The organism is Arthrobacter sp. PL16 (assembly GCF_035985055.1).
GTDB classification, from domain to species: Bacteria; Actinomycetota; Actinomycetes; order Actinomycetales; family Micrococcaceae; genus Arthrobacter_D; species Arthrobacter_D cheniae.
Genome location: NZ_JAXCIC010000001.1, coordinates 746,782 through 790,541, shown reverse-complemented (window position 1 = coordinate 790,541; position 43,760 = coordinate 746,782). Strand labels below are relative to the sequence as shown.

Annotated in this window: 43 protein-coding genes, 4 pseudogenes and 1 riboswitch; of the genes and pseudogenes, 27 read left to right on the top strand and 20 right to left on the bottom strand. The window is 62.2% G+C overall.

The features are described 5' to 3' along the window. Positions 1 to 670 precede the first annotated feature (670 nt). Positions 671 to 1,111, bottom strand: coding sequence for a winged helix-turn-helix transcriptional regulator (locus RCH21_RS03640; RefSeq protein ID WP_326963208.1), 441 nt, complete (start codon positions 1,109 to 1,111; stop codon positions 671 to 673). Positions 1,112 to 1,145: 34 nt separating this feature from the next. Here RCH21_RS03640 and RCH21_RS03635 point away from each other — a divergent pair, with 34 nt between their 5' ends. Further along, complete coding sequence (locus RCH21_RS03635) at positions 1,146 to 1,889, top strand: FMN-dependent NADH-azoreductase (protein ID WP_326963236.1); 744 nt, start codon at positions 1,146 to 1,148, stop codon at positions 1,887 to 1,889. Positions 1,890 to 2,033: 144 nt separating this feature from the next. On the opposite strand, the pseudogene RCH21_RS03630 reads toward RCH21_RS03635, so the two are convergent. The 3 genes and pseudogenes from RCH21_RS03630 to RCH21_RS03620 all read right to left on the bottom strand — a co-directional run bounded on the left by RCH21_RS03630 (position 2,034) and on the right by RCH21_RS03620 (position 5,252). Beyond that, positions 2,034 to 4,252: pseudogene (locus RCH21_RS03630) on the bottom strand (heavy metal translocating P-type ATPase). Between the two features lie 141 nt (positions 4,253 to 4,393). After that, a pseudogene (locus tag RCH21_RS03625) lies at positions 4,394 to 4,917 on the bottom strand (DUF1541 domain-containing protein). A gap of 125 nt (positions 4,918 to 5,042) precedes the next feature. After that, positions 5,043 to 5,252 (bottom strand): heavy-metal-associated domain-containing protein, encoded by a 210-nt coding sequence (locus tag RCH21_RS03620; protein ID WP_326963235.1) that lies wholly within the window; start codon positions 5,250 to 5,252, stop codon positions 5,043 to 5,045. Between the two features lie 341 nt (positions 5,253 to 5,593). Here RCH21_RS03620 and RCH21_RS03615 point away from each other — a divergent pair, with 341 nt between their 5' ends. From RCH21_RS03615 to RCH21_RS03575, 9 genes are all read left to right on the top strand, one after another. Next, positions 5,594 to 5,953, top strand: coding sequence for a heavy-metal-associated domain-containing protein (locus tag RCH21_RS03615; protein ID WP_326963207.1), 360 nt, complete (start codon positions 5,594 to 5,596; stop codon positions 5,951 to 5,953). Positions 5,954 to 6,011: 58 nt separating this feature from the next. Continuing rightward, positions 6,012 to 8,234 carry a heavy metal translocating P-type ATPase gene (locus RCH21_RS03610; protein WP_442784654.1) on the top strand — a complete coding sequence of 741 codons (2,223 nt, stop codon included), beginning with the start codon at positions 6,012 to 6,014 and terminating at the stop codon, positions 8,232 to 8,234. A 78-nt stretch (positions 8,235 to 8,312) separates the two neighbouring features. Beyond that, positions 8,313 to 8,705, top strand: a complete 393-nt coding sequence (locus tag RCH21_RS03605) for a hypothetical protein (protein ID WP_120147610.1) — start codon at positions 8,313 to 8,315, stop codon at positions 8,703 to 8,705. Positions 8,706 to 8,795: 90 nt separating this feature from the next. Continuing rightward, entirely contained in the window at positions 8,796 to 9,707 is a 912-nt protein-coding gene (locus RCH21_RS03600; RefSeq protein ID WP_326963206.1) for a GAF domain-containing protein, read from the top strand. Between the two features lie 154 nt (positions 9,708 to 9,861). Beyond that, positions 9,862 to 10,512 (top strand): GNAT family N-acetyltransferase, encoded by a 651-nt coding sequence (locus tag RCH21_RS03595; protein ID WP_326963205.1) that lies wholly within the window; start codon positions 9,862 to 9,864, stop codon positions 10,510 to 10,512. Between the two features lie 398 nt (positions 10,513 to 10,910). Then, entirely contained in the window at positions 10,911 to 12,302 is a 1,392-nt protein-coding gene (locus RCH21_RS03590; RefSeq protein ID WP_442784661.1) for an ABC transporter substrate-binding protein, read from the top strand. 170 nt (positions 12,303 to 12,472) lie between these two features. Beyond that, positions 12,473 to 13,360, top strand: a complete 888-nt coding sequence (locus RCH21_RS03585) for a carbohydrate ABC transporter permease (RefSeq protein WP_326963203.1) — start codon at positions 12,473 to 12,475, stop codon at positions 13,358 to 13,360. A gap of 107 nt (positions 13,361 to 13,467) precedes the next feature. Further along, complete coding sequence (locus tag RCH21_RS03580; RefSeq protein WP_326963202.1) at positions 13,468 to 14,319, top strand: carbohydrate ABC transporter permease; 852 nt, start codon at positions 13,468 to 13,470, stop codon at positions 14,317 to 14,319. Positions 14,320 to 14,726: 407 nt separating this feature from the next. After that, complete coding sequence (locus RCH21_RS03575; RefSeq protein WP_326963201.1) at positions 14,727 to 14,921, top strand: hypothetical protein; 195 nt, start codon at positions 14,727 to 14,729, stop codon at positions 14,919 to 14,921. A 28-nt stretch (positions 14,922 to 14,949) separates the two neighbouring features. On the opposite strand, the gene RCH21_RS03570 is transcribed toward RCH21_RS03575, so the two are convergent. Then, entirely contained in the window at positions 14,950 to 15,756 is an 807-nt protein-coding gene (locus RCH21_RS03570; protein WP_326963200.1) for a GAF and ANTAR domain-containing protein, read from the bottom strand. A 358-nt stretch (positions 15,757 to 16,114) separates the two neighbouring features. Here RCH21_RS03570 and sigK point away from each other — a divergent pair, with 358 nt between their 5' ends. Then, complete coding sequence (gene sigK / locus RCH21_RS03565; protein WP_326963199.1) at positions 16,115 to 16,816, top strand: ECF RNA polymerase sigma factor SigK; 702 nt, start codon at positions 16,115 to 16,117, stop codon at positions 16,814 to 16,816. A gap of 267 nt (positions 16,817 to 17,083) precedes the next feature. Further along, positions 17,084 to 17,260, top strand: a complete 177-nt coding sequence (locus RCH21_RS03560; protein ID WP_120147619.1) for a CsbD family protein — start codon at positions 17,084 to 17,086, stop codon at positions 17,258 to 17,260. A gap of 132 nt (positions 17,261 to 17,392) precedes the next feature. On the opposite strand, the gene RCH21_RS03555 is transcribed toward RCH21_RS03560, so the two are convergent. The 3 genes from RCH21_RS03555 to RCH21_RS03545 all read right to left on the bottom strand — a co-directional run bounded on the left by RCH21_RS03555 (position 17,393) and on the right by RCH21_RS03545 (position 19,105). Beyond that, positions 17,393 to 17,803, bottom strand: coding sequence for a MarR family winged helix-turn-helix transcriptional regulator (locus RCH21_RS03555; protein WP_326963198.1), 411 nt, complete (start codon positions 17,801 to 17,803; stop codon positions 17,393 to 17,395). Then, positions 17,803 to 18,117, bottom strand: a complete 315-nt coding sequence (locus tag RCH21_RS03550) for a DUF3040 domain-containing protein (RefSeq protein WP_326963233.1) — start codon at positions 18,115 to 18,117, stop codon at positions 17,803 to 17,805. The genes RCH21_RS03555 and RCH21_RS03550 overlap by 1 nt, the downstream gene beginning before the upstream one ends. Positions 18,118 to 18,331: 214 nt before the next feature. Further along, positions 18,332 to 19,105, bottom strand: coding sequence for a mechanosensitive ion channel family protein (locus RCH21_RS03545; protein ID WP_326963197.1), 774 nt, complete (start codon positions 19,103 to 19,105; stop codon positions 18,332 to 18,334). 245 nt (positions 19,106 to 19,350) lie between these two features. Between RCH21_RS03545 and RCH21_RS03540 the strand changes: the two genes are divergently transcribed. Both RCH21_RS03540 and RCH21_RS03535 read left to right on the top strand, forming a co-directional pair. Beyond that, positions 19,351 to 19,977: a hypothetical protein gene (locus tag RCH21_RS03540; RefSeq protein WP_120147623.1), complete on the top strand. Its 627-nt coding sequence runs from the start codon at positions 19,351 to 19,353 to the stop codon at positions 19,975 to 19,977. 75 nt (positions 19,978 to 20,052) lie between these two features. Beyond that, positions 20,053 to 20,961, top strand: a complete 909-nt coding sequence (locus RCH21_RS03535) for a YsnF/AvaK domain-containing protein (RefSeq protein WP_120147624.1) — start codon at positions 20,053 to 20,055, stop codon at positions 20,959 to 20,961. A 164-nt stretch (positions 20,962 to 21,125) separates the two neighbouring features. Here RCH21_RS03535 and RCH21_RS03530 read toward each other — a convergent pair whose 3' ends face one another. After that, positions 21,126 to 21,518, bottom strand: coding sequence for a hypothetical protein (locus RCH21_RS03530; RefSeq protein ID WP_326963196.1), 393 nt, complete (start codon positions 21,516 to 21,518; stop codon positions 21,126 to 21,128). 167 nt (positions 21,519 to 21,685) lie between these two features. Here RCH21_RS03530 and RCH21_RS03525 point away from each other — a divergent pair. Beyond that, positions 21,686 to 22,045: pseudogene (locus tag RCH21_RS03525) on the top strand (helix-turn-helix domain-containing protein); the annotation flags it as partial. A 76-nt stretch (positions 22,046 to 22,121) separates the two neighbouring features. Here the strand turns inward: RCH21_RS03525 and RCH21_RS03520 are convergent. Then, the gene (locus tag RCH21_RS03520; protein WP_147394326.1) at positions 22,122 to 22,388 is read right to left on the bottom strand and encodes a hypothetical protein; all 267 of its coding nucleotides are present in this window, start codon (positions 22,386 to 22,388) and stop codon (positions 22,122 to 22,124) included. A 505-nt stretch (positions 22,389 to 22,893) separates the two neighbouring features. Between RCH21_RS03520 and RCH21_RS03515 the strand changes: the two genes are divergently transcribed. The 3 genes from RCH21_RS03515 to RCH21_RS03505 all read left to right on the top strand — a co-directional run bounded on the left by RCH21_RS03515 (position 22,894) and on the right by RCH21_RS03505 (position 24,113). Continuing rightward, positions 22,894 to 23,157 (top strand): hypothetical protein, encoded by a 264-nt coding sequence (locus RCH21_RS03515; RefSeq protein WP_326963239.1) that lies wholly within the window; start codon positions 22,894 to 22,896, stop codon positions 23,155 to 23,157. Beyond that, positions 23,109 to 23,456, top strand: coding sequence for a YegP family protein (locus RCH21_RS03510; protein WP_326963195.1), 348 nt, complete (start codon positions 23,109 to 23,111; stop codon positions 23,454 to 23,456). Before RCH21_RS03515 ends, RCH21_RS03510 begins: the two co-directional genes overlap by 49 nt. Before the next feature lie 480 nt (positions 23,457 to 23,936). Further along, positions 23,937 to 24,113 (top strand): helix-turn-helix domain-containing protein, encoded by a 177-nt coding sequence (locus RCH21_RS03505; RefSeq protein WP_120147628.1) that lies wholly within the window; start codon positions 23,937 to 23,939, stop codon positions 24,111 to 24,113. Between the two features lie 385 nt (positions 24,114 to 24,498). Here the strand turns inward: RCH21_RS03505 and RCH21_RS03500 are convergent, their stop codons facing one another. Then, complete coding sequence (locus RCH21_RS03500; protein ID WP_326963194.1) at positions 24,499 to 25,173, bottom strand: IMPACT family protein; 675 nt, start codon at positions 25,171 to 25,173, stop codon at positions 24,499 to 24,501. A gap of 26 nt (positions 25,174 to 25,199) precedes the next feature. Beyond that, complete coding sequence (locus RCH21_RS03495; RefSeq protein WP_326963193.1) at positions 25,200 to 25,463, bottom strand: universal stress protein; 264 nt, start codon at positions 25,461 to 25,463, stop codon at positions 25,200 to 25,202. Positions 25,464 to 25,634: 171 nt separating this feature from the next. On the opposite strand from RCH21_RS03495, the gene RCH21_RS03490 reads away from it, so the two are divergent. Further along, positions 25,635 to 25,859 (top strand): hypothetical protein, encoded by a 225-nt coding sequence (locus RCH21_RS03490; RefSeq protein ID WP_326963192.1) that lies wholly within the window; start codon positions 25,635 to 25,637, stop codon positions 25,857 to 25,859. On the opposite strand, the gene RCH21_RS17150 is transcribed toward RCH21_RS03490, so the two are convergent. The 5 genes and pseudogenes from RCH21_RS17150 to RCH21_RS03470 form a co-directional block, all read right to left on the bottom strand. Further along, positions 25,830 to 26,189 carry a DUF3040 domain-containing protein gene (locus RCH21_RS17150; protein WP_442784653.1) on the bottom strand — a complete coding sequence of 120 codons (360 nt, stop codon included), beginning with the start codon at positions 26,187 to 26,189 and terminating at the stop codon, positions 25,830 to 25,832. The two genes, RCH21_RS03490 and RCH21_RS17150, sit on opposite strands and share 30 nt — an antisense overlap. Before the next feature lie 41 nt (positions 26,190 to 26,230). After that, positions 26,231 to 26,599, bottom strand: a pseudogene (locus tag RCH21_RS03485) (glycosyltransferase); the annotation flags it as partial. A 15-nt stretch (positions 26,600 to 26,614) separates the two neighbouring features. Continuing rightward, the gene (locus RCH21_RS03480) at positions 26,615 to 27,217 is read right to left on the bottom strand and encodes a hypothetical protein (RefSeq protein ID WP_326963191.1); all 603 of its coding nucleotides are present in this window, start codon (positions 27,215 to 27,217) and stop codon (positions 26,615 to 26,617) included. 1,477 nt (positions 27,218 to 28,694) lie between these two features. Beyond that, on the bottom strand, positions 28,695 to 29,315 hold the full coding sequence (locus RCH21_RS03475) for an IS110 family transposase (protein WP_442784652.1): 621 nt from the start codon (positions 29,313 to 29,315) through the stop codon (positions 28,695 to 28,697). A gap of 352 nt (positions 29,316 to 29,667) precedes the next feature. After that, positions 29,668 to 30,306, bottom strand: coding sequence for a hypothetical protein (locus RCH21_RS03470; RefSeq protein ID WP_326963190.1), 639 nt, complete (start codon positions 30,304 to 30,306; stop codon positions 29,668 to 29,670). 588 nt (positions 30,307 to 30,894) lie between these two features. Between RCH21_RS03470 and RCH21_RS03465 the strand changes: the two genes are divergently transcribed. After that, entirely contained in the window at positions 30,895 to 31,089 is a 195-nt protein-coding gene (locus RCH21_RS03465) for a glycerophosphodiester phosphodiesterase (protein WP_326963189.1), read from the top strand. Between the two features lie 207 nt (positions 31,090 to 31,296). Here RCH21_RS03465 and RCH21_RS03460 read toward each other — a convergent pair whose 3' ends face one another. After that, entirely contained in the window at positions 31,297 to 31,911 is a 615-nt protein-coding gene (locus RCH21_RS03460; protein ID WP_326963188.1) for a TetR/AcrR family transcriptional regulator C-terminal domain-containing protein, read from the bottom strand. A gap of 187 nt (positions 31,912 to 32,098) precedes the next feature. Here RCH21_RS03460 and RCH21_RS03455 point away from each other — a divergent pair, with 187 nt between their 5' ends. From RCH21_RS03455 to RCH21_RS03430, 6 genes are all read left to right on the top strand, one after another. Then, complete coding sequence (locus tag RCH21_RS03455; RefSeq protein WP_326963187.1) at positions 32,099 to 32,872, top strand: DUF4386 domain-containing protein; 774 nt, start codon at positions 32,099 to 32,101, stop codon at positions 32,870 to 32,872. Between the two features lie 475 nt (positions 32,873 to 33,347). After that, entirely contained in the window at positions 33,348 to 34,982 is a 1,635-nt protein-coding gene (locus RCH21_RS03450) for an alkaline phosphatase D family protein (RefSeq protein WP_326963186.1), read from the top strand. Between the two features lie 745 nt (positions 34,983 to 35,727). Further along, complete coding sequence (locus tag RCH21_RS03445; RefSeq protein WP_326963185.1) at positions 35,728 to 36,021, top strand: hypothetical protein; 294 nt, start codon at positions 35,728 to 35,730, stop codon at positions 36,019 to 36,021. Positions 36,022 to 36,133: 112 nt separating this feature from the next. Beyond that, positions 36,134 to 36,484, top strand: coding sequence for a histone-like nucleoid-structuring protein Lsr2 (locus RCH21_RS03440; RefSeq protein WP_120147644.1), 351 nt, complete (start codon positions 36,134 to 36,136; stop codon positions 36,482 to 36,484). 645 nt (positions 36,485 to 37,129) lie between these two features. Beyond that, on the top strand, positions 37,130 to 38,413 hold the full coding sequence (locus RCH21_RS03435) for a cyclopropane-fatty-acyl-phospholipid synthase family protein (RefSeq protein WP_326963184.1): 1,284 nt from the start codon (positions 37,130 to 37,132) through the stop codon (positions 38,411 to 38,413). Positions 38,414 to 38,939: 526 nt separating this feature from the next. Then, a complete protein-coding gene (locus RCH21_RS03430; protein WP_326963183.1) occupies positions 38,940 to 39,737 on the top strand; it encodes a hypothetical protein in 798 nt (265 codons plus the stop codon). 568 nt (positions 39,738 to 40,305) lie between these two features. Here the strand turns inward: RCH21_RS03430 and RCH21_RS03425 are convergent. Both RCH21_RS03425 and RCH21_RS03420 read right to left on the bottom strand, forming a co-directional pair. Beyond that, the gene (locus tag RCH21_RS03425) at positions 40,306 to 41,589 is read right to left on the bottom strand and encodes a hypothetical protein (RefSeq protein WP_326963182.1); all 1,284 of its coding nucleotides are present in this window, start codon (positions 41,587 to 41,589) and stop codon (positions 40,306 to 40,308) included. Positions 41,590 to 42,116: 527 nt separating this feature from the next. Further along, the gene (locus RCH21_RS03420; RefSeq protein WP_326963181.1) at positions 42,117 to 42,773 is read right to left on the bottom strand and encodes a maleylpyruvate isomerase N-terminal domain-containing protein; all 657 of its coding nucleotides are present in this window, start codon (positions 42,771 to 42,773) and stop codon (positions 42,117 to 42,119) included. A gap of 144 nt (positions 42,774 to 42,917) precedes the next feature. Here RCH21_RS03420 and RCH21_RS03415 point away from each other — a divergent pair, with 144 nt between their 5' ends. Further along, the gene (locus tag RCH21_RS03415) at positions 42,918 to 43,343 is read left to right on the top strand and encodes a VOC family protein (RefSeq protein ID WP_326963180.1); all 426 of its coding nucleotides are present in this window, start codon (positions 42,918 to 42,920) and stop codon (positions 43,341 to 43,343) included. A 209-nt stretch (positions 43,344 to 43,552) separates the two neighbouring features. Then, positions 43,553 to 43,681, top strand: a riboswitch (SAM riboswitch). The last annotated feature ends 79 nt before the right edge of the window (positions 43,682 to 43,760 follow it).

Genomic DNA, 43,760 nt, shown 5'->3' with positions numbered 1-43,760 from the left:
TGACACCGATCGAATTCGAGATACTAGGACAAGCCGCCACTAAAGCGGCCCGAAACCAGCAACACCCAACTGGAAACTAAACCTTCAGCAGTCCCTTTTGTACGACGAGTACGGGCAACCGATTCAGGCCGTCGAGGCGCGGATGACACCGAGAGGGGCCTTCAGCGCCGACCTCGTCATCCCAAGCGAGCTACCACCACGCGGGTATGCGGTGTCCGCCTACCCGCAAACAGCGTGATACCTGCGACGACACCAACGCGATGTCGATCGAGGAACACCTCATCCGCACCGCCTGCGCCTTACGAAGACTCTGACTATCAGCTCGAAGCAGTAGTAGGCAGACAGCCGCACCGAGCTGAACATCCGATTGCGTGCGTCGAGACTCTCTGGTCGTACGGGGATCGGCCCCAGTCCGGCGCTCATCTGGGACCGCTGCGTGGGCTCTCCCTTCAGGTCAACGAGAGGCCACCTGCCAGAAGCCACGGGGTGTGCACAGTCGGGAACTACGAAAAGCACACGTTGCCTCCATCATCGACCTCGCCTCACCGGGTGTCACCCCAGCCCAAGAACGAGGTAATGGCCGCGATCATGGCGAGGGCGACAGCTGCCCGAGGTTGAAACCTATCTCGGCGCCACAGGCGGCCGTTACGTTCCGTGCGTCACAGCGTCGTCAGTCCTGCGGTGACCTCTCTCGAGCGTTGTCATCGAAGCCACGCCGGTTGCCGGCGATCGTGTGCTGGTGCTCGCTCACCCAGTCGACAAGGGTGAGGGCCACCAACTGAAGAGAGCGGCCGAGGGCGGTCAGCTCGTACTCGACCCGCGGTGGCACCTCGGCATAGACGGTTCGCGAGACCAGGCCGTCCCTCTCCAGGGCGCGCAGGGTGACGGTGAGCATCCGGCGAGAAATGCCCGGAATGACTTTGGAGAGCTCGGTGAACCTCCTTCGCTCCTCGCCAAGCACCCCGATCACCAGCAGCGTCCACTTGTCCCCAATGCGCGAAAGTAACGACCTGAACATGTCGGGGTCCTCGCTCGTGCACAACTCGGCCATCGTGGGCATGGACTGATCGAGCCGATCCTGTAAGGCATCAACTGACGCCAGTCGCGTCATCCGCTCTCCTTCGGTTATCGCCGGGTAACGGGGGATCGTTTGCGGTAACGGGCACCCGACGTGCATAGTCACCAATCGTAACCATAGACCGGGTCGCCGACCCGGGAACGATCAAAGGAGAGTCATATCCCTGTTCCGCCTGGATGCCAGTATCCGCACCGAGGGTTCTACGAGCCGCGCCCTGGGCGACATCGTCGAGGCCGAGTGGAGCGCCGCCCACCCCGGCACCGCGATTACCCGGCGTCACATCGGAGTCGAGCCGCTGCCCATCACCGCCTGGCCCGACGCCGTGGCCGCGTCGATGACCCCTGAGGCCGAGCGCACGCCCGAGCAGTCGGCGGCGACCGCTCTCGCCGCCGAGCTGACCGCCGAGCTCGCTACGGCCGACGCGCTGCTGTTCGCCGTGCCGCTGTACAACTTCGGTGTATCGCAGCACTTCAAGTCCTACGTCGACCTGGTGCTGACCGACCCGCGCATGGGACCCGGCGCACATCCGGTGACCGCTGGGAAGCCGGCCGTGCTGGTGACGGTGCAGGGCGGCAACTACTCCGCCGGTACACCCAAGGAGGGCTGGGACCACGCCACCGCCTGGATGCGGCGCATCCTCGAAGACGTGTGGCAGCTCGACCTCGACGTGGTGACCCGCGAATTCACGCTAGTCGGCGTCAACCCCGCCCTCGACCAGTTCACCGAACTGGCCGACGAACTCAAACTGCTCGCCGAAGGGCAGGCAGTCCAGCACGGGCGCGCCCTCGCTCGCCTGCCTCGCGCCGCCTGAACATCGAACACTCGGTCGAATTCGGGCCTCTTACTCCTAACAGGAGCGCACCACAGCAGTCGTCGACCTCCGGGGGCCGGACTCCACCTCAACGTTCGCGAACACCCCGCAACCGAAAAGCACCCAACGATATGTGCTTAGAGGTCAGACTTTCTGGGCGACGCTGGTGAACCCGCGCAGCCGGAGACTGTTGCCGACGACGAACACGCTGGAGAATGCCATCGCCGCACCGGCGAGCATCGGGTTGAGCATGCCGAGGGCTGCGATCGGGATCGCGGCGACGTTGTAGGCGAAGGCCCAGAACAGATTGGTTTTGATCGTCGACAAGGTCTTGCGGGACAGCCGGATTGCGTCGACCGCGGATCGGAGGTCGCCACGTACCAGGGTGATGTCAGAGGCTTCGATCGCGGCATCGGTGCCGGTGCCCATCGCCAAGCTCAGGTCGGCCTGGGCCAGGGCGGGGGCGTCGTTAACACCGTCGCCGACCATCGCGACGACCTTGCCCGCTTTCTGCAGGCGGGCGACGACGTCGACCTTGTCCTGCGGGAGGACCTCGGCGATGACCTGTTCGATGCCGACCTCGGAGGCGATCTGCCGGGCCACGGCCTCGTTGTCACCGGTCAGGAGCACCGGGGTGAGCCCGAGTGCCTTCAGCTCGGCGATCGCCTCCTTGCTGGTGGGCTTGACCATGTCAGCGACAACGAGGATGCCGCGCGCGGCACCGTCCCAGCCGACTGCAACGACTGTCTTGCCCTCACCCTCGGCACGGGCCTTGGCCGAGGCCACCTCGCCGGAGAGGCGTTGGGACCACTCGGCCAGCAAAGACTCACGGCCTACGAGCACCGCGTGCCCGTCGACGACGCCCTGCACGCCCTTGCCCTCGAGGTTGGCGAAGTCCTCCGCTGATACGAGGGTGCCGGCCTCCTGGGTGGCTGCCTTGGCGATGGCCTGCGCGATCGGGTGCTCGGAGGCATCCTCCAACGCGCCGGCCAGGCGCAGCAACTCGGCGCGATCAACACCGGGCTCGGTGATGACCTCGACCAAGGTCATCTTGCCGCTGGTGACCGTGCCGGTCTTGTCCAGCACGACCGTGTCGACCTTCCGGGTGGACTCCAGCACCTCGGGGCCCTTGATGAGCACGCCCATCTGCGCTCCGCGTCCGGTGCCCACCAGCAGTGCGGTCGGGTCGCCAGCCCCAGGGCGCACGGGCAGGCCATGACGAGCACGGCGACGGCCGCGGTGAAGGCGACCGCGACCGGGAACCCCGCCCCGAGCCAGGCCCCCAGAGTGATGACCGCGACGATGATCACGATCGGCACGAACACCCCGGAGATCCGGTCGGCCAGGCGCTGCACCTCAGCCTTGCCGGTCTGCGCGTCTTCGACGAGCTTGGCCATCTGCGCCAGCTGCGTGTCGGACCCGACCCGGGTGGCGCGCACCACGAGGCGGCCACCGGCGTTGACGGTGGCGCCGGCAACCGCGTCCCCCTCGGCCACCTCCACCGGCACTGACTCACCGGTGAGCATCGAGGCGTCCACGGCGGAGGTGCCGGATGTGACAATGCCGTCGGTAGCGATCTTCTCACCGGGCCGGACAACGAACTCGTCGCCGATCTGCAGGTCGGAGGTGGGGATCTTCACCTCGGCGCCGCCTCGCAGCACCGAGACTTCCTTCGCGCCCAGCTCCAGCAACGCCCGAAGCGCTGCCCCGGCTTGACGCTTGGACCGCTTCTCGAAGTACCGGCCGGCAAGGATGAACATCGTCACCCCGGCCCCGACCTCAAGGTAGATATTCGCCGCACCATCAGACGGGCCGACCGTCAGCTCGAACGGGTGGGTCATGCCCGGGACACCTGCAGTACCGAAGAACAACGCGTACAGCGACCACAGCAGGGCAACAGAGGTGCCCATCGAGATGAGAGTGTCCATCGTCGCAGTACCGTGCTTGAGATTCGTCCAGGCGGACTTATGGAACGGCCAGGCCGCCCACACGATCACCGGACCGGCGAGGGCGAGCGAGAGCCATTGCCAGTAGGTGAACTGCAGCGCCGGGATCATCGCCATCGCGATCACCGGGACGGTGAGCACGATCGACCCGATCAGCCGGTGCTTGAGCGACAGCAGCTCCTGATTGGGAGCGTCCTCGTCATCAGTGGACGACGCCTCACGCCTGCCACTGTTTCTGGGCGCCGGGAGCACGGCGGTATACCCAGTCTTCTCGACCTCACTGATCAGCAGCGCCGGGTCGTACCCGTCGGGCACTGTGACCCTCGCCTTCTCGGTGGCGTAGTTGACACTCGCCTGGACGCCGTCGAGCTTGTTCAGCTTCCGCTCGATCCGGTTCGCGCAGGAAGCGCAGGTCATCCCGCCGACCTCCAGCTCGATCTGCGTCCCGCCTGCCGGTGGTGCTGTTGTGCTCACTGCGTTCTCCACTCTGATTCCTACCCTGATTCCCGCTCTGTTGCTTCGTTTCCGCCTGCTTGACGGGCGGAGGGCCTCCAAATGTCAGGAGGCTGGCTTGATTTCGCTCTCGACGACCCACTTGTGATTGCTCATCGTCATGCCGTCCGAGTCGACGTCGACCACGTACACGGTCTCGGCGGTCGAGCTGTCGATCGTGGCCTTCGCCCCGCTCATACCGGTCATGTGTTCGGCGTTGAGCACCACCTCCATACCGTCGGCCAAGGCGCGCTGCCGGCGTTGTCGAGCTCCTCATGGACGACCCACCGATGATCGACAACCGGGTGCCCACCGGTGGTGGGCGTGTAACTCACCGAGTAGGTCGTGGTGTCGAAAGCACCGGAGATAACCGCCTCCGCCCCCTTCATGCCCGGCATGTGGTCGGCGGTGAGGATGACTTTCGTGCCCACCGGGTACGTCGGGCTGGTAGCGGGCGTGATTCCCTCGGGGGCCGGGCCACCGTCCGGGGCGTGCTCGTGTCCTGCCATGCCGCCGGCCTCCTGCCCGGCCTCGTCCATGCCCTGGTCATGAGTGCCCATGTCGTCCTGCCCTTCGCTGTGATCTTTCATCCCGCTCGTGTCCTGCCACGCCGCTACGACGCTGTCCGGGACGACGACGCCGGCGAGCCCGTAGGCCCCGCTGAACGCCACCACCAACCCGGCACCGTAGAGCGCAAGCCGTGCCGGAGCCTTCATCAGGCCCACACCGCCGAGTAACCGGCTTCCGCCACCGCAGCCAGCACCTTCTCGTCATCGATCTCATCCGCTCCGGTGATGACGAGCTTGCCCGTCTGCGCGCTGACCTGGATGTCCTCGACGCCCGGGACCGCGGCAACCTCCTCACGGACCGACATCTCGCAGTGCCCGCAGGTCATTCCCGTCACCTTGTACTCGTTCACAGCCAACACATCCTCTTCTCCGTTTATACCCCTGGGGGGTATCTGGTGGACATAACGCTATACCCCCACCGGGTATGTCCGCAAAGTGAGGGGCACGCTGCTGTCGCTGAGGTGTCCCGCCAAGAGAGTGCTGAAAGGCAGTCCGACACTCACTTGACTTATACCCCCGGGGGGTATAAGTTCTGAGATACCTGAAAAGTTGTCTCCCTCACGAGGGATATACACAGTGATGGTCTGACCGCGCACCTGCACCCATCAAGGCCCCCAATAGGACCTGACCTCCAGCAGGAGCCTCTCCCGTATAGGCGACACCGCCTGCACCTCACATCGCACTCAGGAGACCGATCATGAACGCAACACCCAAGACGACGATGACCCTCACGGACATCAGCACGACCGTTGCCACAGGTGACACCGCATCCGCCGGCGGGTCCTGTGGCTGCTGCGCACCCCAGCAGGCCACCCCGAACCAGCCATCACGTGAGACTGCAGTGTCGGCCGACTACTCGGTGAGCGGCCTGACCTGCGGTTCCTGCGCCGGCCGCGTCAGCAGCGCCATCGGCGCCCTGGACGGCGTGGACGACGTCCAGATTGCACTCGTTCCTGGCGGCACCTCCACCGTCAGCGTTACCAGCAGCCAGCCCATCTCTCAGGCTTCCGTTCGGGACGCCGTGGAGAAAGCCGGCTACCAGCTCACGACCGCCTGAGCCGACAGGCAGAGGCACGGGCACCCCTCTCCTCGAGGGGGCCGAAGGAAGAGTCATCATGAGCAAGAAACAAAACATCAACAACCAGCGACATCACCACCCGGGCGAACCGGAATCGACACACGGTCAGGCCATGCCCGACTATCACGCCCATTCGGCGATCTCCACCCAGGAGCAACTCGCTAGTGGCCACCAACCCGGCCACCCCACCGGCGAGCACGCGGGACACAGTGATCACGCGGGTCATGGGATGGACGATGATCATCAGGTCCATTCCCATGGGGAGCACGCTGGGCACTCGACCGCGATGTTCAAAAACCGGTTCTGGATCAACCTGGTCCTCGCGGTTCCGGTCGTGGCGTTCAGTCCCATGTTCACTATGCTGTTCGGGGCCATGCCGCCCGAGTTCCCCGGCTCTGCACTGATCGCTCCGATCCTGGGCACGGTGATCTTCGTCTACGGTGGTGCACCGTTCCTCAAGGGCGGTCTGACGGAGCTGATGTCCCGGCAGCCGGGCATGATGCTGCTGATCGCGATGGCGATCAGCGTCGCGTTCATCGCATCCTGGATCACGACCCTCGGAATCGGTGGGTTCGATCTGGACTTCTGGTGGGAGCTGGCCCTGCTTGTCGTCATCATGCTGCTCGGGCATTGGATGGAGATGCGGGCCCTCGGTTCAGCAGCCGGCGCCCTCGACGCCCTGGCAGCCCTGCTCCCCGACGAGGCCGATAAGGTCACCGACTCCGGCATCGAAACCGTACCCGTCAGCTCACTGGTCGTCGGCGATGTCGTCCTCGTGCGCTCCGGCGCACGTGTACCTGCGGACGGGCAGATTATCGACGGGACGGCCGAGTTCGACGAGTCGATGATCACCGGTGAATCCCGCACCGTTTCCCGTACCGTCAGCGAGACCGTCGTCGCCGGCACGGTGGCAACCGACAACGCGGTCCGCGTTCAAGTGAGTGCCGTCGGGTCGGAGACAACCCTCGCCGGGATCCAACGTCTGGTCGCCGAAGCACAGGCTTCCTCCTCCCGGGCGCAGGCTCTCGCCGACCGGGCTGCAGCCCTGTTGTTCTACTTCGCACTCGGGGCCGGGATCCTGACGTTCATTAGCTGGATACTCCTGGGCAGCCCGGATGATGCGGTGATCCGCACGGTCACCGTCCTGGTCATCGCCTGCCCGCACGCCCTGGGATTGGCCATTCCGTTGGTGATCGCGATCTCGACCGAGCGTGCAGCGAAGGCCGGGGTGCTGATCAAGAACCGGATCGCCCTGGAGCGCATGCGCACCGTCGACATCGTGCTGTTCGACAAGACCGGCACCCTCACCGAAGGCCGGCACGCCGTCACCGCAACAACTACGATCACCGGTGTCAGCGAAGCCGAACTCCTGGCTCTGGCTGCTGCAGCCGAAGCCGACAGTGAGCACCCCGTCGCCCGGGCCATCGTCACCGCCGCACGAACCAACCCCGCGGCGACGAGTCTCTCCTACACAGGGACCGAATTCAGTTCCATGACCGGACGCGGCGTCCGGGCAACCGTCAACGGATACCAGATGGCCGTGGGCGGACCGAACATGCTCGCCGAACTTGGCCTCACGACCCCTTCCGGCATCGCCGGAACGGTGCAGGAATGGGTTGGACGAGGCGCATCCGTGCTGCATGTCATCCGCGACAACTCTGTGATTGGCGCGGTCCGGCTTGAGGACAAGGTCCGGGAGGAATCCCGGGCCGCGGTGAAGGCGTTGCAAGCCCACGGGGTGAAGGTCGCGATGATCACCGGCGACGCGCGCCAGGTCGCCGACGTGGTTGGCGCGGAGCTCGGCATCGATGAGGTGTTCGCGGACGTCCTGCCTCAAGACAAGGACACCAAAGTCACCGAGTTGCAGGCCCGCGGCTTGAAAGTCGCGATGGTCGGCGACGGCGTAAACGACGCACCGGCCCTGGCTCGCGCCGAGGTCGGCATCGCGATCGGTGCCGGTACGGACGTGGCCATGGAGTCGGCCGGTGTCGTCCTCGCCGGGAATGACCCGCGATCGGTGCTGGCGTTGATCGACCTGTCTCGGGCCAGTTACCGCAAGATGATCCAGAACCTGATCTGGGCCACCGGGTACAACGTTCTGGCGGTGCCACTGGCGGCAGGAGTGCTGGCGTTCGCGGGGATCCTGCTCTCCCCCGCCGCTGGGGCGGTCCTGATGAGCGTGTCCACGATCGTCGTCGCCCTGAACGCCCAACTCCTACGCCGGATCGATCTCAGCCCGGAACGAATCAACACCGACTAGGACGGGGTTCTTGGGTGCAGATCCGAGGATCTTGGACCTGTTGGATCGAAACGGCATCCAGTAGGTTATTCACTTGCCATGAAGTACTACTCACAACTAACGAAACGGCAGGCAACCTCGGCGCTGGAGGAGTTCCTCGCCGAACGCGCTCCGGCACTTGAGCAATTCCGGCAAGCACTCAGTGGGGACGGTCAGGACCTGGACGCCATGTTGGACGGGACAACCCAAGGGTTGATTCCGCTGTGGAGCTGGGTCCTGAACCAGATAACAGGACCGGATGACGCCGAACAGCCGGTGGAGCGACGGCACCTGTTTCACAAGCTCGATGACGAGGCTCGTCATAGGCCCGATGAAGGGTTAAGGGGTATCTCGGTGACACGTTCACCGTGCAGCTCTTTGCTGGGAATTGTCGGTCACCGGTTCGAGGGTGGGTGTCGAGCGGATGAAGGTGTTGCGCCGAGGGCGGCGTGAAATGAATGACACCCTAATGTTCCCTGATGAAGGCGGGCCGTTCGGTGGCATCATGGGGAAACGAATGGAAGAGTTGGTGGAGGTTTCGACGTGCTGAATGGATACCTGCAGCAGTGGACCGCGATCCAGACTGTGCGGGCAGCGAAGCTGCAACCTGAGGACGTCTTCATGTCCTACCTCGGGCTCAGCGGGGATGCGAATGAGTTCGAGATCGAGGGATACCTCTGCGGTCTGGTCATGCTTCCGGCTGCGGATCGTAATCTGCTTGCTCATGCCATCAACGAGCTGTTGGACAGCACCGGTTCCATGGTCGACGGTGCCCATTACAGCGACCCCGACGCGGAATCCTCCTCCGGCTACAGCGACTACCTCCGCACCCTGAACCTCTCCCCCGACAGATACGATTTCGCGGCGCCGCCCGCCGGGGACCACAGCACCAGTTCCACGACCAGCACTGACATTCCTGCCTCCCTCGACACCGCCAACCCTGGTGCTGGTGGACCGGCTACAGACGGACATGAGCTCCGTGCTGATGTACATGAGAGCGAGTTCCGGCGTGTGCAGGCGTTGCACGAGTCGAGGTTGCTCGAGAGAGGCAATGAGGAGCGTTTTGACAGGATTACCCGGCAGGCACGGGACCACTTCGGGGTCAGCTCGGCTTCTATCGCGTTGATCACCGAGGACTCACAGGTCATCAAATCCGTCATCGGTCCCCTGGGTCAGGACCTCCCACGGGATCTATCTCTGTGCGCGACCACGATCAAGCACGACCGCACCCTCGTTATCACCGATGCCAGCGTCCACCCGCAGTGGCGCGATCACCCCCTCGTCGCCGGCGGGCCCGAGGTCCGCTTCTATGCCGGCCATCCCATCTGCACAGCCGGCGGATGGCGTATAGGCACCATCTGCCTCATGGACGATCAACCTCGCGCCTTCACGGACGAGGACGTGCAGGTCCTCCGGCGGCTTGCCGCGCAGGTACAGATTGAAATGTGGGTCTGACCAGGAAACTGCTGCTCGCCCAGCACGCCAGTCATCGGTCCGCGGCGTGGGTCGGAAAGGATGCTGTGTTTGTTTATCGTCGTCGTGTCGGTAGTGTTCAGCAGACACCGGGGTCCAGCCAAAGGCCAGGTTTGTGACAAGCACAGGAGTGGCAATGACGAACCTCTTGCACCCAGCCCAGACTTCCCCCGTTCTCACCTCAGTACCCGACGTCGTTGACACCCCGAATGAGGTCCTTTTTCCGGCTGGCGGTACCACCAGCCACCACGACCCCGCGATACCAGTAGTACCGGCCGGCCCGGACGAGCATGACAATGAAGTCTTCGATGAAGGACTGTCAGCAGAAGACATCAGAGCCTTATCGATCAGGCGACTGCGGGTCATGGTCAATCAGGTTTTCAGGCTGATGGACACTAGCCACCCTCCCTATGGGGTCCTGGAGCGCTATGACCTGCTCGTCGACGAGCTCGAGCACCGCGCTCACCAAGCCGCCGACCGCGGGGCTGCATATCAAGCAAAAGAGGCCTTTCGCAATAACCCCCTGTACTTCCGGTTCGAGCTGTTCGTAGACGGCAGCCTCGCCGCGTACGTGAAGTACGAGATGAAGGGCGGACAGCTGTTCCTCATCAATGGTGTGGAGCAACCCGAATTCCGCGACCTAGGCATCGACGCGACACTTATGCGCCACGTGGTACTCAACGCCCACCGACGTCGCCTAAACCTCATCCCGCAATGCCCGATGGCCTTCTCATTCCTCGCCGACCACCCCGAATACCAGGCGCTCATCGCCCACCCAACCCGCTAACAGCTCCGAGGACGCGCTGCGCGAGCACCACACCAGCTGGACGAGAGGCAGGAGTGCGCACAGGCCAACGAGGACTCCTTTCACTACATAAATCCAGCTCCGCAAGCAGCACTACCCATCCCCTTGATGCGCCACGCCTGGATTCCTGTACAGATCTGTAGCGGACCTACTCCGGTTCAAGAGCTTTATTGACGGTCGCGGGCATTGGTTAAGGCCGACCGATCAGGGTTTCCGTGCCCCTCACTCCGCCCTATATCAAGTCATGTGCATCATTGGTGGCTAGGTGGATGATCGAGCCCTATGCTCTGTGGTGGGGTGATCGATCAAAGACGACCGAGACCTGCCACCTGCGTCGTCGGGAGGCGCTCCGCGGTCACGACTGTTTTGGAGGACACGGAATGCGTCATCGATATGCGGCCTTTTGTTCAGTTATGACTGTCGCCCTTTTGGGTATCACAGCGTGTTCCGGCAGTTCAGGAGACGCCTCATCCGAGACAGACCAACTCACCGTGTGGACGACGGAGGACCTCCCTGACCGGGTCGCTTCTCAGCAAGCCATCATGGATCAATTCTCTGAGTCGTCAGGAATTGAGGTTGAGCTTGTGGCCATCGCTGAGGATCAACTGACGTCGGTCCTGTCCTCATCCGCAGCGTCAGGTGAACTTCCCGATGTTATCGGAGCGTTGTCCCTCAACGGCATGAACCAGCTGTCAACCGATGGACTTTTGGACACGTCCGCCGCCGCGGCGGTCGTAGAGGAGCTCGGCGCGGACACTTTCTCGCCCCGCTCCCTGGAGCTCACGTCGTCCGATGGCGAACAACTCTCGGTACCAAGCGATGCTTTTGCGCAGCTGCTGTTCTATCGGCAGGACCTATTCGAGCAGGCCGGCCTTGACGCCCCGACCACGTTCGAAGCAATTGAGAGAGCAGCTCAGGCTCTCCACACGGACGAGCTGGCCGGCATTGTTGCCGCCACAGCGCCCGCAGACTCCTTCACCCAGCAGACCTTCGAACAGTTCGCGCTGGCAAATGGGTGTGAGCTAGTAGGCGATGACGGCAGTGTCACCCTCAACAGCGATCAGTGCCAGGAATCCCTCACGTTCTATTCGGCTCTGCTCCGTGACTATTCGGTGCCGGGAAATCAGGACGCGGATACCACCCGAGCAAGCTATTTCGCCGGCGATGCCGCCATGACGGTGTGGTCCTCATTCCTCCTCGACGAACTTGCAGGACTGCGCAGCGATGCGTTGCCGACCTGCGCTGAATGCGCGGACGACCCGGCATTTCTTGCCGACAACACCGGAATAGTGACCGCTATTCAGGGTCCAGATGGTGAGCAGCCCGCAGGGTACGGGGAAATCGTTTCGTGGAACATCCTCAATGACGCCGCTCCTGCAGCACAGGACCTCGTCACGTTCATGATGGGTGATGGTTATCAGGACTGGTTGGCGGTAGCTCCCGAAGGGAAGATTCCCGTCCGGCTGGGCACCGCTGATAACCCGACCGAGTTCACAGATGCATGGCAAGGCCTCGAGGCCGGCGTGGACTCCAAGGCGCTCCTGTCCTCGATCTATGCTCCTGAAACTCTCGCGGAAATCAGTCAAAGCACGAACCAGTTCAAGCGATGGGGCATACCGCAGGGCCAAGGTGCCCTCGCAGCTGCTGTGAGTGGTCAGTTCATCGCCCCGCAGATCATCGCTTCAATGGTCAGCTCCGGCACCAGCGGAGAAGAGGCAGCCAGCCAGGCGCAGGACGAAGCAGAATCACTTCAAGCCGACCTGGGCCAGTGAGCTCCGAAACCGGGGGGCCGAACAAGGCGCGGAGATCCGGCCACTTCGTGACAAAGGAATAGGGCGTGCCACCGGTGTCATCAACGTCGTCGGCGTCATCAAAGCCTCCTCAGTCCTCAGCGCGCCGGCGTACCCTGGCACAGCGTGACGCCCGCACAGGTTTTCTCCTGATGTCGCCCACGTTGCTGATCGTCCTCGCCGTGGTGGTCCTTCCCCTGCTGTGGTCAGTCCTGATCGCTTTTCAGCAACTGCGGCTACTCGAGATCGGCACCGCAAGCCCGTTCAGGTCCTTGTCGTTGGACAACTTCGAACGCGTCTTCGCTTCGGGTGAATTGTGGACAAGTCTCGGTACGACCCTGGTGTACACGGCGGGCTCCGTGATCCTGTCGATCTCGCTCGGCCTGATCGCAGCCATGGCAGTCCGGAAACCCTTCCGCGGACGAACCTTCGTACGAGCCGCTTTCCTGCTGCCCTACGTCGCTCCGGTCGTCGCCGTCACCTTCGTATGGCGCACGATGCTCAGCCCTCAATTCGGAATCATCAACGAAGCCGGTCAATCACTGTTCGGCTGGGCACAACCCATACCGTTTCTTTCCGAAGCCCAACGAACCCTCGGGGCCTTCGGCGCCGAGTTCCCGGTACCTACCGCCCTGCTCACCGCGATCGCGTTCGAAGGCTGGCGCTACTTCCCCTTCGCTTTCCTGTTCCTGATGGCTCGCCTAGGAGCACTGTCGGCGGAAACAGAGGAAGCAGCCCTCGTCGACGGTGCCAGCCCGCTTCAGTCCTTCCGCTACATCGTGCTGCCACAACTGATGCCGGTTATCGCCCTGCTAGCGATCCTCCGCACAATCTGGACGTTCAACGAATTCGACGACATCTTCCTCCTCACGGGCGGGGCAGCAGGAACCGGTGTTGCCAGCGTCCGGGTCTACGAATTCCTCACAGTCCAACGCAATGTAGGAGCTGCGTCAGCGCAATCGCTCGTCCTGTCCCTCGTCCTGATCCTCATGCTCGCCATCTACATGGTCCTGCTACGGAAACGAGGAGAAAGACTATGAGTGCCCACGTGACACCCGAATCCGCTGCGCCCACCACACAACAAGCAGATACCACCCAGAAGGCCAGTTCACCCTCGACTCCGCGCCGGCGGTTCAACCGTCACACCGTGGAACGGAAAACCCTGAGCATCATGCGCTGGGCCGTCATCGGGTTCTTCCTGCTCATCACCCTGCTGCCCTTCTACTACATGGTTCTGCTATCCCTGAAACCGATCGAATCACTGCTGCGCAACCCAGCATCAATCATCGTGACGCCTACAGAATTCACCCTCCGAGCCTACGAACAGGTCCTCGCCCCCGTATCCGCCGGCGGTCAAGGATTCGGAACATTCCTTCTCAACAGTGCCTTCGTCGCTGTCAGCGCCGTCATCCTGTCTCTCCTCGTTGCTGTACCAGGCGCCTACGCGGTCGCCCGGCTGCCATTCTTTGGACACCGACAGGTCAACGCCTTGTTTCTCGCCGCATACTTGTTCCCAGCAATCGTCATGGCTATCCCCCTTTTCGTACTATTCACACGCCTGGGGCTCCGAGGATCACTCGTAAACCTCGTCCTGGTCTACATCGCACAAACCGTTCCAGTCGCCATCTACATGCTCCGCAACTACCTCGAAACCGTCCCCGTATCCGTCGAAGAAGCCGGCCTCGTCGACGGTCTAAGCCGCATCGGCGTACTACGACGCATCAGCCTCCCCCTCGTCCTACCCTCAATCATGGCGACCGGACTGTTCATCTTCATGATCGCCTGGAACGAATTCCTGTTCGCGCTTCTATTCCTCGTCGAACGACGCGACAGCTGGACGGTCTCGCTCGGCCTCTCACAACTATCCGGCAGCGCCGAAATCCCCACCACCGTCCTCATGGCCGGCTCCGTCGTTCTCACCCTGCCCATCCTCATTGTGTTCTTCTCCACCGAACGACTCCTCACCGGAGGACTAACCGCCGGCGCCGAAAAGGGCTGAACCGCCTCGCAAAGCTAAAGGTCTCGAGCAACCTGCAGCAGTCCGAATCGCACCCCCACCCACCACTGAACGAATGACGGCTGATGACCGGTTGACCAAAATAGTTTGAGCTTCAGTAGCTTTTCGTCAGATTCCGGCCTCATCGGCACCCCGTCGCCCGGATCGACGAATTGAGGGGTGGCGCATACCAAGTCGTTCAAGGCCCCCTACATAAGGCGTCGTGTCGATGAAAGGCGCCTGCAAAAACCGTCGGTGTGGCACGCCCCCCCTGCGGGCTGCTGTGGGCAAGGACCTTTTCATCCTGCGAAGTGCTGGAAGGCCTGCTTAGGCTTGTGATGTCACCCAGTTATTTCCCGAGGAGGACAAGTTGGTGTACGCCGATGAGTCACGACGACTCAGATGAGGCCTTGCGTGCCCTAATCGCCGATGTCATGAGGCAGGGGCACATCAGCACCCATGGGTTGTGGGTGTACTACTTCAGTATCGGCGGTTTCATCGGCGAGGTGGAGGTCGACGCGTACCTGCACGGGCTGATGCCATTGCCGGCACTGGATGAGGAATTGCTCGCTGTCGCCGTGGCGGAGATGTACGCGGACACCTGAGGTTCGTTGATCAGCTGAAAATGAGCTTTTAGTCGAAGTGGGTGGTGGGGGTTTCGTCGCTGGCGATGGAGACGACGTTTGCGGCGATGTCGCGGAGCTTTATGTTCCGGCTGTTCGAGGCGGCTATCAGAATATTCATGGCCGTTGTCTGGCTGCACCGGTTCTGGCCCATGACGATGCCTGCGGCGAGATTGATGACGGTCCTTGATTCCAGGGCCGAGGTGAGGTGTGCTGCCTGATCCGAAAGGTGCGCGATACGTACCGCCAGGCGCACCGACTTGGAGGCGTCACGGGCGAAGGCTTCTGCAGCACGGACCGCTTCCGGGGGAAAACCATCAGCGGCACTGGAATACAGGTTCAATGCGCAGTTGGCCTCGCCCTCCAAGGGGATGGGCACTCCGAGGATCGACCGCATGCCGTGTTCGGCAACCGCTACGAAGTACTCGGGCCACCGTTGATCGGTCCGGGTGTCACGGACGTACACCAGTTGCAGGGTGCGGGCCGCTGTCAGGCAAGGCCCGTCACCGTACGAGTACTGGATCTCATCTAATTTCAGGGCTGCCTCGCTGCTGCTGGCGAGTGTTTCGGCATGCCGGGGCCCCAACAGGGTGATGCCGCAGAGGACCTCACGGCCCCGCTCCGACAGATACTCGGCCGCTACCTGCGCCAGGCGGGTGAGGAAGTGTTCGACGTCCGGACTGTCCAGGACCAGGTTCTGCAGGAACACGGGCACATCCGCCCGCGACCCGTGGACCGGGTTACGCGACTCCTCCGCTGCCGCAGCGGGCAGGGCGCTTCCAAATTTCATAGAAGGGGCGGTGGTCGGGTCGTTCATGATTCTCCTATCCAGGAGATCAACGTGCACGGGCGCAGCAAACACCCGAAAAGCCAGGCGCGACAACCAGAGACCCTACGGCGCTCTGTACTGAGCGACACTCATCACAGTACGCCCGGAATCCTAAGTGGGCGGGGCGCCTAGTACGGTCCAGCCGCACTGCAGGTCGTAGAAGCGCTTTTTAGGCCCTACAACTCTTACTTCCGGCAGGATTTCCGCACCTTCACCAGTTCCACCATCCACTGCTGGTCCAATCGTGGTTGGCTGTCCCTAGTTTCTTTAACAATCAGCAGACTTACGACGTAGGTGTCGGAAGGCCTCTGATTGAAGACGATGGTCACTAGAAAGCGTCGCGCTCATGCTTACCGCTCAGCTCCCAGTCATCACCCGGGCCTCACCTCGCCCTCTTCCCGGCACTCCGGCCCCTGTATCCGCTGCGTCGCCTGCGCCTCCTGTTCCCAGTTCCGACCAACAGCCGGACAAACAGACGGACAGGCAGACGGACAAACAGGCGGGCGACATAGGAGTCCTCCTTTCCCGTGTCGGGCAGGGTGAGGTGCAAGCTTTCGAGGACCTCTACACGCAGACAGCTTCGCGCGTGTACGGGCTGGTGCGGAAAGTACTGGTCGATGCGCAGATAAGCGCTGAAACAACGCAGGATGTGTTCCTCGCCCTCTGGCAGGGCGCAGCAGCCCGCTTCGATCCCAATCTGGGATCCGGGATGTCCTGGATTATGACCCTCGCTCACCGTCGGGCTGTCGATAAGGTCCGGGCCGAGGAATCCCACCGGGTGAGAGACCTGAAGTGGGGTATCAAGAACCAAGACATCGGCTACGACCAGGTCGCAGACACTGTCCTGCAGCGGTCCGAGGTCGACGCCGTCCGGGCTCACCTGCTCACCCTCTCGGATGTACAGCGCGAGGCCATCTACCTGGCGTACTACACCGGAATGACCTACACCGAGGTCGCCGAACACCTCGGCATCCCCATCCCGACCGCTAAAACTCGTATCCGCGACGGCATCAAACGACTCAGCGCTGCCCTCCACAACGCGGCCTGAGCTCGACCTCCGCGAGGTCGCGTCCGGGCTCCGGTGCCGCTACTTCATTTCACGACTCATCCGCTGACACAGCCACTGATACGACTCGTACCGCGTCCGTTTTCTAGTTGTCGATGTAGCGTCACGCCTCGCAAGCAATCCCAGATCGGGTTTCAATTCATCAAAACCGTAGATCGTCAGGCACTGTTGATAAGCATCCTTACCAATGAGGTGTCGGTGCTAGAGCCGATCGCATGACCACTGAAGTCGACCGTAAGAAGAAACATCATGGGACTTGATGACAAGATCGGTAACGCCGCGCAGAAGCTCGGCGGTCAGGGTAAGGAAGCTGCCGGTCACGCGACCGGGGATGAGAACCTGAAGGCCGAGGGCCAGGGCGATCAGGCTAAGGGCGACCTTAAGCAGGCTGGCGAGAAGCTTAAGGACGTTTTCAAAAAGGACTGACGTTTCAGCCATCGACGGTTGATGTGATCGCTGATCAGCCGGCGGTCAAGGGGGTGTGCCCATACGGGCACACCCCCTTCCTGTTCCTGCCACCTTCTTACGCGCTGCCGCGCTAGTTCGCCGGCCCGTTACTTACGCCGAGTTCCGCGCGGTGCGGTTGATGATCGCGGCGAGAAAGGGGCGAAGGTCTTCGGCGTCGGTTGGTAGTTGGAGCCTGCGGAGGCATTCCTGAGCTGTGATGAGCAGGGTCCGGCCTTGCTCGGTGATGCTTACGGCCACCTGATTGTGCATCAGGCCGCGTTGCCGGATGACCCACCGATTGTTCTCGAGCGTGGTCAGGACGGTCCCGATGGTCTGTGTGCGGGCCATGACCAGGCGGGCCAGTTCGGACTGCAGGATGGGGCTTCGCTCATTGAGATTCTCGAGGATGTGGAGCCCCAGTTGGGGTAGCCCGAGGGCCTTCAGATAGGCAGCTGATTGTCGTTGCACGGCGCGCGCCGCGACGGACAGCAACTGCAGGGTAGACCAGTAATCGGATGTCATCAGGAAACGCCCTTGAACAACCGGTTCAATATTGTGACGGGTCGGTCCTTTCGTCCGAAGCGCCGAAATCTGGTTCCGCCAATGATCATGAGGGCGAATCCCAGGATCCCGATCAGCGGGATCCTCACGATAACCGCCACGATCACGAACACGAAGGCCACTAACACCATTGCCAGAGCTAAAGCTGTCCCGGCTCTACTAGCGGATTGCGGCTTGAACCTGGGATCCTCAGCTGCGAGCTGCCGCTCAAGTTTCCTCCACTGCCGACGTTCCTCAGCTGACAACGCCATCGCGTTCTCCCCACTTCTCTTCATCGACACTCATGAATCCTGTCGCGCCCAGTGCTCGGTCCTTGTACCTTTGTGCCCCTGATGAAGGAGGGCGGCCTGAACGGCGGAAGGAGTACTGCCCGCTGGCAGTACTCCTTCCGTCCTTTCCCTGAATCCGTCGTCAGTCATATCCCTGCTCCTGGGCATCCCACGAAGTAGACGAAGACGAGCAGAGCGTGAAACCTCTAGAGGGGAACGACTAAATGCGGTGAGCACCTTCGGCGGGGCCACTCTTGGCCTGCCCGGTCTGGGCTTTGGCCTGCTGAGCTTTGCCCTTGAGCTGCTGGGTTGCTGACGGAGACGCATCGGCCTGGGCCTTGATCTTGGGAGCTTCTTCTTCGGCCTTGTTCAGGTAACCCTCCCACCGGCGGGACATGGGCCCGATGAGTCCACCGCCGACGCCGACGACGATGACGCCGACAACAGCTGCCAGGACGGCGATGAGGATCGGGGTGGTGACCGTCGTGGCGATCTCGACCTGGTTCAGGGCGGCGATGATGCCGATGCCAAGGATGAAGATGCTCGCGATGTTCGCCAACACCTTGCCGTAGGACAGGCCGCCGAGCGCGTTCTGGATCAGGGAATTCACCGCGGCGGCGATGGCCGCGGCGATGACGACGATGACGATCGCGACGATGATCTTGGGCAGGAACGCGATGATGCCGGCCAACAGGTCACTGACCGGGTTCGGCCCGAAGACGCCGAACGCGAATTGCAGGACGAACAGGACCAGGAAGTAGTAGACGACCTTCGAGACGATGTCGCTGGCATCAAGGGATGACTGCGCGAGGGCTTTCTTCACCCCACCGCGCTCCACGGCACGGTCGAAGCCGACCTTCTCCAGAAGCTTGTCGAGCGCCTTGGAGATCACCTTCGCGATGATCAGGCCGACGACGAGGATGACGAGGAACAGAACAAGTTTCGGTACGAACTCGACCACGGTCGCTAGACCGGATCTAAGTGTTTCTTCCACAGAGAACTCCTTGATGCGCATGCAGAGGGCCGGCTTAGGAGCGCCCCCACGCACCGCCAGCAGATGTCAACCTCACCGTAGGACGCACCCGCAAGACAAAACAAGGGTACTGATCATCAGGCTCCTTAGGTATTCTTTTAGGCGAGGGCGTGCTCCCCCTCGGGTAGAGGTCGGCCTTCCTACCCGAGGGGCGAACGCCACCCATTTACCAGACCCGAGTGATCCCCCATGGGAAGGACATGACAATGGCAGACAAAAATATCTCGGGGGCCAGTACCCCCAAGAGCCGCAGGAACGACGTGGTCGCCGCAGAGAAGGAACGCTTTGGTGGCATCAAATGGGGCTCGGCGTTCTTCGGGTGGCTCACCGCCATCGGACTGACCGTCCTGCTCAGCGCCCTGGCAACAGCCATCGGCGCCGGCGTAGGGGCCGCTAACACCGCTGGTGCCCAAGATGCTGCTAATCAGGCGACCCAGAACGCGCAGACCATCGGGATCGTCAGCGGCATTGTGCTCGCCATCGTCCTGTTCCTGGCCTACTACTGCGGTGGGTATGTCGCAGGTCGGATGGCACGCTTCGACGGTGTGAAGCAGGGCGTCGCCGTGTGGCTGTGGGGCATCATCATCGCCATCCTGGTCGCGATCCTCGCCGCCATCGCGGGCGACCAGTTCAATGTGCTCTCCAGCATCGGCGGCGCCCCGCGGATCCCAGTCGATGGCAGCCTGCTCACCGCGTCCGGACTCATCGCCCTGGCCATCGCCGTCCTGGTTCCCCTCATCGGGGCGATCCTCGGTGGTAAGGCCGGTATGCGCTTCCACCGCAAAGTCGACCAGGTAGGCATCGACCACCAGTCAGGCATCACCAACCATTAACAACCGGCACGAACAATCAGCTAGTCACAACCAGCCAGGGACTTATTTCTGGCTCACCTCAGAAGGAGCTTCTCTATGATTTCGCAGAACGATATCGACACCATCCTGTCCGGCCGAAGCCACGTCCTGGCCTCCGACGGATCCAAGATCGGTTCCGCCGGCCAGGTCTACCTGGACGACCAGACCGGGGATCCGAGCTGGGTCACCGTCAAGACGGGCCTCTTCGGCACCTCGGAATCCTTCGCACCCCTGCAGGGCGCGAACGTCACCGGCCATGACGTGACCATCGGATACACCAAGGAGCAGGTCAAGGACGCACCCCGCGTCGAATCCGACGGCGAGCTCAGCCCCGAAGAGGAAGACACCCTCTACCGCCACTACGGACTCTCCGGCCACACCGGAACAACAGGCACCGGTAACTCCGGTAACACTGGCAGGGACTTCCTCGACACCGACACCACCCGCACGACGACCGGCACCACTGCCGGCTATGAGGCGGGCTACCAGGCCGGCGATGAGCGTATTGACCGTTCCAAGAACGGCAACACGGTCGGGCATGACACCTCCGGTCCGACGACCGACGAGGCGATGACCCGCTCGGAGGAGCAGCTCCGCGTCGGTACTGAACGCCGCGAGGTCGGCAAGGCCCGCCTGCGCAAGTACGTGGTCACCGAAAACGTCACCAAGACGGTGCCGGTGAGCCGCGAAGAAGTACGCCTCGAGCGGGAGCCGATCACCGACGCCAACCGCGGCAACGCATTGGACGGGCCCGCCATCAGCGAGGAAGAGCACGAAGTCGTCCTCCACGCCGAGCGGCCCGTCGTCGACAAGGAAGCCGTTCCCGTCGAACGCGTCCGTCTCGACAAGGAAACCGTCACCGCCCAGGAAACCGTCACCAGCGACGTGCGTAAGGAGAAAATCGAACTCCTCGACAACGACACCACCAACACCACAGACGGCACCAACACCACCGGCCGCCGCTAAACAGTTGGGACGTACACCGCCGGTAGGTAAGTCGACTGGTAGGTAGGTCGACTGCCGACACCGAAGAAGCGTAGGGGCGCTGCACACGCAGCGCCCCTACGTGTCTGTCGGGACCCCTCCCCCACCCCAACACCGCGCGAAGTTACTTGCCCCTAGTTCAGGTGTCAGGCGTCCTTTAAATGTCCGGCCAGTTTTCGCGCGGCCTGTGTATCGTCCTCGCTCAGGCCGATGTACCCGCTGTCCTCATACTGGTGGGCCTGTCCGTCGATCCACCGGGTATGAGCTTCCCAGGCTGCCTGGCGGCTCGTATCCAAAGCACGGCCAATATCCGCCCAGGAGGCTCCGACTTTCCGGGCGGTCCGGACAGCCAGCTGGCGCCCATAGACCGCTTTGCGGGCGATGACCTCACTCAGGGCGAGAAGCTCCAGCACCTCCGCTTTCGTCAGAGACTGAGGCGAGCCCTCCTCAGCCATGGAATCCCGGGCACGCAACTCGTCGTACCGTTCGACCGCTGTCCTGAGAGTAGTTTCAGTCTCGAGCTGCGCTGGAGTAGTCATGCGGCTCACAGTAGTGTCAGGCAAGCTTGACAGTCAAGAGAACTTGACGTTTTCGCTCGGAAGGGCGAATACGTCCTCCACTGGAGTACCACAGCCTCATCCATGCGGGAGCTGTCCGCGGTAGGCAACTCGACCCGCGGGTATGGCTCGTACTCTCCCCCGGCGTCCGCGCTCCTAACCTGTGGGTTTTGAACCTCGGTGGCGGGAACGTCGACACGGGCACACCCATGGGCTCGATGGTCTTTACCGTCATGGCAGCCCTGGCGCAGATGGAACTCGAGATCAAACGCGAACGCGTCAACGACTCCAACACCAAACGCCGCGATGCTGGCATGAACCTTGGCGGACGACGCCCGATCTTCTCGGACAGTCAGATCGCCAACGCCCGCCGACTCATCGAACAAGGACAACCCGCATCCCATGTCGCCCGCGACCTTGGTGTGTCTCGCGCTACGCTCTATCGGCGCATCGCCAACCTCGACGCAGAGCAGTGGATCACCGCACACCCCGGCTCCATTCCCCACTAACCCTCAGTGGAGGATGTCCAGGTACTTGAGCAACTCGCTGTCACTGGGCGACGAGCAGCCCTGATGGCGCGCTGTTCTAGCGGCGGGTGCGCGGCCGGGAGTATCGGCTCACGAGATCGTTGAGCGCAAGCGTGGCGACGATGATCGACACGGCGACGCCTGCGAGCATGACGTAGAGTCCGACCAGCATCGACATGGGCGAACTTGCCTCGGTCAGGAAACCGATACCGCCCACTGCTCCAACAACCCAAAACACAGTCACGGCGAGCAGCACCGCCATCGACGGCAGGGCCGACTTGTTGTCCCTGAGCCACTGCACTTTTCGTCCTGCTTCAATTCCCATGAGCGCCATGCTCCAAGTGTCCGACCCGTCGATCACAGAGCGGGCGAGGACACGTTCCTACTGGGTCACAATGCGGCTTCGATACACCAGCTCAGCAGTCAAACAGTGCAAAACGAGGTAGAGCACACCAGATCATTCGTGCCATCTCAATCAGCCCGCGCGAAGACCCTGGGCATATCGAGGAGGGTTCAGACTGCGGCCGGCTGGGTTGGTTGGGTTGGCGCACCTCCTGACCACTGGTGCACGGCACAAGCTCCCCCACGCTCCGCTGCTTGTCCCGCACACAAATGGACAGCAGGAACCAAGGTCCCAGCTGCACACACCCACCAACGTCACCAACACGCTGCAGCTCACCTCGAGCAACCGGTGGGCATGCACAGCCTCCTGACCGCTGTGGTGTCGGTATCAGCGCCAGAACCTACTGTTTTCATAGTTCTCAGTCTGGCCATTGAAAGTGAGTACCAGCTTCCTCGTAGCACTGCCCACCGAATAGAGGCACGTAGCCGTGGCACTCAGAATCAAGGGAACAGAAATTCTAGGTTGCTTAGCAAACCAGAGAAAGAAGATTTTAGGCTGTTTAGCGAATAGTGGAAAATATTTCCTAGGATACTTAGTGAACAGCCTGCTGAAAGAAGTCGTACCTGCCGACCACAATGGTGATTACTTGCCAGTAGGAAATAACATCCTTACCATGAATGCATTGGGTGTGGCTGGGGTCACATGGGGGAAGCCCTATCCCGATCCCGGGCCAGCCGGAACGCAGCATTGAGTTCCGGATTCAATGACGAACCCGAGCATTTCCTCTGCCCGGGTAATCAGGGGGTAGTTATGGCTGGAAAATTCGAGCTCTTCCGCGACGGAGGAGTTTCCTTCAGGTTCAGGTTGAAAGCACCCAATGGGACGGTCGTAGCCGTCTCCAAGCAGTACTCGGACAAAGCGTCAGCGGTCGAGGGCATTCACGCGGTCCGTGAGTGCGCCGGGACGGGCCTGATCACCGATCTCTGCCCCCCGATGCCCCGTAAAGCAGTGAAGAAGCAGGCTCCCCTACCCGTCGCTACGGCGGTATAACGAACCCATTGGTCCAGAGTCGCCCGCCGGCCCCCCTGGATTGGAGGACGACGGCCCGCCAGGCACACCCTAGTAGGTGTCGGGTCATCCGGGCTTCGAAGCGCTTCCAGCTCCCGGCCAAAGATATGCCGGAGCTGCAGAACAACCCGCTTCGAAGGACCAAACCCCTGTAAGTAAGCATTGCTGCGACAGCCAACCCCTTGTCCTCCCGAGGCAAACCCCCGTCCCCGCAGCCAAGTATTCACCCAGGAAAGGCTCGGGACCGTTGGGGCACTCTTTATTCCGTCAGGTGTATGGGGTGGCTGACAGTACACGTCACCGCCCCCGCCGGCGACGTAGCACGGAAGCCATGGGATGAAGCTGTGGCTATTCGGTCGTGGCTATTCGTGGGGACATTCCGGCAGGAACCAGTGTTATCGGAACAAAAAAGCGAACAGCCAAATTGAAGGAGCAGACGTGACAACGGCACAGAACAATCCAATGACAGAGAAACTGCTGACGGTCGCGGAGATCGCTGCCCGCATGCGGGTCTCGAAGATGACGGTGTACCGCCTGGTCCACTCCGGGGCGCTGCACGGTGTCCGGTTCGGCCGCTCCTACCGGGTTCCAGAAACAGCCGTGGAGCAATACCTCGGTTCCATCACCTCAGGGCACTAAACCACCGCTTGTCACCGGGCTGAGGCACGTCAGGAGCATGGGCAAACGTCACCGATTGTGGCGATGTTGATAATCAGGACACCCCATCAATGACCACCTGAACCTGTATATGTCAACTTCATCTGGGACCACGAGGACGGCTTCACTCAGGACCACGATGAGTGCGGTAGATCAACTGGGTGCTGATGGGGCATGCATCCTCGACGTTCATCGTCAGGCTGAAAACGAAGGCCCATGCAGGTGACTTTTGCTGGCGGTGGCGGGGCTTTTGCTTGGTTAGCGGGTCGGGCCGACCGCCGCTCGATCCGCAGTCGGTCCGTGGCATCGACGGCGTACAGATTGTCCGACTCGACGTCGGGCCAGCGGCGAAGCGTGGAGATTGAAGTCAGACACGGTCCACCCACTCGCAACCGACGTGCGCGGCATCGGCGGCACCGGCCGTCATGCCCGCCAGGCGCTCCCGGAAAGCCTCGAGTTCCGCGCTGCTGTCCGCGACGGCGACGGTGATCAGCACCTGGCTGGGCTGGTACGTGGTGCCGCGCACGGTCACCCCTGCGCCGCGGAGGTCGTTTTCCAGGCGCCCTGCTGTGGCGTGCGGTGCGGAAACCTGGAACACCCCGCACCGTTCTCGTTGGACGTATTGAGCGGTGTCGAGGGCCTGCGACACCGACCCTGAATAGGCGCGTACCAGGCCACCGGCGCCGAGGAGGATCCCGCCGAAGTAGCGCACCACTACGGCTGCCACATCACTGAGGTCCGTCCGGCCGTCGGCAGTCTCTCGACGCGTCAGAGCCTCGAGCATTGGAGCGCCGGCCGTTCCGGAGGGCTCGCCGTCGTCGTTGGCGCGCTGCACCTCACGGTTTGCTCCGATTAGGATGGCGCTGCAGTGGTGGCGCGCATCGTGGAACTCTTTGCGGAGTGCGGCGAGGAGGGCGTCGGCCTGCTCCTGCGATTCCACCCGCTCAAGGACGGCAATGAAACGGGAGCGCCGCACCTCGATCTCGTGCCGGTGGCGCCCGGCGATCGTCGTATACGTCGGCGCCGCTCCGGTTCCTGTCACCGGTCCAGTCTAGGCAATGGGGCTCTTCACGATTCGTGGGAACGGCTTGCTGAGGCGACAGAGCCCTCGAGAAGTTCCCCCAACCGCCTACCGAGGCCGGGTCTGCGGGTACCGACCACGATCATCGACGCATCCACCCGGTCGGCGAGGAGGGAGAGTTCGCGGGCTGGGTCCCCCGCCAGTCCCCGCAAAGACCACGTCACGTGCGTCCGGGAAAGGCTGCGCTGCAATTCATCCCTGACCCGGTCCAGGTCGGCGATGCCACCGACGGCAGGTACTGGAGCTACCACGTAGGGAACCGCCGCTGCTGCGGCGTTTCCCGCATTGAACGCCGACCCATCACCACTGCGCAAGGCTTTGACGCAGATGCGCGCTGCCGCTCAGGCGTAGGACGCACACAAAATGGCCAAGCACAGCACAGCCTTCCAACGGGCAATCATCACCGCTACGGTAACCGGCTCATGCTCGAGGTATGGGACAACCTCTACATTGAGGCTCGGACGGCGGCGACCATCATCAGAGGCCACCCCGATCTCAACGCCACAGCCGAAGCCCACGCACCCATCCTGCAAGCCTTCGAAGCCGGCACCCCGGAACTCTGCACGAAACTCGTCATCGACCACCAACACGAATACTCCACCCACCCGCACCACGAATCACCGCAGCAAGACACGTACACCACCTGACCGAGTGAGAGACAGCTGCTCGCCCCCTTCAAAGCGGGTCCCGCCAAGACCGCCCGCTGGGTGCCGCTTACGTTGACTTAGCCACCGGGAACACAGGATCACGATTCCGGTGATCACGAAAAGGGGTACACCGGTCAGGGCGCCGACCAGGATGACAGCAACGCCGACGACAAGGATGAGTTTCGGCATCAGAGCCCGACAGGCTGCGGTTGAAACAGTAAGAGTCCAGGGGTCTTCCAGTTGCGCTAGGGCCTGGGCATCAGGGAAGTCCTTGTGCAGAGACGCCTCAAGTTTCCCCCAGGCATGACGATCGCCTTGTCCTAGCGGCATTCCGTTCCTCCCCTTGTGGTTAGTGACGCCAGGGCCTGGCGTCATACCTCTACGACGGTTGCGGCGTCGCTGAGGATCTCGACGGGCTCAAAGGCGTGCTCCGCCATACGTTCAGCGATTGTGTCCCAGTGGTATCTCTTGAGTAGTCTCCGGAGCTGGGGCTGAAGATTCGAACGGTCGAGATCACGCAGCATTTGGCATGCGTCGGCAAAGCCGGCAGCATCGTCCCGGAGATAGACGACGTGCCCGAACTCGGAGACAACGTCCGGTACCCGGGTCGAGACCACGGGCAGGTTGCAGGCAAGATACTCCAAGGTCTTGGTGGGGCTGATGGAACGTGTTTGAGCACTGAGTGCGAAGGGCATCAGTGCGACGTCGAACTCCGCCATCAGCCGCGGCAGGTCCTCATAGTCCTGCTGCCCGAGTTAGGTGATGTTGGACGCCTGCGGAAGCTGCTCGGGCGCGAGCTTGGCGAGAGGCCCGATCATCCTGATCTCCCACTCGGGTAGTCGTTCGGCGAGGTCCGCGATCAGGCGGCGGTCAAGGCGTTCGTCGAGAACTCCCACATAGCCCGCGACGGGGCTCCTACCCGCTTTCGGCTTCGTGTCAGCCGTCCGGCATCGAGCAGCAGCATAATGTTCCGGGCTGACACCGCTGGGAAAGAATTCAGCGTCATGGCGTCCTTGCTCGACAACGGCCCGGTGAAGGGACCGTCCACCCGCGAAGACCACGTCGGCGCGGTGCAGCGTGCGAAGGTGCTGCTCGACGAGGGCCGGGGCAGCGTTCTTGAAGGAAGCAAGGTCATCCATCACGTCATACACGATTGTCGTTGGCCGCAGCGCCACGGCGATGTCAAGGGCCAAGGGCGTGTACAGCCAGACCACGCGTTGTCCCTGGGGAGGGCCAATGAGCTTGGGCAGCTGGTCAGCGTAATCCGGAATCACATCGTTTTCGTATCCGACGTGGCGTCCCTGCTCCGGGACTTCAAGCCACACGCGGGTGACGCTGCCAGTCTCCTCGAACGCCAACCGCCTGTCAGTAACACTCCTTCCCGGCGGAGTCACCGGTTCCTCCACGAACCAGATCTTCCGGTGTCGGCCCAATCGGGAGATGAGCTGCTGGGGACGCTGCCAGACCCCGTCCCAGCGCAGGTGGGACAAAACAATCACTTCATCCTGCATGGACGGCCCTTACGTTGGTTCCGGCGAACATCCCCGCGCGAGCGGCCGGCATCCTGCCTGCTTTTGTTGCCCCGGAGTCCTTGTAAGGGTCGGGCAGCGCGGAGGAACAGTACAGGGAGGTGGCCTCTGCCTGTTTCACTGCCGCAAACATGCGGCACCGCTCAGGGAAAGAAGTATCGACAGTCGGGTAGGGCAGCCTCCCCAACCCCTCCAACCCTGCATAGCGCCAGCCTGTGCCCAACTCCACTAAGGAGCGGTGCTTGATGTCGTAGTAGCCCGGCGCTACCCCAAGGGCTGTGCCTGCTGCACCGCGAGCCGCTGCGGATAGGGTGCAGGTGGAACCTCGAGGCGTACCAGTGCTGTCCGGGTCGGGCGGGGAAACCGTCGTTCCAAAGCTCGGCGAACAGAATCACGTCCGCCTCGGACAGCAACCCTTCGAGGGATTCAAACATCTGTCGGTCAGATGCCGGTAGTGCTTCAACATATCCGACCGTCTTTCCCTCATCCAGGCACTCTCTGATGCGTGCTCTCAGCAGTGCGGTTGCCAGTGCAAAGGACTCCGGGTGGATGAGGTCCTGCTGAACGCAGACCATGACGTCCCTAGCCCGGAGCGGAGCCGTTCGGAAGGACGGGAAGTTCGTCGTGATACCTAGGAACAGGTCATCCAATCCAGTGGGCAGGCCGAAGCGCTGAGCACTGGGCCGGTCCCGGCAGGAAACATGGTCGAACCTGTGCAGGGCAGACGTCAGTTGAGGCAGATCCGGACACGCAGGCAACAAGCCCAAGCCTGTACCGAACAGAGCAGCCCCCGAGAGCTGCCGCGCGGCTGCAATGCCAGCGACCACACCGGCCTGATGAGGCCACACAGCGTTCAGGTAGCCACCTCCAAGCAGATGGATCGATGCTGCACGCGTCAGTGGCTCGAAGTCTGGTTCGGTTTCTGCTAGAACGAGTGACTCGACATGGGCCACACCCCGGCAGCGCCCTTAACCGAGCTCCCGTCGCAGGCCCGCCACAGGGCATCCGTTACCGAGAGCTGCGGATGCATACCCTGAAATAAGGTCCGGGCAGAGGCGGGGTGTGGGCAATCCAGAACTACCTCCGCGTTAGGACGGACGCGGGCGAGGAACCGCAGCCAACCGGCGACGATCGCCTCGTCCCCGAAATTCGGGTGTCCCGCCACGGAAACCAGATACACCAATTCACCCATGAATCGACGCTATTCCCACTAGATGACACCGAAACGGCACCCGGATGAACGTGATCCAAAACCGACAGGACCGTCCGGGTATCGAGCCATCGGACGCACAAGCGCCCTCAGTGCTCAGCCTGCGAGATGGTGACCGGCACGACGACGGCGCCGAGTTCTTCGAGTACCTGAACTGTAAAGTGAACCGCCCGTCAACAACATCAGAGCGGCTTTGAACCGGCTGCCATCAAAGGCATGCGTGAGGGCGGAGGGGTACGCCGACAGCTGGGCCGGCAACCGGTTGATGGTTCGCCCTCGATCCGCGGCCTTGTGTGCCCGACGGGAAATCAGGACCCGCGAATTCACACTCGCCTCATCCCCCACCCGCAACGGTTGTAGATCCCGGCGCATGCGTGCCTGGTTTGCGATCACCATCGCGTCCTTTGCGTCGGTCTTCCCATCGCCGCGGGGTGTCTGGGAAGCGTGCTGGACGGTACGACAGGGAATGTAAAGCAGGCGCTGTTCCTGAGCGACGAGCAGGGCAATCAGCGACACCGCTCTCCCGTGGTTCAGATCCACCGCCCAGACCACCTCCCCCGTGCCATCAGTAAGACCTGTGACGTCGGTGATGAGATTCAGCAGGGCGCTCTCATCGTTGGCGACCCTTTGTGAGTACAAGCGGGTACCGTCCGTATCGATCACCGCGCAATGGTGATGGGTTTTGCCAGCATCAATACCAGCCCACACCTGTGTCATCGCAATTTCCAATCATCTCGGCATCCAGTTACGCCCAGCAGATGTCCGCGCCGTCGTACCATTATCCAGCGATCCTCTATCGCACTCTCAATCAGTGATGGCGTCATCACGGGAACGGCGGGCGGCCAATCCTACGAGGCCGTCACGACAAGCGCCCGGCACAGCAGAAACAGCCATATCCACCACCCCTGGGTAGCCCAGAGACTACAACTGCCGGGAAACCACCCGCTTAACAACATGAGGACAGCAGCAAAAAACGTCGTAGCCAGATCAGATCGACTGCGACGAACGAGCAGCCACCCCCACAGTCTGGGGCGCAGCGCAGGACCGCTCAGACCTTTGGACGGTCCCTTCAGCGGCCGATGCCGGCGACCTTCGCGCTATGCGTTTCGGATACTCGTTCCGCGGTGGCCATGAGAGCCCAGATCAGGAGTAGAGGGAGTGATGCTGTGGTCACCTCCATCAGGAAAGCGTTGAGGTTCAGGTATCCAATCCCCGAGAGCAACAACGAGATGGATGCGGCCGCGGAGACGATCGTCAGCGTGAGCCGGCCGCGGAAGTGTCCACCGTGCACGAGAACAATGAGTCCGGCCAGAACGAGCATCTTGACGCCGTCGGCTCGACAAATGAGCTGCCAGACGACGGAAGCGAGTCTGATCTCTGGTCCGATGGTCAGAAAAATCTCCCCCGCGAGCTGAACAAGCGAGAGAATGGCAGCTACCGCCGCGAACGTGATCACGCCCCCTGATGTTGAGGTCGAGACCAGCGACCGTCCCAGCGCGACGAGTAGGACCGCAGCGATCCCGTGTACAAATATGGCGAAGATGAGGTGAGTCGGCGAATCACGGAACTCATCGGTTACTTCAGCAGAGTCAGCGTCAGGTGTAAGAGTCGGACCACCGACGACAAGTCCGATGACCCAGCACAACACGTAGCCGACAACGACCAACCATCGCATGCGAGTGGTCCAGGTACTTGTGCGGTCTGTCATGGGGACACCGTAAAGGTCCTGGATGAACGGCGAATGCCTGGCAATCCCGAGTAATAAGGAGGAACGCACCCCTTGATCAACCGTCACCACTCGTCCATGAGCGAGCAAAGGCAGGCGCTTCCTCATGGTCACCGCGTTCTGTGGTGGTTCAACCAGGACCGGACCGGTAGGAAGCTCGGGGTGCGGCGTGGGTGCCGGTCTGCAGTGCACTGTTCATTCGACGTCTCCGGTGTTTCCTGTTTACCAGCTTGTCGGTGAACTGATACTTATCTGCCGCCGGACGATCAACACCGGGTGGAACGGTGGTCGGGTGAGGATTGTAATTGTCGCCGAGACCTTCCTGCCTACTGTGAATGGGGTCACTCATTCGATTCAGAGAATGCTTGACCATTTCGTTGACCGCGGGGATGAGGTGCTGGTGATCGCGCCGTCCAGCGCAGACCCGGACGATTCCGGGCTTGACCCCAGTATTCGCGTCGTGCGGTTGACGTCGGTTCCATTGGCTGGGTACAGCAGCGTGCGGGTGGCCGTCGGCGGAGTCAGCAGGGGATTGGTGACGCCGGCTACCGGGCCTACGTCACCGCGGAAATGGTGACCGGTGCACACGACGCCGGAATGGAGGTCATTCCCTGGACCGTCGACGACCCGGCCACCATGCGCTTCCTCATGGACCTAGGCATCGACGGGCTCATCACGGATCGACCCGACCGGCTGCGCGAGGTCATGGAGGAACGTGGACTGAAACTGCCCAAGCAATTCTCCGCGCCCGGCAGCAAGGGCTAAGTCCCCGTCGCACTTGCTCATGGTCAGCATGGCCGAAGACCCTCGGGACGGCAATCGGCCAGCGTATCCGAGAGGCCCTGTTAGATCGCAGGGAGGCTACCAAACCACTCAACAGCCCTGGATAGGCAAGACATCGACGGGCCCAAGCTGGATCTTCAGCCCGGCTGGTCGCAACGACAGGACCTTGCTCGACGGCACCTGATCGAGTCAGACTGCGTGAAAAGCTTCTTCCAGGGCGTTCAGGATCAGGTCGAGGCCGTACTCGAATTCCTCGGCGTAGTCATATCCGGGCTTCAGGACATGGTCGGTGACGAACTCCGTCAGGTTCGGGTACTCGTTGGCCGGGAACGGCTCGAACATGTCCTGGGCCATCGCATCTATCTCGGCCGAGGTGTCGAATGGGACGCTCATTCTCGTCAGGGCGAAGCCGTAGATGTAGCCGTCGAGTACCGAGTAGGCGTGTGCCACCATCGCGACGTCAAAGCCTGCGGCCCGGAGCTTGCCGATCACCGCGTCATGATGCCGCAGGTTCGCCGGTCCGGGATGCCGCCGCGACTCCATGAGGCCGATCGCCCAACGGTGGCGTGCCAGGACGTCGCGCAGCGACAGTGCCCGGTCCCGCATCGCTGCTTTCCAAGGTGTGCTCCCGAGGGGAAGGGCGATTTCGCTGAAAACGACGTCGATCATCGCATCGATGAGGTCGTCCCTGTTCTGGACGTGGCGGTAGAGGGCCATCGGTGCGACCTCCAGCATTCCGGCGACCTTGCGCATAGTGAGCGACTCCAGTCCGCCGGCATCCGCATGGCAGATCGCAGCCCGCACTACCCGCTGCCTGCCAAGTGGTGGGCGCGGCTCTTCTGTCTCGCTAGCCTCTGAAGGCATCGCATTCCTCTCTCCAACAGGACACCCAGGCTATCGGAATCATCCTTCTGTGTACTTTGTACGCTATCAGATGTACGTTGTACGCACGACGTGGACGATCCGCGTTTCTTCACGAAAGGAAGCGGTCATGAAGGCTGCAGCGGGACTATTTTCGGAGGCACCGGAAGGGTTGCCACCGGCATCGCGCAAGCGCTTGGCGAGGATTGCGGGGGCGTTCTACCTTGCAGTAGGCCTCACGGGAGGCTTCTCCGAGGGATTTGTGGATCCCTCCATCTATGTTGCAGGTGACGCGGCGGCCACAGCCGGGAACGTGGTGGCCAATCCAGGGCTCATGCGGCTCGGTGTCGTCGCCCACCTCACGGATGTCGTCTTTTTGCTTCTCACCGCGGTGACGCTCTATCTGTTGCTCAAGCACGCTGGGAAGCACGCAGGCCGCCTGATGGTCCTGGCCGTGGTCGTCGCCGCCGGCATCATCTCGGTCAGTGCCGTCTTCACGTTTGTGGCAGTTCAGGTAGCCACGGATGGCTCCTACACGACCGCTTTCGGGTTATTGGGGTCAGAGGCGCTCGTGCTGCTCTTGCTGGAGATCCAGCACTACGCCGTCCTAGCCGCGCAGGTCTTCTTCGGACTATGGCTGGCACCTCTGGGGTATCTTGCGCTGAAGTCGAAGTTGTTTCCCACAGCGCTCGGCTTCGTCCTGATCGGAGCCACGGTCAGCTACCTGATCCATGTCGTCGTCGCGTTTCTGCTTCCTGAACACACGCAGATCCTCGTCTACCTGAACATCACGCCCATCATCGCCGAGATCTGGATGGTCCTATACCTGCTCATCGTCGGCGTACGCACCCCGCGCTCCACAGATCACACACCCGCTGCAGAGGCAGCACCGATCCCTGCCTGACAACACGCCACCGTGGCTGGGCATCAAGCCGAACCATCGCGGTGCCGACTAGCCAGACGGCACCACGACCCCCTCCGGGAACTACGTACCGGTCATCAACCGGACCTACGACCTGAAGGCAGCTCCCCCACCCCGCCAGGAAACACGCCGAACACCATGGGCTCGCAATGCCCGACACCATTCCTGCACTGAAGCGATGGGCGGATCACCTCGCTGTCCACCACTTCGGCAGCAGCCCTGCTATTGCGTAGCGCCCTTATAGGCGACACCAATGCACTCTACCGACCAGCCATGCCCTCCTACAGAGTGGCCTCTACCTGCATCCGGCGCGTGTGAGACAGCTGAGCGGGGAAGGCTCTTCACCACCTGCTAGGGACCCGCATCGGGGCCATAGATTTCTCTCCCGGCTGGAAGTTGGGCAGTCGTTCACTGTCTGGTCACGATGCATTGTTCCTCCGCGAGCACGCTGGACCTCATGAATTCGATCTCACGCCGCTCGGTCGTCAAAGGGACCGCCGCCGCTGTCGGCATTGCCGTCACTGGAACAGCTCCGGCCCACGCCGCAGTGCGGGCGTCCCCGATCCCCTTGGTGCACAAGCGCCTGTCCCTGCCCAGTGGCATCTCCACCGGGGACGTCACACCGAACTCCGCAATCCTCTGGTCCCGGGCTAGCGGGCCCGGTCAGTTGATCGCCAAGCTACGCGCCGTGGACGACGACGGCCGCCTGCTTCGCGGCTCGGGCAGCTTCGACCGCGTAATCAAGGGTGGGTGGGCAACACCCGAATCCGACTTCACCGCAAAGATCCAGGCGGGACAGCTACCTCCGGGTACCCGCTTCGATCTGACCCTTCACTTCGAAGACAATGACGGAAACCACAGTGAAGCCGGGGAGGGGACGTTCAGTACGGCACCCGGCAGTGGACGTGGCGGTACCGGCACGGGACCTGCTCGTGCCGCCCGCCGTCGAAACCAAAGCTTCGTCTGGACCGGAGATACAGCCGGCCAGGGGTGGGGCATCAATGAGGAAATCGGCGGCATGCGCGGCTATGCAGCGATGCACGCCACCCATCCTGATTTTTTCATCCACTCCGGCGACACCATCTACGCGGATGGGCCCATCGCGGAAACCGTCACGGAACAGGATGGCCAGATCTGGCGCAACCTCGTCACGGACGGCGTCCACAAAGTCGCCGAGACTCTGGACGAGTTCCGTGGACGCCACCGATACAACTTGCTGGATGCCAACATCCGCGCCATGTACGCCGACGTGCCCGTGATCGCCCAGTGGGACGACCATGAAACCCACAACAACTGGTATCCCGGCGAGATCATCGACGACCCCCGCTACACAGTCCGCGACGTCGACGTGCTTGCCGCACGCGGCAGACGAGCCTGGCAGGAGTACATGCCCATCGCAGACGCGCGCGCGATGCGCCCGGGCACCGGATTCGAGGCCACCCGTATCTACCGCAAGACCGCACGCGGCCCACAACTGGACGTCTTCTCGCTGGATATGCGCAGCTTCAAGAGCCCCAATACCGCCGGCCTCGAGCCGCAGGAAACACCGTTGCTCGGCGAGGACCAGGTGCAGTGGCTCATCCGCGAAGTGTCCCGTTCCACAGCAACCTGGAAGGTCATCGCCGCCGACCTACCCATCGGCATCATCGTGCCGGACGGGCAGGCGCAGGAATCAATGGCCAACCGCGACGACGGCGAACCATTGGGCCGCGAACTCGAACTGGCCCGCATCCTGAAAGCATTCAAGGACAACAACGTCAGCAACGTCGTCTTCGTCACCGCGGACGTGCACTACTGCGCAGCGCACCACTACTCCCCGGACCGGGCAGCCTTCAAAGACTTCAATCCCTTCTGGGAATTCGTTGCCGGACCCATCTCCGCCGGATCCTTCGGCCCCAGCCCGATGGACCTCACCTTCGGACCCCGAGTGGACTTCGCCAAGTCCGGCACCTTCGCGAATCAATCCCCCCGCACCGGAGACAACCAGTTCTTCGGCCACATGGACATCGATGAGGACGGCGCACTCAGTGCGAGCCTCCGCGACGCCAACGGCGCAGTGCTCTACACCCAAAATCTAGCCCCTGAGCACTAGGACGTGCCCTCAGACTCAAATACCCAGTGCCCGACGCACCGCTGGGGTGTTTCGTCGGGATACCGGAATCATGGTGTTGTCGGGGTCGTCCATGGGCGGATACAGTCTCGCCATCCTGCCCTGACCCTCAACACCAGCCGCTGAGGCTACCGATTCCCGTTACGCGCGGGCGACTTCCCACATAATCGAACCTGTGTTCTATTTTAAACCCTGCACGAGGAACGGCAGACGAACCAGGACGGCGGACGATGACAGCACAACCAGTAGGCGCACCACGACAAGGACACACGAACGAGGAGCCTGCGTGGCATGTGCTGGACGAGCCCGCGTTTGTCCGTTTCCTACCCTCCGGGACACCCCTGGCGCTGCGCTGGCGGGGCAGTATCTGGCAGGTCATCAGCGAACCCGTGTCCTGGTCGAGTTCGAGTTCCTGGTGGGAACCAGGAACCACTCCCCTGAACTCTTCCCTTGGCTCGTCTCTTGGCTCTCCTGTGGGCGGGCAGGGCAGCCTGGTCACGACCCGTTTCTGGCGGTTCCAGGCCCAGACCGGCCGGCGTCCCCTGTGCTGGAGTTTGATATGAGCACCGACCCCAGGTGGAAGGATTGGCGGCTGCGCCGCGTCGCCGGCGTCGACGGGTTCTAAAGCCGGGCGGCAGGCAAGACACGTGCCGGGTCGTGGGTGGCTCAAAAAGACACGGCAAGCACTACGCGAAGCTGATGAACGAGCAAGCAAGAGGAGTTCGTGATGCGCGAGGAGCTGATCATGCTCACCGCGGCCGAACTCGCCGTCGGAAAATGCCATCCCACGAGCTTCCCGGAACCGAGACGGGTGTACGCGTGGATCCGTTTCCTCTCCAAAGCCATCCGCATCCAGTCCCACTCCATCGCCTACACGAGGACAGCAGTCAAAATCCGATTCCTCGAACCACTCATCAAGGTTCAGCGCGAGGGCTGGGTATGGCTGAACTTCGTCGCCCCCGTTCCACACGATCCGACAAATTCGGTAGATCCGGAAGATCCGGATTCTGAAAAGCAGTAAGGGTGGATCGGGCCACTTGAGGATTGGCGCAGGCGCAGCCCAACATTTGTTCGCGCTAGAGTCCTTGAAGGGGGATCATTTATTCATAGCGGACACTTCAGGAGTGAGAACAATGGCACAGCGTGTACAGGTCGAAATGGTCGACGATCTCAACGGCGAGACAGCAGAGGAAACCGTGCGATTCGCAGTCGACGGCACCGACTACGAAATCGACCTCACCACCGAAAACGCGGAAAAGCTGCGCTCAGCCCTCTCCAAGTATGTGGAAAAGGGCCGGAAGTCGACGCGCGGCAAGCGGGGCCAGGGCGGCCGCCAGCCCTCACCAGAAACTTCCTCAACAAGCCAATCCAAGCGCGAGGAAACCCAGCAGATTCGCCAGTGGGCCAAGGACAACGGATACAATCCCAACTCCAGAGGACGTATCACGAAGTCGATCGTCGACGCCTACAACGAAGCCCACTAGTGGGATGAAGAATCCCGTGTCGTAGCTGATGCCTGATGGGCGAAAGCCGAGCGCCATGCCGGTAACAGCACGGGTCATGCTTGCAGCATCTGGACAGATAATCGATTGGCTGGGGCGAACAGTGGGTTTCCATTACTGCCAACAGGACAAGATGCAACGAGCCCTCGCACTGCCCCTTACCGATGTCGTTCTCCTGACAGTCCTTACAGCATGCAACCCTCTATCGGGTAATGGAGGTGTTGAGCTTCAACTCCCCCGAAACACTCGGCACCGGGGCCTGGAAGAACGGGGAGATACTCCGAATGGACTGCTCGAGAGCCACCATGCCACCCGGTAGTAGGCGCGTAGGTACTCGGTGCAGCGCACCCGTCAATCAGGACCTCATGCGAAGTCGACTGCTTCCCGGTCCTGCAGCGTCCGTCCGCCTCAGGTCCCCACAGCAGGACGACTCTGCTGTGCCTCAGCAGATGGCAGCGGATCCTGCGGCGTCAGGGAGCCAGGTGGCATCACGACGGTTGATGTGACGCGTGCCTTTGGCAGCCCTCAGGTGCTGCTGCCAGCTTGCGGCATCGGACACGGCGACAGCGGAGCTGGTCGCCTGGCGTTCTCTGGTTCCTACGAAGAAGTCGTAGTAGACAGGGAGGCATGGGCAAGAAAAAGGGAGTAGCACCGCGCTTGGCCGACGCCTTGGAGCTCGTCCTGGGCACCAAGGAGCTGCCGATGAGGCTGCGAGCATGGGACGGATCAGAAGCAGGACCCGCCCGTGCCCCTGTGATCGAGTTCCGTTCCCGGCGGGGATTACGGCACATGCTGTGGTCGCCGGATCAGCTCGGGTTGAGCCGCGCATATGTCGCCGGTGATATCGATGCACCCGGCGACCTGTTCGAGAGCTTCTCGGCGCTCAGCTCCGTGGGCAAGTTCGCCGAACTGAAGGCTTTCCGCCCTCCCACCTTCGGCGAGCGCATGACACTGCTCAACGCAGCCGTCCGGGTTGGTGCGCTAGGACTTCCGCCCGCGCCGCCGCCGGAGGAGATGAACGTGACCCGATCGGGACGGAAGCATTCCAGGAAGCGGGACGCCGCCGCGATCTCCCATCACTACGACGTCGGCAACGAGTTCTATGCGCTTGTGCTCGGTCGGTCAATGGTTTACTCCTGCGCGGTCTGGGAACAGGAGAACATCGGCTTGGACGCAGCCCAGGAGGCGAAGCTCGACCTGGTGTGCCGCAAACTCGGCCTTCGGCCGGGCATGCGGGTGCTTGACGTGGGCTGCGGCTGGGGCAGCTTCGCGCTGCACGCAGCGCAGATCTACGGCGTCGACGTCGTTGGTGTCACGCTCTCGAAGGAGCAGGCAGCCCTTGGACAGGAGCGCGTGGGTGCCGCCGGCCTAGCCAACCAAATCGAGATCCGGGTTCAGGACTACCGCGATGTCCACGACCGTCCGTTCGATGCGATCAGCTCGATCGGCATGGCCGAACACGTTGGCGGAGACCACATCGGATCCTACGCGTCCCATCTGTACGGCTTGCTACGTCCCGGTGGGCGCCTGCTCAACCACGCGATCTCCTGGAATGCAGGTGAGATGCCACCGGATCCAGACTCCTTCATCCCCCGCTACGTCTTCCCCGACGGGGAGATGCTCAGCCTCACCGTCACGCTCGGGGCGCTCGAATCGGCGGGGTTGGAAGTGCTCGACGTCGAGGCGCTCCGCCGGCACTACGCGCTGACGCTCCGGGCCTGGGTGCGCAACCTCGAGGAGAACTGGGACGAGGCGGTACGTCTGACGAGCGAGGGACGGGCCCGGGTGTGGCGGTTGTACATGGCGTCGAGTGCCCTCGGCTTCGAGCGGGGGCTGAACGGCGTCAATCAGGTGCTGGTGCAGCGTCCGGGAGGAGAGGATCCGCCGTTGCGACGCGGGGAGTGGGTGTGAAACGGCCTCGCTAGAGAGAAATCATGTCCGAACGGACGGTTCCACCTCCCGGGGCGTCGTCATCGACGTCATCGGGTGATGCGCGGATTCCCACGCGCCGATCCGATCATCGAAATCATGATCTCATCTGCCATTACCGTCCTGCTCCGGGGAACCGGTACGGGGCATCGGTCGACGGATCATGGACGGCATCGAACCGCGCCCCGCTGACCGGGGAGGTAGCGAGAGCTCTGCGCCGGCCTGTCCTAACAAACAGGGCCTGGCAGAACCTCTCGCAACCGTCGATGGTGCACTCCAACGCGCACAATCAGTCAAGACTGACGCAGGGCGCCGCCCGCTCTCCTGTGCGATCGCCGGCGAGCCCGGAATGACGGAAGCCTGTCGAGTGCATCTGACGAACGACCGGTTGATGCCCTGACCTTCTCGGCGTGTTGTTCCGGAAGCAGACGTACCGTTGGGCATGGGTCGATTCGGGATGAAGACAGCATGCACATTCCTGGCACTCCTAGGGCTGACAGTCGCAGGAATGGCTCCGGTGGCGGCTGCCCCGGCATCGGGAACCACAGATCTGGTGGGCAATGACGTGTCCTGGCCCCAGTGTGGCAAGACACTTCCCAGCTCGACAGCATTCGCGATCGTAGGGGTGAACGGCGGACTGGCCAACAACACCAACCCCTGCCTCTCGGCGCAACTCGCCTGGGCCGAGGGTGCTACAGAGACTTCCGGGGTAACTGCGCAGCCCAAGGTTGCCTTGTATGTGAACACTGCCAACCCCGGACATGCCGGCTCATGGTGGCCGTCGTCCAACATCAATGACGACGGCAAGGTGATTACCAATCCCTATGGAGCATGCGCGCCAGCAAAAGTAGGCCAGCCGGCTCCGGTCAACCGCGCCTGCTCCTACATGTACGGCTATGTGAGGGCCTATCAGGACGCTACTTCACGAGGCGTGGCGAATCCCGGCTCGTATTTCTGGTGGCTGGATGTGGAGACGGGCAATAGCTGGCAGACCGGCACGAGCAGCAACCCGAATCTCGACGGCCCAAGCCTGAACCGGGCGAACCTTGGAGGAATGGTCGCCTACTTCAAGAGCATCACGGACTCCCGTGTCGGAATCTACTCCACGGGCTATCAGTGGGGAACCATCGCTGGGACCGTCCCGTCCAGCAGCTCCCTCATGGGACTGCCGAGCTGGCTTGCAGGTTCCAGGACCTTGCGGGGAGCGAAGTCGAGTTGCTCCTTGCCTGGTCTCACACCCGGCAGCCGGGTATCAGTGACGCAGTACGTGTCCGCCGGACTCGATTACAACTACTCCTGCCCCTAGCTACAAATCGCCCGTGAGGCGGTCGCCGACGGGAGCAACACCCGGAGCGTCGGCCCAGGTACTTCACTTCCCTTGCTGACCGGCGCCATTCCTTACCTCATCAGGGAAGATGCCCGGCTAGCCCACACTCGGACAAGACACACCCGCTCCCGCGCCACTACTGCTCCTTCTATGACGTGCTACCCGTCTCCTCGGCGGCAGTTTTGAAACACGACTGAGAGCTTGGTTGCAAGACAGTTTTCAGGTTGACGCATAGGAGTGACGTGAGGTGCGGTCAGCGAGATTCGAGCGACGGATCACCACCCCGTAGCTACGCTGCAGCTCTTCCGCGGCGCTGGGGTTGTCGGTCGCCACTACCTTCCAGTCCGGCTCAACAAGGTGTTCGGCAATAGCTCGACCAATCTCGTCCTGGATCCAGGACTCGACCTCTGGTCTGCCCCGCTGGTCGCGCCACGAACTGTCGGTCTTCGTAGAATCAGGTCCAATGTCCTATTCGGCGTCGACTGTGTCAGCGAAGGACTGCTTCCGCTCCGTTCGAGGGCACGTGTCGCACCACCCGGCGGCAGGACTAGTTGAGATTCATGCGGGCGTGCCAGTACTGAGAGTTGACCCTCGAAGCCGTCAGCACCACCAGACCAGTCTCACCGTTGACGCTCTGTTTCGTTGATGTTGGGTCGTTGATGTCCCTGTCGGTACTGCTGCTGATGATGGTCGTGCCGGCGCCGCGTGGGAAGGAGATGTTGTCGAGCGGCGCCTTCTTGTAAACCACGGTGCCGCCCGCCTCCGGCGCGACCGCGAACACCCAGACCTGACGGCGCTCCTCGTCGATCATGACCATGGGGCGCGTGTGCGCGTCCGAGACAACGCCGAAAGGCGCGCTGGTCCACTTGGCCGCACTATCCCGCACCAGGAGCGCCACAAACGTTTGACCGGGTTGCTGAGCGGCTGTCTTGATCGCTACGAAGAGGCGGCCGCTGCCGTCGCTCGTCAATTCCTTGAGGTTGATATGGTCGTTCGCGCATCCCCCGGAGCAGTTCGTTCCGCCTCCGTAGGCGACCTCTGTCTGCCACGAGTTGTCTGGCTGACCGTCCTGGTGGATGGACAGGTAGAACCTCTTCTGTCCCGGCCGCTGATTGCTCCACATGACTGCAACCTTGTCGCCCTGGAAGGATGTGATTGCAGAAATATCGTCGTGGTGCACCAGGGCGTTGGGAGTCGGTAGGACGAGCGGAGTACTCCACGCCGTGTCGCTCGTCGTCGAGTGGTTGACGTAGATGCGGTTGGTGTTGTCGGCCGAGACAACGGAGTAGGTGACCCACAGCATACCGACGGAGTCTTTGGCCACGGTGATCGATTCCGTGCTACCACTGCGAATGGTGACGGGGAATCCGGCGTCTTGGGAATAGGTCTTCGTCAACGCGTTGTAGCTGAAGCGGTGAAGCTCTGCGGACCCGGACGTCACCGCCTGCTGGGATGGTGGCATACCCCACTCCGAGACCACAGTCGTGCCCGACACGACGTAGAGCTTGCCGTCCCTCACGTCCCAGAGCGCGTCACCGCGCGCACTCTGCCGCGTATCGACAACCGTCTCCGTCTCCTGCCACACCTCCGTTGCGGCGTCGAGCCGGTGGATTTTCGTCGCACCTGCGGACGCGCTCCACATCAACCCCCACCAATTCCCATCCTGGAACCAGAGCTTGCTCTGGGTCTTGTCCGCAGTCGGGGTTCTGACGCCGACACCTGCGTATGAAGGGCCAGGCTCCCCCACATCGGCCGCCTGGGCGGGTAGGGGTAGCGCGACAGCGACGGCCGCCGCAAGTAAAAGAGCGATGAAAAGGCGTAGCAGACGCATGAGGGTGCCCTCGCAGTAATGTCAGCGGATGTCCTTGTCGCAGAGCGTATGTTTCGCCCCAGAGGGTGTCACCAGTAACGTGTACTCCCTTTTCTCCGCAGAATACTCACGCTGCATCCGCTGGATACTCGGGGTGCGCCCGCTGGCTGTACACCGGAAAATTCCGGACCATGTCCATCCCAGAAACGCGCCTCACCGTGAATAGTCGGCACGCTGGGGAATTTCGAGTCAAGAACGGACCGGTGGAATCAAAAGTCCCCTCGAGTACGCCGAGGAGGGGCGACGCCGTAGTGGTGCGGCGGTGAACAACTTGGGCCACTCACTGATCGACGTGCTCACTACGGTGAAACTGCTGCCAAAACGCGGCGTCCATGTCCGAGCCATTTCTCGAGGAGCCATAAGGAATTTTCAATGACGCACAATGATCACGGCGAGAATTCCAGACTTGGGCCTCCACCTCCCAGGTGCAACTGACTGCGCAGATGTGATCGAATCTGAATCATCGCCGGACGATGACTGGATGAACGTCAGAAGGCGCGGACAGCTTCCGGGTGGCGTTCCCTTCGCACGAGACCGTGAATCACGGCCAGCGCTCCATGCCGGCGCATGGCGACTTGGATCAGGACGACCGCAGCCTCTTCGCAGGCGTCCTGCGCAAGATCCTGCCTGTTCTCCTCGCCAACGCTCACGGCAAGATCGTCGAGGTGCACCACCAGTTCCACCAGTCGTGTCCTCAGATACTCCTCGACCGTGAGCACAACACCCTGCAGGACTTCGACCCGACGATCCATGGTCGATCCATCGAGGTGTTCCTGGAGTCGTCGTCGCGCACGCCCGACGTCCTGTGCAAGAGCCGCAGCCCCCACGGCGGAGGCATCATGTGAGCGGGCACGAACCCCGCGATGGAAATCGCTGTCGACCGGATCATGGTCACCCAGCACTGCGATGAGGTATCCCGCCGCGTCGGTTGCCTCGACAGTTCCAGACGGCGCCGGGGCATCGACGTACTGCTCAACCGTGAGGACAGCCCTCGCCAGGTGTCCGGCCAAGCCCGCAACGGTGTACCCCTCGAGAGCACTCTGATCTTCCCAATGCTCCGCCACAGCTGTGCTGTCGAGTACGGATTCGACTCGTTCGGCCGCCTCCAGGAACGCAGACAGTATCGCGCTGGATACACTCCTCATGAAACCTCCGATCCGGCTACGCGAGCAATTCGATCCCATCACTCCGCAGGAACCCATGTGCCTTCCGTGGGTTACTGTCCCCCTGTTGAGCGAGCGTGGCAAGACGCTTCGAATCGTTCAGCGGCACGCGGCTATGCTCTCGCCATGGACCAGCAGCTGCACTTCATCACCGTTGCCACGCGTGACCTCGACGCGGCGCGGTCGTTCTACCGCAAGCTGGGTTGGTCGCCGGTCCTTGACGTACCGGACGAGATCATCTTCTACCAGGTAGCACCTGGACTGCTGCTGGGGCTGTTCCTCGCCGAGAAGTTCGCCGAGGACGTGGGACGTGATGAAGCGCCCGATCCAGCGGGAGTGACGCTGTCCCACAACGTCGGCAGCCCTGGCGACGTACAGAAGGTGGTCGCGGCGATGGCCGATGCCGGCGCAACGGTGCTGAAGGAGCCTCGAAAGGGTGCCTTCGGAGGTATCTTCCACGCCCTCGTGCGCGACCCCAACGACGTCGTCTGGGAGATCGCCCACAACCCCTGCTGGCGCATCGACGACAACGGGGCCGTCGTTCTCGGTTGACGCTCGGCATACGTGCGAGGGAGCAGCCGGAGAAGAGGTCACCTCACGGCGAACGACTTTCCGGAACGGGACCTGAAGTGACTCCCCCGCCAGAATTCCCGCAGGTTATTCATCTGGTCGCCCCTGTTCGTTCCGACGTATATCTCAATAATCGTCATATTTCTTTTTATTGACCGGACAACTCCCTGTTCTGCCTATAGTTGGTCCAGCTTCAAGAGATGCGGTCGCAAAGCTCCGACTGGACCGCACACCAACCCCATGTTCCTGGGTGGTTCGGATGACGAAGCGGCCTCCGCCATGGCACGCAAGTGCCGGTCCGGTGCGGGCAAGAGCACGTCGAAAGGCAGACACCGTGAGCTGTACCGCCCACCGCACCATCCCTTAGCAGTCCTACGCGCCATGCGCCCACCCTGCTGA

Bases quoted from the DNA above. Each gene is read 5' to 3' on its own strand.
- RCH21_RS03430 (WP_326963183.1), top strand. From the start codon at position 38,940: ATGGCTCCGGTGGCGGCTGCCCCGGCATCGGGAACCACAGATCTGGTG.
- RCH21_RS03570 (WP_326963200.1), bottom strand. From the start codon at position 15,756: ATGAACGACCCGACCACCGCCCCTTCTATGAAATTTGGAAGCGCCCTG.
- RCH21_RS03610 (WP_442784654.1), top strand. From the start codon at position 6,012: ATGAGCAAGAAACAAAACATCAACAACCAGCGACATCACCACCCGGGC.
- RCH21_RS03520 (WP_147394326.1), bottom strand. From the start codon at position 22,388: ATGGGAATTGAAGCAGGACGAAAAGTGCAGTGGCTCAGGGACAACAAG.
- RCH21_RS03450 (WP_326963186.1), top strand. From the start codon at position 33,348: ATGAATTCGATCTCACGCCGCTCGGTCGTCAAAGGGACCGCCGCCGCT.
- RCH21_RS17150 (WP_442784653.1), bottom strand. From the start codon at position 26,189: ATGCCGCTAGGACAAGGCGATCGTCATGCCTGGGGGAAACTTGAGGCG.
- RCH21_RS03530 (WP_326963196.1), bottom strand. From the start codon at position 21,518: ATGACTACTCCAGCGCAGCTCGAGACTGAAACTACTCTCAGGACAGCG.
- RCH21_RS03590 (WP_442784661.1), top strand. From the start codon at position 10,911: ATGCGTCATCGATATGCGGCCTTTTGTTCAGTTATGACTGTCGCCCTT.
- RCH21_RS03615 (WP_326963207.1), top strand. From the start codon at position 5,594: ATGAACGCAACACCCAAGACGACGATGACCCTCACGGACATCAGCACG.
- RCH21_RS03490 (WP_326963192.1), top strand. From the start codon at position 25,635: ATGCTCGAGGTATGGGACAACCTCTACATTGAGGCTCGGACGGCGGCG.
- RCH21_RS03550 (WP_326963233.1), bottom strand. From the start codon at position 18,117: ATGAAGAGAAGTGGGGAGAACGCGATGGCGTTGTCAGCTGAGGAACGT.
- RCH21_RS03455 (WP_326963187.1), top strand. From the start codon at position 32,099: ATGAAGGCTGCAGCGGGACTATTTTCGGAGGCACCGGAAGGGTTGCCA.
- RCH21_RS03510 (WP_326963195.1), top strand. From the start codon at position 23,109: ATGGGGGAAGCCCTATCCCGATCCCGGGCCAGCCGGAACGCAGCATTG.
- RCH21_RS03470 (WP_326963190.1), bottom strand. From the start codon at position 30,306: ATGACAGACCGCACAAGTACCTGGACCACTCGCATGCGATGGTTGGTC.
- RCH21_RS03440 (WP_120147644.1), top strand. From the start codon at position 36,134: ATGGCACAGCGTGTACAGGTCGAAATGGTCGACGATCTCAACGGCGAG.
- RCH21_RS03540 (WP_120147623.1), top strand. From the start codon at position 19,351: ATGGCAGACAAAAATATCTCGGGGGCCAGTACCCCCAAGAGCCGCAGG.
- RCH21_RS03505 (WP_120147628.1), top strand. From the start codon at position 23,937: ATGACAGAGAAACTGCTGACGGTCGCGGAGATCGCTGCCCGCATGCGG.
- sigK (WP_326963199.1), top strand. From the start codon at position 16,115: ATGCTTACCGCTCAGCTCCCAGTCATCACCCGGGCCTCACCTCGCCCT.
- RCH21_RS03420 (WP_326963181.1), bottom strand. From the start codon at position 42,773: ATGAGGAGTGTATCCAGCGCGATACTGTCTGCGTTCCTGGAGGCGGCC.
- RCH21_RS03605 (WP_120147610.1), top strand. From the start codon at position 8,313: ATGAAGTACTACTCACAACTAACGAAACGGCAGGCAACCTCGGCGCTG.
- RCH21_RS03435 (WP_326963184.1), top strand. From the start codon at position 37,130: ATGGGCAAGAAAAAGGGAGTAGCACCGCGCTTGGCCGACGCCTTGGAG.
- RCH21_RS03415 (WP_326963180.1), top strand. From the start codon at position 42,918: ATGGACCAGCAGCTGCACTTCATCACCGTTGCCACGCGTGACCTCGAC.
- RCH21_RS03535 (WP_120147624.1), top strand. From the start codon at position 20,053: ATGATTTCGCAGAACGATATCGACACCATCCTGTCCGGCCGAAGCCAC.
- RCH21_RS03585 (WP_326963203.1), top strand. From the start codon at position 12,473: ATGTCGCCCACGTTGCTGATCGTCCTCGCCGTGGTGGTCCTTCCCCTG.
- RCH21_RS03465 (WP_326963189.1), top strand. From the start codon at position 30,895: ATGGTGACCGGTGCACACGACGCCGGAATGGAGGTCATTCCCTGGACC.
- RCH21_RS03595 (WP_326963205.1), top strand. From the start codon at position 9,862: ATGACGAACCTCTTGCACCCAGCCCAGACTTCCCCCGTTCTCACCTCA.
- RCH21_RS03640 (WP_326963208.1), bottom strand. From the start codon at position 1,111: ATGACGCGACTGGCGTCAGTTGATGCCTTACAGGATCGGCTCGATCAG.
- RCH21_RS03445 (WP_326963185.1), top strand. From the start codon at position 35,728: ATGCGCGAGGAGCTGATCATGCTCACCGCGGCCGAACTCGCCGTCGGA.
- RCH21_RS03475 (WP_442784652.1), bottom strand. From the start codon at position 29,315: ATGACACAGGTGTGGGCTGGTATTGATGCTGGCAAAACCCATCACCAT.
- RCH21_RS03560 (WP_120147619.1), top strand. From the start codon at position 17,084: ATGGGACTTGATGACAAGATCGGTAACGCCGCGCAGAAGCTCGGCGGT.
- RCH21_RS03425 (WP_326963182.1), bottom strand. From the start codon at position 41,589: ATGCGTCTGCTACGCCTTTTCATCGCTCTTTTACTTGCGGCGGCCGTC.
- RCH21_RS03555 (WP_326963198.1), bottom strand. From the start codon at position 17,803: ATGACATCCGATTACTGGTCTACCCTGCAGTTGCTGTCCGTCGCGGCG.